The following is a 57671-nucleotide window of genomic DNA, read 5'->3' on the forward strand; positions in this document are numbered from 1 at the left end:
GTATCTTAGTGAACGGTAAACCAAAACGTGTGTACGTTTCAGCTAGAGCCCTTAAGTCTGGTAAAGTTCAACGCGTTTAATCTTTATAATGAAAAAGCACCATATTTTATGGTGCTTCTTTTATTATTCCGGCGTTGTTAATCTTTTTTAAACGAATTAAGCATGACCTTTACGATCCCACCTAAAAACTTTGGAAGTTTGATTGTATAGAATTTCATACTGTCCCTCCTAACCGTCTCCACACTTTATCTCCTTTTAAAGAAAGCCCTATGTCCTGCTCTCATTTTCCATACTTCATCACAAGCAACGTTTATCATTGCTTCTTACCATCATTAATATGCCTTTTGTAAATGAAAAAGTACCTCTTTGTTGAATAAGTTCATTGCTAATACATAAAGTTGAGCCGAGTTCTACTTCATGCTTATTGAGCGGATATTTGAAACCTTCTAGCGTAAGCTCTTTTACACCGCCTGCAAAAGGAACGAATGAAATATAGTGAAACTCCTTTAAACGATCAACATGATAAGTGCCTGGTTCAAACAATTGAATGATATTTTGATTGTCAATCATTTGTACATTCGCTTTCTTTTTTAAGCCTTTGTACAGGAGCTGAATGCTTCCAAACATGTGGTCAAGTCTTCCACCTGTTGCTCCAAAGATACAAATACTGTCCGGTTTTTGCTCTATTGCCCACTCAAAAGCAAGTTCCAAATCAGTTGCATCTTTTTCCGCAGGATACAATTCAACATCTTGTAATGCTTCTCTCACTCGCTTAAGCTGCGCATTTGTAATGGAATCAAAATCTCCGAATGCTTTCACGGGCAAAATGTCTTGTTGAAGAAGCAGGAATACGCCCCGGTCTACTCCTACCCACTTTACATCATTTGATTGGTGCAGGAGTGGCATATGTTCATCCGGTCCCCCTGCTAGAATATGAATTTTCATTATGTATATGCTCCTTTTCTATTAAAAAATGAACGAAATAAATATGTTTTCTTTATCCTAAAAGAAAAAGCTGCTGTGTACAAGTTCTACCCGTTGTACACAGCAGCTTTTATTACTTACGCTTGAACAGTTGTGCGAATTTGGCTGATTGCGCCAGCTCGATCTTCTTGATTATAAATAGCTGAGCCAGCCACTAAGACATTTGCTCCTGCTTCTACACATTTTCTTGCTGTTTCTTCATTAATTCCTCCATCAACCTCTACTTCAATAGAAAGGTGACGGATTTCAATAAGCTGAGAGATTTGCTCAATTTTCGGCAGTACACTTGGAATGAAGTTTTGTCCTCCAAAGCCTGGGTTCACCGTCATTAATAAAATAAGATCGATATCTTCTAAGATATGCTTTACCACGTCAATTGGCGTTGCAGGATTTAAAGCAACGCCTGCTTTCATGCCGTGCTCTTTGATTAATTGAATGGTGCGGTGCAAATGAGTACACGCTTCAGCATGTACCGTTAAAATATCAGCACCCGCCTTTGCAAACATTGGAACGTATTGATCTGGGTTTTCAATCATTAAATGCACATCTAATGGCAGTGTTGTGACAGGGCGTACAGCCTCAACGATAAGCGGTCCAATTGTAATATTAGGAACAAAATGGCCATCCATGACGTCTATATGGATGTAGTCTGCTCCACCTGCTTCAACTTCACGAATTTCTTCAGCAAGCTTTGAAAAATTGGCAGATAAAATGGAAGGTGCGATTTTTGTCATTTTTAATACCTCGGCTTTCTTTGCTTAATTTCCTCAATAAATTGCAAGTAATGTTCGTAGCGATAACTCGGAATTTCTTTTTGTTCGTATGCTTCTTTCACCGCACATTTTGGTTCTTTCACATGCAAACAACCTCGAAATTTACACTGTTCACTCAAACGCGACATTTCAGGAAAACAATCGGTCAACTCTTCTACTTCTAACGTTAAAAATTCCAGTGAGCTAAAGCCTGGCGTATCAGCTACTAAACCTTCACCAAACGAAATCAGTTCTACATGACGTGTTGTATGCTTTCCTCTTCCAAGTGACATTGAAATATCATTTGTCTTTAACTCAAGCTCTGGTTTAAGCGTATTTAGCAGTGAAGATTTACCTACACCTGACTGTCCAGCAATAACCGTTACGCGATCTTCAAATAACGGCTGAATTTGTTCCATGCCTTTTTCTGTGACTGTCGACGTTAAAATGACCTCATATCCTATTTTACGATATTCTTCGGCATATTGCTCGATTTCTTGCTTTTGCTGCTGTGATAAAAGATCTACTTTTGAAATACAAATAATAGGTTCAATATGATTAGACTCCACTAACACTAAAAATCGGTCAAGAAGCATTGTACTAAAATCAGGTTCAATCGCTGAAAAAACAAGCAGCGCCTGATCAACATTTGAAATTGGGGGACGAACTAATTCATTTTTACGTTCTTTAATTTCAAGTATATATCCTTCAAGCTTATTTTCCGCCTGAAATACTACATTGTCACCGACTAAAGGCGTTACCTTCTTTTTACGAAAAACACCTCGTCCTCGACATTGCGTTACTTGTCCGTCATGAAGAACATAATAAAATCCGCTAAGGGATTTAATAATTCTTCCTTCTGGCATAACCTCACTCCTATCACTCTGGATATTCAACGTCTTTTTCTTCAATAACTTCCCCGTCTCGGACAATTTTATAAGACGCTTTTTCATTTTCATCAACTAAAACATCGAATGATTCTTTTGTTGTTTCAGTAATCGTTAGTTCTTTAGCAGGAACCGACATATCGTTATCTGCATCTTCGATATAAATTTGTACTTTTTGCGGCTTTGGCTTTTCCTCTTCTGTTTCAGTGGCATCGCCTGTTTCCGTTGCGTCGCCTTGTTCCGTGCTTGCTTCGGTGTCAGCCTCTTCTTTATACGGAATGGTAACATCCACTGACACCGTTTGAGGAGCTTTTGGCTCTTTGCCCATTGAGACCGTAATGGTGAGCTTATCACCTTGCTCAATACTCTGCTCCGCTGCAGGCTTTTGAGACATCACAAGACCTTTTTCAACAGTGTCGGAATACGCTGTTTTTACGTCCACTTCAATATCTTCATCTGATGCATAATCTTTTACGCTTTTTTCCGTCCAGCCCGAGAAATCCTTTAATGCAATCTTCGGCGGACCTTTACTTACCCATAGCGTAACCGTTGTATCTTCCGGCACGACTTGTTCGGTTTCTTTAGGCGTCTGATCTGTAATATTGCCTTTTGGTTCTGTGCTTTCAACTTCGATGGATTGGATATCTTTATAATTCTGCTTTTCTAACAGACTTTTTACTTCCGTAAAGCTTCTTCCAATGTACCGGTTAAATGCTTCTTTTTTCTTTCCTGTACTTCGATAAATAATGACGTTAGAGCCTTCTTTGATCACGTCTCCCGCTTCTGGCATCGTTTTAACCACGTCGCCTTCTTCCACCTCATTATCAGATATATCTTTAGGATTCTTCACTTTAAAGCCTAAAGAAACTAAATCGGTTACAGCTGATTCATAATCTTGATTATGTAAATCAGGAACCTTTACGTCTTTTGGCAGTAATAAAGCCGGAATGAATGTAACGGCGGCTACGCTAGCAGCTGCCAGCAGCAAAAAAATTAAAACAAGCGTTACAATCAGCTTGCTTTTGCCTTTTTTCTTTTTCTTCTTTTTTTTCTTCGGCTTTACTTCTTCTTCTTCTTGTTCTTCGCGCTCTAAGTGAGGTGGTTTTCTCACAGGTACGTGCGTTTCTTCGGATTCAACAAAATCCTCCTTAATAACGGGAATGGCTTTTGTCACTTCTTCATCATCAGGCACCGTAAATCTTTGTTCATTATAACGATTTGGATGAACAGCAGACTGTAAATCCGCTTCGAGTTCTTCGACGGAACTGTATCGGTAAAATGGATCTTTAGTTGTTGCTTTTAATACAACATTCTCCACGCTTTGAGGGATAGATGGATTCCACCTTTTTGGAGAAGGTGTTTCTGTCTGTAAATGTTTTAATGCAATTGACACAGCCGATTCCCCAGAAAAAGGGACTCGACCCGTTAGCAATTCAAATAGGACGATGCCAAGCGAATAAATATCAGAACGCTTATTCGCAAGCCCTCCCCTTGCCTGTTCAGGAGATAAATAATGAACAGAGCCCAAAACAGAATTAGTATGCGTAATGGTTGTAGAACTTAGTGCTACGGCAATGCCGAAGTCAGTAACTTTAATGGTATCATCATGATCAATTAAAATATTTTGAGGCTTAATATCCCGGTGAATAATTCCGTACTGATGAGCATGGGCAATAGCTGATGTAATCTGCGTCATAATATGTATGGCTTTATCAAGAGATAATGGTGATTCTTGCAGAATGTATTGCTTTAATGTCATACCCGGTACATATTCCATGATGATATAGTAAATATCTTCTTCTTCTCCAACATCATAAATGCTGACAATATTAGGATGAGCAATACTCGTAGCAGATTGAGCTTCTCGATGGAAACGCTTTATAAACGCATCGTCACTTGCAAAGTCTAAACGAAGCACTTTAATTGCCACATCACGATCCAAAATCATGTCGCGACCTAAATAGACGTTTGCCATTCCGCCTCCACCAATTACTTGCAATACCTTATAACGGTCGTTTAGCCGTCTACCTATTAGCAACACTCTCACCCACTTTCAGATGTAAAGTCCACAATTGCAAGTGTAATATTGTCTTCTCCACCAAGCTCATTTGCTAATTGAATCAGGCTCGTACCCTTTTCGTGAAGTGATGAACTTGTTGATAACGTTTCGTTCAGCTTTTGTTCCGTTACCTTATTTGTCAGTCCATCTGAACATAATAATAATCGATCTTCTTTTTCCACTTCAATTGTTTTTACATCTAAACTAACATTTTCTTCGGTACCTAGTGCTCGCAATAAGATATTTTTTCGCGGATGATGTTCAGCATCTTCTTTTGTGATTTGACCATTTTTTACGAGTTCATTCACAAGAGAATGATCTTCTGTTACTTGTTGAAATCCATATTCATTGGAAATATAGCACCTGCTGTCTCCTATATTACCAATCGCACAAAACGTATCGGCGCATAAAGCAAGTACAACTGTCGTACCCATGCCTTTACACTCTTCATGCTCCTGAGCATACCGATAAATATCTTGATTAATTTGGGAAACATGCGTACGAATCCACTGCGTCGCCTCATCAGGAGACGTTACTTTGTTCGCTTCTTCCCACGCTATTTGCAATTTTTGAACCGCCATCTCACTGGCGATGTCGCCAGCTCGATGACCTCCCATACCATCAGCCACAATTGCAAGCAGCTGATTATGTTGGTTCAAAAATACCCCTCCGTTATCTTCATTGTGTTGTCTAACTCTCCCTCGGTCTGTCATGAAGACAGTTGCCATACAATCACCTCGTCTCTTCTTTACGCTCCTTCGCACGTAATTGGCCACAAGCTGCATCGATGTCATGACCTTGCTCACGTCGAATAGTCACGTTAACGCCACGCTTTTTAAGCGTACGTTCAAATGCAAAAATCTGTTCACGCGGTGTACGAACATAATCACGCTCAGGCACATAGTTTACCGGAATCAAGTTCACGTGACATTTAACGTCTTTAATCAAATCCGCTAATTCCTCCGCATGCTCTACTTGATCGTTTACTCCTCCGAATAGACCATACTCAAAGCTAATACGTCTTCCCGTTTTATCCGTATAATATTTAATGGCTTCCATCAAATCAGGAAGTTTATACGCGCGGTTAATCGGCATTAAGCGTGAGCGGATGTCATTGTTTGGAGCGTGAAGTGAAATCGCAAAATTGATTTGCATTTTTTCATCAGCAAACTTATAGATTTTTGGAATGATTCCACTTGTCGATACTGTGATATGACGTGCACCAATATTTAATCCATCATCACTGTTAATTGTTTTTAAGAAGCGCATCATTTCATCATAGTTATCAAATGGCTCCCCAATACCCATAATTACGACAGAGCTCACGCGTTCTCCTTGTTCATCTAGCGCTTTTTGTACTTTTACTACTTGCGCTACGATTTCTCCAGCTTCTAAGTTACGCTTTAAACCTCCAAGAGTAGACGCACAGAACGTACAGCCGATGCGACAGCCAACTTGAGTTGTTACGCAGACAGAATTTCCGTATTCATGACGCATAAGCACCGTTTCAATCGTATAACCGTCATGGAGTTCGAATAAAAACTTCATCGTGCCGTCTCCAGACGTTTGCTGAACAACTGTTTTTAATGTCGTTAATGCAAATTTGTCTTTTAATTGTTCACGTAATCCTTTAGATAAGTTTGACATATCGTCAAAGTCCGTTACGCGTTTAACATATAACCAGTCAAAAATTTGTTTAGCACGGAACTTCTTATCACCATGTTCCACTAACCAATTTTCTAGGTCGTGCATTTCTAATGAATAAATAGATGGTTTTTGCGTTTTTTCTTCTGCTTTTGCTTTTCTTTTAGCTACTTCTTCCATTTTTACACCTTCTTCTGTAAACATGCAATATAAAATCCATCGCTTTGTGCATCTGGCAGCAATTGAATTTCACCATGTTTTACGTTTTGTTTAAGTCTTTGCGGCATGCGTGCAGCAAGCGTTTCGTCTTTTTGAAAATCAGCATGATCTGCTAAAAATGCTGCTACAACATCCCCATTTTCATCCCGATCAATTGTACATGTACTATATACGAGGGTCCCACCTTTTTTTAATAAAGGCGCAACCGCATTTAAAATATCTTGTTGAATACGCGCCAGCTGCTTTACATCCTGCTCAGTTTTTGTATATTTCAAATCAGGTTTACGTCTCATCACACCAAAACCTGAGCACGGGGCATCTACTAAAATGCGGTCAAACATTTCTTTATCAAACTGTTCACCGGCTTTGCGGCTGTCTTGAACCGTTGGCTCAATATTGGTAAGATGCAGACGCTCTGCCTGCTGGGCAATCAGCTTTACTTTATGGTCATGAATGTCCAAGGAAATAACTCTACCACTGTTTTTAAGCTGCTCTGCAATATGAGTTGATTTTCCTCCCGGTGCAGCACAGCTATCTAAAATCAGCTCTTCTGCTTCTGCGCCTAGTGCATGAGCTACTAACATAGAGCTTTCATCTTGAACGGTAAACATTCCTTCACGAAATGCTTGTGTATGAGCTGCATTTCCTTTTTGAACTTCTAGCGCTTCTTCTACAAAATGGCCTGGTTCTACAACAATACCTTCTTTTTCTAGCGCTTCTTTTACTTCATTTTGCGTAAAGCGTGCACTGTTTACTCGGATTGTTTGTTTAGGGGCCATTAAATTAGCTAAACAGATTCCGCGTGTTTTGTCCAATCCATATTGTTCCACCCAGCGTTTTACAAGCCATACTGGATGACTCGTTTCAATTGCCAAGCGCTCCACAGGATTTTGTATTTCTTCTAAAGAAGGCGTGCCGCTGCGCTGAATATTTCGTAAAACGCCGTTTACCATTGAGGCAATTCCTTTGTGACCACGTTTTTTAGCAATTTCTACTGCTTCATGAAGGATTGCCCGGTCAGGTACTCGGTCTAAATACATCATCTGATAAAGAGATAAACGAAGCAGCACTCGCACCCAAGGCTGAAGTTTTTTGGGATTTTTCAAGAAAGGGGCTAACCCGTAATCTAACGTATCGCGTCTTTGAATCGTTCCATACACGATTTCCGTTAACAGCCCTGCATCTTTCCCTTGAATACCACGTTTTTGTATACTGTTATTTAACAATAGATTGCTGAATGCCTGATTTTTTTCAATAGCTAGTAAAATATCTAAAGCTATGTCTCGAACGTTGTACTTACTCATTGACATCCCCTAATACTGTTCCGACTTCAACAGATGTACCTCGTAAATACTGCGCTGCATCCATACGTTTTTTTCCAGCCGGCTGAAGTTCCGTCACTTTAATAGCTGTTTCATTTCCAGTTGCTACTACAAATCCGTCCTCTTCAAGTGATAAAACGGTACCCGGTTTGCCTGATGCGGATACTTTCTCTCCCCACCAAATTTTCATGACTTGACCGTCTGCTGTTGTATAAGCAACGGGCCAAGGATGAAGTCCGCGGATATGATTATAAATTTCTTCTCCTGTACGGGCCCAATCAATTTTCTCTTGTTCACGCTTAATATTAGAAGCAAATGTCGCTTCGCCATCGTTTTGTTTAACCGGCGTAATTTCACCTTTCACAAGAGAAGGAATGGTTTCTGAAAGCAATTTTGCACCAGCAGCGCTGAGTTTATCGTGAAGTGTGCCCACGTGATCACGTTCTTCAATCGGAACTTCTACCTGTGTTAAGATATCACCTGCATCTAATTTTTCTACCATATACATAATTGTAACACCAGTTTTCGGCTTACCTTGTAGAATTGAATAGTGAATCGGCGCGCCTCCGCGCAGTTCAGGTAACAGAGAAGCATGTACGTTAATACAGCCGTATTTAGGCGCTTCTAAAATAGGAGTTGGTAAAATTTGACCAAAAGCCGCTGTTACAATTAGGTCAGGCTCATACGCTAACACTTGCTGATATTCTTCTTCTAAACGAATCTTTTCTGGCTGCAGTACAGGTATTTCATGTTTTAACGCCTCAACTTTTACAGGAGGAGGTGTTAATACGCGCTTGCGTCCTTTTGGTCGGTCCGGCTGTGTAACCACTGCGACCACTTCATATCCATCTTTAAGTAATGTTTGTAAAACCGGCACTGAAAAATCCGGCGTTCCCATAAATACGACTTTCATCGTGTAAAACCTACCCTTCTAGTTCATCCTCTTCGTAATACTTTGTTACTTTTTCCGTGAACAATACACCGTGTAAGTGATCAATTTCATGTTGAATGGCTCGTGCTAAAAAACCTTTTGCTTCTATAAAATAAGGTTTTCCTTTACGATTTTGCGCACGTACTTTCACATAATCAGCTCGAGCCACGTCACCAAAAAGGCCCGGAAAACTTAGGCAGCCTTCTGGACCGATTTGTTCGCCTCGTTGCTCAATAATTACCGGATTAATTAACTCAATTTTACCGTGTCGATCGTCCACGTCTACCACTGCCACTTGCTGCAGAACTCCTACTTGAGGAGCAGCTAGACCCACACCGTCTGCTTCAAGCATTAAATCATACATGCCGTTTAGTAATTTCGCTAATTTATTATCAAAGTTTTTAACGACTTCACACTCTTGTTCAAGTACTTCATTAGGATGGTAAACAAGCTTAAGCTTAGCCAAATAGGCACCTCCTTTATTCTTTCTATTTATATCCAAAAAGCTTCTTCTTTAACGCCATCAAGACGACTAGTTACATCATCGAGTATGGATTCAAATCAATTGTAATCGTTAAATTTTCCTTCTGCATTTCCGCTTGATAACGTTCTAATATATATTTCAACAGCGGAATCAGGCTTGGTTCCAGCTTGTATTTTAACATGCATTGATAGCGATATCTATCTTTTATCTTAGCAATGGGAGATGCGACTGGCCCTAAGATCGTTGTTTGCGGCGAAAGTTTCTGACCCAGATACTGCGAAATTTTGTCTGTAACAGACACCACTTTTGCAATATTTTCATGAGATACGGTGACAAGCGCCAAGTAAAAGAAAGGCGGATATTTATGCATTTTACGAATTTCCATCTCCTGCTTATAAAACGCATCGTAATCATGCTGACTCGCAAGTTGAATGCTGTAGTGCTCAGGCGTGTACGTTTGAATCACTACTTCTCCTGGAAGCTTGTGGCGTCCTGCTCTTCCGCTTACTTGTGTTAAAAGCTGAAACGTTTTTTCAGATGCACGAAAGTCAGGTAAATTCAGCATCGTATCTGCTGTTAAAACGCCTACAAGCGTGACGTTTGGAAAGTCTAGCCCTTTGGCAATCATCTGCGTCCCTAGTAAAATTTGCGCTTCTCCACTTGCAAACTTGTTCAGGAGCTTTTCATGCGCGCCTTTTCGGCTTGTCGTATCAACATCCATTCGCACGACTCTAGCCTCAGGCAGCACTTTTGTTAATTCTTCTTCCACTTTTTGTGTACCAGATCCAAAAAAGCGGATATGTTCGCTGTGGCATTCCGGGCACTCAGTGTGCACATGTTCTTCGTGTCCGCAGTAATGGCATTTTAATTTATTTTGATAGCGGTGATACGTTAGTGAAATTTCACAGTGCTCACATGTCGGAACGTAACCGCAGTCCCTGCACATAACAAAAGAAGAATGGCCTCTTTTATTTAAAAATAAAACGATTTGCTCTCCTTTTTCCAAACGGTTTTTCATCTTTTCAAACAGCATAGTTGAAAACATAGAGCGATTGCCGCTGCGAAGTTCCTCTCTCATATCAACAATATCCACCGACGGCATCGATGACTTATTCATTCTTTGCTTTAACGTCAGTAGCTTATATACACCTTTTTGCGCTCTTGCAAAGGACTCAAGCGTTGGTGTTGCACTTCCTAAAATGACTGGACACTGATGATGCTGCCCTCGGTAAATGGCTACATCTTTTGCATGATAACGGGGGTTTTCTTCTTGTTTATAACTCGTCTCATGTTCTTCATCGATAATAAGAAGGCCTAAATTTTCAAATGGAGCAAATACAGCAGAGCGGGCCCCTACCACAACGGATACTTCTTTTCGCTGAATTTTTCGCCATTCATCGTATTTTTCTCCAGTAGACAAGCCGCTATGAAGCACAGCAACTTTTGAGCCGAACCGCTCTTTAAACCGCTTGACCATCTGAGGGGTAAGTGAAATCTCCGGAACAAGCATAATCGCTTCTTTTCCTTTTTTTAATACTTGATCAATCGATTGGAGATACACTTCTGTTTTTCCGCTTCCCGTTACTCCATACATTAAAAACACATCGTGAAGATTTTCTTCGATGTCCTGCAGAATCGGTGCGATTGCCTCAGCTTGTTCATCGGTCAATTGAAATGGCTTTGACGGTGTAAAGTATCGATCTTGATAAGGATCACGGTATATTTCAATTTCCGTTTCCTCTAAGAGTCCTTTGTTAATCAGCGCTTTTATAGGAGCGGAGGTAATCTGCAAATCTTCCGCTATTTCTTTTATGGCTACTTCTTCATTTCGCTCGAGCATAAAAGACAGCACTTGCTTTTGCTTTTCTGCCTGCTTATTTAACTCGTTCATAAACTGTTGAATGTCTTCAAGGCTTTGATTCAGTTTTACGCCTTTTGCCGTTTTTTTGTTTCCTTTGTTTTTCACCACGTAGACGACTTCAATTAGACCTTTTTGAATATCACGGTGAAAAGCAGGAGCAGCGGCTGTTTTTTCCACTTCACTCCACTTCAGCGAGGATCTTGACTGAAAAAACGGCTTGACTTGCTCATGAAGCTGTTCGTATGCCTCTTTTGAAAGGAGTGACAGTTCTTTATCATATTTTGCTTTCATCGCCGCAGGCAGCATGACTTGAAAAGCCGATATCATAAAACAAAGCGTTTTTTCTGTTAGCCAGTGCCCAATCTCTAACAGTTCAGGAGTCAGAACCGGCGTTAAATCAAGCAAGTCAGCGATTGGTTTAACACGCTTAACTTCAGCCTCTTCTTTAAGAGCCACCACAAACCCTTGAACTTTTCTTGGACCAAACGGAACGACAACTCGCATACCCGGAACAATAATTCCTTTCCATTTGTCAGGAATGGCGTAGTCAAAAGCTCGATCTGTTTGTTTAGCAGCCACGTCCACAATTACACTAGCTACACTCATTTTCTCCGCCCTTCTAACATTTCCTTCACTTCTTTTAACACCTCGGTAGCTACATCGTGTTTTGAAAGAATGGGAAGTTCTTTAGACTCTCCGCTTCGCTTATAGAGCGTCACAATATTTGTGTCCGTCCCAAAACCTGCTCCTTCTGTCGTCACGTTATTGGCTACAATCATATCCAAGTTTTTAGATGCAAGTTTCTTTTGTGCATATTCATCCACTTGTTCTGTTTCTGCTGCAAAGCCGACTAAAAGCTGGTGTTCTTTTCGCTCTCCAAGCGTGCGTAAAATATCTGGTGTTCTCTCTAGCTCTAATACTGCTTCACCAGGCTGCTTTTTCATCTTTTGATCAAACACATACTTTGGTCGGTAATCTGCCACTGCGGCTGATTTAATGACAACATCTGCTTCATGATAGCGCTGCATAACAGCTTCAAGCATCTGCTGCGCGCTTTCAATTTGAACAACCTGCACCCCTTTTGGATACTCTAAATTCGTCGGTCCCGTTACAAGTGTTACCGATGCACCTAACTTAGCAGCTTGTTCTGCAAGAGCATAACCCATTTTCCCAGTAGAGCGATTGGTGAAAAATCGGACGGGATCAACGCGTTCTACCGTAGGTCCTGCTGTAACCAATACATTGATACCGTCAAAGATTTTTTGTGTATCTGATACTTTGGAAAAATAAGAGCCGATTAGTGAAACAATTGTTTCTGGCTCTTCAAGACGACCTTTTCCTACATAACCACATGCCAAATACCCTTCTCCTGGTTCTACAAAAGAGTAACCAAATGATGAAAGAGTGCTCATATTTTTTTTAACAGCGGGATGATCGTACATATGAACATTCATTGCAGGCGCAATCCACACAGGTGCAGTAGCAGCAAGCAGCGTTGTGGAAATCATATCATCTGCAAGACCATTTGCTATTTTCCCTATCATATTAGCCGTAGCAGGAGCCACTAAAATTAAATCGGGCCAATCGGCTAAATCAATATGTGCAATCACAGATGGATCTTTTTCATCAAACGTATCTGTATAAACTGGGTTTCGAGACAGAGCTTGAAACGTAAGCGGCGTTACGAACTCGCGTGCTGAAGCAGTCATCATTACTTTAACTTCCGCTCCTGCTTGTACTAATTTACTTGTTAAAGCTACGGCTTTATATACGGCGATTCCGCCGCTAACACATAATAAAATTCGTTTTCCCTTCATCATTATGCCCCCATCTATTTATCCCGCTCAACCAGCATCCGCTTGTTTACTCGGGTAACTATCTAAAGCTTTTCAATTCAATTATTATACCATTTTTGTAGTGAGACATTCACTATCCTGCTTGAATACAAACAAAAGCATCAAAAAAATAACAACCTATAAAGTAGGTTGTTATTTTTTCACTTACTGATGTTTAGAATCTTCTTCTGCTACACCTTGCTTATAGCTTAATTGTTCAGCATTAATTTCTTCTAAAGCACAGCCTACAAACTTATAAGAAACCGGCTTTTCAATCGGCGTATCATTGTGAAGCTGTAATTGACGAGCGCGTTTTGCAGCTACTGTCACAAGCGTGTACTTAGAATCTAATTTTTCCATTAGGGAATCAATTGATGGATAAAGCATGTTTATTCTACCTCCAGCATTCTTTTATAGCGCGCAGAAATACGATCACGACGGCAGTGTTCAGCCGTTACGATAGCACGGATGCGAGCACAAGCATTTTCTACTTTGTCATTTTCTACAACATAATCGTAGGCGTCCATAAGTTCAATTTCTTCTTTTGCCACGCGCATACGGTTATTGATTAAGTCTTCTGTTTCAGTACCGCGGTTTACGATACGACTTTTAAGCTCTGATAAACTCGGCGGTGCCAAGAAGATGAACAAACCTTCTGGAAATGCTTCTTTCACTTGAAGAGCACCTTGCACTTCAATTTCTAGAAATACGTCTTTTCCTTCAGATAACGTTTGTTCTACATAATCAACCGGGGTACCGTAGTAGTTGCCTACGTATTCAGCCCACTCTAATAATTTCTTGTTTTCAATCATGCGCTCAAACTCTTCGCGTGGTTTGAAGAAATAGTCAACGCCGTCTACTTCACCTTCGCGGGGCTTTCTTGTTGTTGCAGAGATAGAATACTGCAATTTAATGTCTTCTTGCTCAAACAATGCTTTTCGTACCGTTCCTTTTCCAACACCTGATGGTCCGGAAAGAACAATTAATAAACCTCTTTCAATCATCGGTTCAAGTGACCTACCCTTCTAATAATTCTTCTTTGTTTATAAGTCGCTGCGACACAGTTTCTGGCTGTACAGGAGCTAAAATAACATGATCGCTATCCATAACAATAACAGATCGTGTTTTACGTCCTTGCGTTGCATCTATTAAAGAGCCTCGATCTTTTGCATCTTGAATAATGCGTTTGATTGGAGCTGATTCAGGATGAACGACAGAGATTATACGATTAGAAGAAATAAAATTTCCAAATCCAACGTTCACTAATTTACCGCTCATAAGAAGCCTCCTGCTATACCAATATAATCTTTATCTTACACGAAGGCTATTCAATATTTTGAACCTGCTCTTTTATGCGTTCTAATTGTGCTTTCATACTAATAACATACTGAGCAATAGTACCATTATTTGCCTTCGCACCGATTGTATTCATTTCACGATTCAGCTCTTGAACAAGAAAATCCAGCTTGCGTCCCACTGAATCAGGTGTATTTAATGCTTGAATAAATTGTGAAACATGACTTTGAATTCGCGTAAGTTCTTCGCTAATATCTGCTTTTTCAGCAAAAATAGCTACTTCAGTCAGCACTCGCTGCTCATCGAAAGTACCTTCTAAATAGTCGCTCAGCTTTCTTTTAATACGCTCGCGATATTGTTCAGCAACTTCAGGAGCAAGCTGTGTAATTTTTTCGCGAATGTCTTGAATGTCCTGTAAGTATCCCATTAAATCGTGATACAGCTCTGATCCCTCTCGTTTCCGCATATCCACTAACTGATGAACAGCAGCTTCAACGGCTTCAAAGATTGCACCATGAATACTCGTCTGATCAGCTTCTTCTTCATAAGTTGTCATCACTTCAGGCATGTGTAAAATGTCTTGAATTTGAACAGATTGTGACAGCCCGTGCTTTTCTTTTACTTGCTGCAACGCATTCATGTATTCATCAAGCAGCTGCCAATCCGTCTGCAGTTTCTTTTTTGCCATTTCTTCACCTGAAATAGTAACAAATACTTCTACTCTACCACGTTTTATGTATGTTTGAACGATTTTTTTTATTTTATCTTCAATTTCAATTAATTGTCTTGGCATACGGATAACAATTTCACAAAAACGATGATTAACAGACTTCATTTCCACTGTTACTGATCGATTTTCCACTTCCGCTTTTCCGCGGCCAAAACCAGTCATACTTTTTATCATTATCATCACATCCACTATGTACATCTTACATAAAAAGTATCGTAAAAGAAAGTGTTAGCAAAAAAAAGAAATCTCTCTTCTTTATTCAACCTGTAAAGGCTGCCTTCATGAGTTTTCTCATTTGGGACAGCCTGTATTAAAGTATAGCACAATTTATGAAGGTTTTCTTGTTAAAAGTGAACCAGCAAGTAAAAAAGTTGGAAGGCTTGCAAGTCCTAAAATAACGAGCCATTCCCGCGGTGCAATGGCCATTGTATGGAAAATAGGCTGCAGCGGCGGATAGTAGATGGCCACCAGCATAAGGATAATAGATGAAATAACAGCCCCTACAAGATATAAGTTCTGAAATGGATTCCGATCAAAAATTGATTTTTCACTTCGGCAGTCAAATACGTGAATAAGCTGTGCCATGACAAGTGTGGCAAATGCAATCGTCTGAGCATACTGCAACCGATCTGGGTCATTGTCGTAAACAATCATAAACGCAGCAAGTGTAGCAGCTCCAATTAAAAATCCACGGCTGACTACTTTCCATCCTAATCCTCTTGCAAAAATACCTTCGCGCGGATGCCTTGGATGGCGCTTCATCACGTTGTCCTCTGGCTGGTCTAAGCCAAGAGCCATCGCAGGCAAACCGTCTGTTACTAAGTTTACCCATAGTATCTGAATGGGCACTAGCGGAAGCGGAAGTGCTAAAATCATCGCAAAGAGCATAACTAAAATTTCTCCTACATTTGATGCAAGCAAGTAACGGATAAACTTCCGAATATTTTCATAGATATTTCGCCCTTCTTTGATCGCTGATTTAATAGTGGCAAAATTATCATCAAGCAAAACGAGTGAAGACGCTTCTTTTGCTACGTCTGTCCCGGTGATGCCCATCGCAATTCCTATGTCTGCTGCTTTAATAGCCGGTGCGTCATTTACGCCGTCGCCCGTCATCGCTACAATGTGATCTTTTGCTTGAAGAGCTTTAACAATTTTAAGCTTATGCTCAGGTGATACCCTTGCATATACATAAACATCATCTACTACTTCTTCTAGCTCTTCCTGCGTCATTTTGGATAAATCCGTTCCTTCCAAGACTTGACCGTTTTTCGGTAAAATTCCGAGCTGTTTTGCAATCGCCTGTGCTGTAATAACGTGGTCACCTGTAATCATAACGGTTTTGATGCCTGCGTCTCGGCATTCTTTGACCGCTTGCTTGACCTCTGGTCTTGGCGGATCAATCATTCCTTGAAGCCCGAGGAAAGTCAGGTCTTTTTCTGCTTCCTTCTCTGTATGAACGCTCTCATGTTCTCCTAACGGTCGATATGCAATAGCAATGGTTCGAAGCGCTTGGCTAGCTAACTGATCAATCGCTCCTTTTACTTCATTATGAACCGTTACCGACAGCGTTTGTTGTCTGCTTTCCCACAAAATATTTTTGCTGTTTATAAGCAGCACATCCGGAGCACCTTTTGTTATCACATAGCGTTTATGAGATGCGTCTTCAATGACTACACTCATCATTTTACGCGTTGAATCAAATGGAAACTCTTCAATAATCGTAAACTGCTTTTGAATATTTTCTTTTGTCAGCCCCGCTTTCATCGCGGCAACAAGCAAAGCCGCTTCAGTAGGATCCCCGTCGATAACATATTCTTTATCTTTTCTCGAGATGGACGTTTGATTGCAAAGCAGACCAAACACCAAAAGCTGCTGAAGCGGTTTTTCACTCCGTGTATCAACTTCTCTTTCCTCTCGTGAAAATACGCCCGTAGGTTCATACCCTGTCCCTGATACTCTCCACGTCATTCCTCCCGACCAGAGGTGGGTAACCGTCATTTTATTTTGCGTCAATGTGCCCGTTTTGTCTGAGCAAATGACTGACGCGCATCCTAGTGTCTCAACAGCAGGAAGTTTGCGAACAATGGATCTTTGCTTAATCATGCGCTGTACACCAAGAGATAGCGCCACGGTTACGATGGCAGGAAGACCTTCGGGTATGGCAGCAACAGCTAAGGAAACTCCCGCTAAGAACATACTGTATAAATCATGCCCTTGCAGCACACCAATCCCAACAACTAATACAGTAAGTGCAAGAGCTACAACAATTAAAATTTTGCCCAATTGCTCTAACTTCCGTTGAAGAGGAGTAATCATGGCTTCAGCATTTTGAAGTAAATCAGCAATTTGCCCCATTGCTGTTTTCATTCCAATCCCTACAACGATACCTGTTCCGCTTCCTCTGGTTACAAGGGTACCCATAAACGCCATATTGTCCTGATCTCCAAGCGGCACTTCATCTCCTGACAATGCTTTTATTTGCTTACCAACAGGCAAAGACTCTCCCGTAAGCGCTGATTCTTCAATTTCTAGACTTTTGGCTTCCATAATCCGAAGGTCAGCTCCAATACGGTCTCCGCTCGAAAACTTTACAACGTCTCCTACCACCAGCTCTTTAGATGGTAACTTAACCCATTTCCCTTCACGAATGGCTGCTACTTGAGGAGCCGAAAGCTCTTTTAATGCATGAAGAGATTTCTCTGCTTTTCTTTCTTGGAAGAACCCGAGAAATCCATTAATTACCACAATAGCAATGATAGCAATTGCATCGATGTATTCTCCTAAAAGCCCTGAAATAAGCGTGGCAGCTAGTAAAACCAGTACCATAAAATCTTTAAATTGCTCTAGAAACACAAGAATGGCTGGTTTTTTCTCTCCTTCAGTCAATTCATTAAACCCTTGTTGCTGCTGACGTGCTTTTACTTCTTTGTGTGTAAGACCATGCTGCCTGTCTGTTTTTGTTACTTCTACTATTGCTTTTTCACCTAATTCATACCATTTCATTGCATCTTTTCACACCCTTTTATTTGTAAATGCACCTATTAGATTGTTACAATCTTATATCGTATGCTTATTCAGACTCGTCCTAAAAAATGCTATACTTTTCTATAGGACAATTTTCAATTACTTAAGGATGTGAGCACTGTGTCATTTGATGGTATTTTTACATATGGCATTTTACAAGAATTATCTGAGACCTTGGTTTCAGGACGAATTTCAAAAATATATCAGCCGTTTCCAAACGAGTTGATTTTACAAGTACGCGCTAAAGGTGAAAACCGCAAACTTTTAATCTCAGCTCACCCTAACTATTCACGCGTTCATTTTACAAATGAGCCCTATGAAAATCCATCTGAGCCTCCTATGTTTTGTATGCTTCTTCGCAAGCATTTAGAAGGAAGCATTATTGAACAAGTGTATCAGCTTGGATTAGACCGCATTTTAGTCATTGAAACAAAAGGACGAAATGAAATTGGCGACGTGACGTACAAGCAGCTTATTATTGAAATCATGGGAAGACATAGTAATGTTGTACTTGTAGATAAAGAAAAACAAACGATTATCGACAGTATTAAGCATGTTCCAATGGCCTTGAACAGGCATCGTACGCTTCTACCCGGAGCTCCTTACGTACTGCCTCCTAGCCAAGATAAGCTTCATCCATTTGAAGCGGACGAGGAAACCGTGGTTAAAAAAATTGATTTTAATAGCGGAAAGCTAGCTAACCAGCTAGTGCAGACCTTCTCAGGGCTTTCTCCTTTAATTGCAAATGAAGTAGTGTTTCGCTCTGGCTTAGCGAATCGTTCTACCCTTCCAAAATCATTCGTCGAAACCATGACGCTGATCAAAGAAGGTCAGTTTACACCGACTCTGACAACCGTTAATCAAAAAGACTATTTTTATTTACTCGAATTAACGCATTTAGAGGGTACGAAAAAAACGTATGCAACTATCAGCGAGCTTCTTGACCGCTATTACTACGGGAAAGCAGAGCGAGATCGTGTAAAGCAGCAAGCGCATGATTTAGTACAGTTTATTTCCACCGAGAAAAAGAAAAATGAGAAAAAAATAAAAAAACTTGAGCAAACGCTGCAAAATGCAGAAAAAGCATCTGATTATCAGCTAGCCGGTGAACTCCTTACGGCAAATTTACACCTTGTCAAAAAAGGAGATGCGAAAGTGGATGTTATTAATTATTACGATGAAAATAGCGGTACACTTACGATTTCATTAGATCCGCAAAAATCACCGTCTCAAAATGCTCAAAGCTATTTTACAAAGTATCAAAAAGCGAAAAATTCCGTTTCGATTGTAATCGAACAGATTGAAAAAGCAAACGAAGAAGTACAGTATTTTGAATCACTTATTCAGCAAATGGATACTGCTACTCACAAAGACATTGCCGAGATTCGCGAAGAGCTTGTGGAAGAAGGATATTTGCGCAACCGTCAGCAAAAGCAAGCAAAAAAACAAAAAAACACCACGCCTACACTTGAACAATACGTTTCAAGCGACGGCACGACGATTTTAGTTGGAAAAAACAATAAGCAAAATGAGTATTTAACAAATCGCCTTGCTGCTCGTGATGACGTTTGGTTTCATACGAAAGATATACCGGGTTCTCACGTTGTTATCCGCAGCCAAGAGCCTTCAGAAGAAACAATTTTAGAAGCGGCTCACCTTGCTGCTTACTTTAGTAAAGCCAAGAATTCAAGTTCGGTACCAGTGGACTATACAAAAATTCGCCACGTAAAAAAACCAAGCGGTGCTAAACCTGGTTTTGTGACGTACGATAATCAGCAAACGGTGTACGTAACGCCTAGCGAAGAACTTGTACTGAAGCTGCGCCAGTCATAACAAAAACCCCCTTTCTATATAGGGGGTTTTTAGTTTAGTTCATCCATGAAGGATCTGAAGGATTTTCACGCCATTTAAATAGCTTTTCCATCGCTTCTTCTTCAATGTATCCCGCTTCGTTTGCCGCCTCTACTAGCGTAGAGTAGTCTGTTAAAGAATAAACTTGAAGTTCTTTTTCTTTAAACAGCTGACGCGCTTTTTCCAGCTCATATGTAAAGATAGAAACAACTCCCAGTACTTCACAACCCTGCGCTTTTAATGCATCGACTGCGGTAAATACACTTCCGCCAGTTGAAATCAAATCTTCAATCACAACTACTTTTTGACCTTTTGTTACTTTTCCTTCAATTTGATTTCCTTGTCCATGTTCTTTTGCTTTGCTTCGCACATAGCACATTGGAAGCTCTAGCGCTTCACTTACCCATGCTGCATGAGGAATACCAGCTGTAGCTGTACCAGCAATCACTTCTGCATTGGCAAAATACGTTTTAATTAAATGCTGCAGACCTTTTGCAATTTCTTTTCGCACTTTTGGGTAGCTAAGCGTTAGACGGTTGTCACAATAAATAGGCGACTTAATTCCAGAGGCCCACGTAAACGGATCGTTCGGTTGAAGGCTTACTGCCTCAATATCAATTAATTGTTTTGCAATTTCTTTTCGTAGTTTTGTCATCGCGTAATACGCTCCCCTTTCCACTGCTGTAACATCTCATAATATGCTTTAAGCGGGTCTTTTGCTTTAGTAATAGAACGTCCAACCACAATGGCACTTGAGCCATATTCTCTCGCTAGCTGAGGCGTTGCTACGCGGACTTGGTCATCTACTGAATCTGCCCCCATACGAATACCCGGCGTTACGGTCAAAAAGTCCTCTCCTGCTGCTTTTCGAATCGAAGGCACTTCATGAGTAGAACATACAACGCCGTCTAGTCCGCTTTTTTTAGCAAGCGCTGCATAATGCGTAACCACTTCTTGCATCGAGTGCGTAATCAGCTGCTGCTCTTTTAGCATTTCATCCGATGTACTTGTTAGCTGAGTAACCGCAATACAATCCGGACGTTTTTTGCCAGCAGCGGTTCCTAAGTCAAGTCCTTCAACGGCTGCTTGCATCATATTCGTTCCGCCGGCTGCGTGAACGTTAACCAAATCCACTTCAAGAGAAGCCAAAGACTTCATTCCTTGCTTTACCGTATTGGGAATATCATGAAGCTTTAAGTCTAAGAAAATCTGGTGGTTTTGCTCTTTTAATGCAGAAATAATGGATAGCCCTTCTTTATAAAACAGTTCCATGCCTACTTTCACAAATAATGATTCTTGTTGAAAAGGCATTAAAAACTGCTGTACATCGTTAATTGATGAAAAATCAAGAGCAATGATTAACGGTTGCTTCACGCTTTTTCCAGCTCCTTCCGATACATTCTGAAACATGCTCGTATCCTAATGATGTTAATAGCCTTGGCAGTTCGTCAATGATGGTTGGGCATACATACGGATCGACAAAGTTTGCTGTACCAACCGCTACGGCACTTGCACCTGCATATAAAAATTCAAGTGCATCTTCAGCAGTCGTCACTCCGCCCATACCGATAATTGGAATGTTTACTTTTTGGCTCACTTCATACACCATTCGAATCGCTACCGGTTTAATTGAAGGTCCTGACAGTCCGCCTGTGCCGTTCGCTAAAACCGGCTGAGCTGTTTTCAAATCCAGACGCATCCCAAGAAGCGTATTAATCATCGTTAAGCCATCCGCGCCAGCTTCTTCAACAGCCATTGCCATGTCTACAATATTGGATACGTTTGGTGATAGTTTAACATAAACTGGAACATTTGAAACATCTTTTACCGCTTTTGTTAAACGAGCAGCGATGACAGGATCTACGCCAAACGCAATTCCGCCTTCCTTTACGTTAGGACATGAAATATTCAATTCAAGTGCTTTCACATTTGATACGGTTGAAATTTCTTTTGCTACGTGCACATATTCTTCAATTGAAGCACCGGCTACGTTCGCGATAATCGGCACATCATATTGCTGAAGCCAAACGAGCTCTTCATTCATTACTTTTTCTAGCCCAGGATTTTGTAATCCAATCGCATTTAACATTCCTGCAGATGTCTCCGCTACGCGAGGAGTTGGATTGCCAAAACGAGTTTCAGCAGTAGTCGCTTTAATCATAATGGCTCCAAGTGCATCAAGTGAATAAAATTGAGCATACTCACGCCCAAATCCAAAGCAGCCGGATGCTGGCATAATTGGATTTTTCAAATCTAACCCTGGCAATGTCGTTTTTAGCATACTCATAGAAGCACCTCCCCTGCTTGAAAGACGGGACCGTCGCTGCAGATTTTTTTATACGCCGTAGAATCTTCACTTTCCCTGCATACACATGCAAAGCAAGCGCCGATTCCACAGCCCATTCTTTCTTCTAAAGAAATGTAAAGCGGCTTGTTTGTATAATTATTTTCTAGTGCTTTTAACATCGGAGTTGGACCGCATGAAAACATAACGTCATATGAAAACTGATGCTCGTCAATCACCGTTGTGACAAAACCTTTTGTTCCGTAAGAGCCGTCTACCGTTGCAATATATGTTTCTCCTAAAGCTAAAAACTCTCGTTCATAAAATACGTCTGCTTTTGATTGAAAACCTAGGACGTGGATAACCTGCACGCCTTTTTCACGAAGTCTTTTTGAAAGCTCATAGAGCGGAGGCACTCCAATGCCTCCCCCTACTAATAAAGCCGTTTGACCTGACTCTATCGCATCTAATGGAAAACCGTGGCCAAGGGGACCTAACACGTCAATCGACTGTCCGGCTTGTTTTTCAGCCAGCAGCGATGTTCCCGCCCCTTCTGCACGGTAAATCATCGTAAATTGTTCGTGCGTTTGATCAATTTCTGCAATACTGATTGGTCTGCGAAGCAGTGGCAAATAGTCGTTGTTAACGCGGATATGCACAAACTGCCCCGGCTCATTCATGAAACGAACAAGCTCGCCTTGAAGGGTTAATTCATATACATTGTGTGTTAACGGTCGCTGACTGACGACTTGCATCATTTCATGTTTGATCATACGGTTGTCACCTCTTTGGTTGGACGAACTTTTTTCATTGGCGTTGTATGGAAGCTGATCGTTTCAAGCACTCGTAAAATCGCTTCTGCTGTATCAAGTGATGTTAAGCAAGGTACGCCATTTTCAACTGCTTCACGGCGAATTTTAAATCCGTCACGCGCAGGCTGTTTTCCTTTTGTTAGCGTGTTGATGACCAGCTGCGCTTCACCTTTTCGTATCACATCTAAAAGATTGTGATCTTCATGATGAATTTTATTTACTATTTTTACGCGAATGTCTTCTTTTGTAAACGTTGAAGCTGTTCCTTCCGTTGCAATCACCTGGTAGCCAATATTAGCAAAGCGCTTTGCTAACGCTGTTGCCTCTTCCTTATCTTTATCCGCTACTGTCATAAGTACTGAACCGTACGGCTTAATGGACATACCTGACGCAATTAGTCCTTTATATAATGCTTTTTCGTACGTTGAATCTTGCCCCATTACTTCTCCAGTAGATTTCATTTCAGGTCCAAGCGTAATATCTACGCGGCGCAGCTTTGCAAATGAGAAGACCGGCACTTTTACGTAGACGCCTTCTTCTTCAGGGTGCATGCCTGATTCATAGCCAAGATCTTTTAAACTTGTTCCTAAAATTACTTTTGTTGCCACATTCGCCATCGGAATACGCGTGATTTTACTTAAGAACGGCACCGTACGGCTTGAACGAGGATTTACTTCAAGAACAAACACTTCTCCTTTTGATAAGACGAACTGAATGTTAAGCAGTCCAATAATGTTTAAGCCTTTTGCAATTCGTGTTGTGTAATCAATGATCGTATCTTTTACGTCCTGTGACAGAGTTTGCGGTGGGTATACAGCGATGGAGTCGCCTGAGTGGACACCCGCGCGCTCTACATGCTCCATGATTCCTGGAATAACCACTGTTTCACCGTCTGAAATGGCATCGACTTCAATTTCTTTTCCTGTTAAGTAGCGGTCGATTAATACAGGATGATCAGCGTGTACTTTTACCGCGTGTTTCATATAATGAAGCAGCTCTTCTTCTTTATACACAATTTCCATCGCGCGTCCGCCCAGTACGTATGAAGGACGTACAAGCACCGGATAACCAATTTCTTTTGCGACAACCACTGCTTCTTCAACTGAAGTAACCGTCTTTCCAAGCGGCTGAGGTACTTCTAAACGCGCTAGCGTCGCTTCGAATTTTTTACGGTCTTCCGCTGCATCTAAGCTTTCAAGCGACGTACCTAAGATCTTGACCCCTCTTGCTTCTAGCTCATCCGCTAAGTTGATTGCTGTTTGACCACCGAACTGTACAACCACACCTTCTGGTTTTTCTAAATCGATGATATGCATCACATCTTCAATCGTCAGCGGCTCGAAGTATAATTTATCTGAAATACTGAAGTCAGTTGACACTGTTTCTGGATTGTTATTGACAATAATCGCTTCGTATCCAGCTTCTTTAATCGCCCACACCGAGTGAACCGTTGCATAGTCAAACTCAATTCCTTGCCCGATGCGGATCGGACCTGATCCTAACACCACAACGCTTTTACGATCTGTAACAATCGATTCATTTTCATCTTCAAACGTGCCGTAGAAATATGGTGTTGTCGATTCAAATTCTGCTGCACATGTATCTACCGTTTTGTATACTGGCATCACGCCGTTTTGTTTGCGGAAGTCGTATACTTCACGCTCTGTTTGATTCCATAGCTTAGCAATCGTGCAGTCTGCAAATCCCATTTCTTTTGCTTCCTGTAAAACTTCTACATTATGAATCTCTTCTTTTAACACATTTTCAAAAGCAATCACTTTTTCAAGTTTTACTAAGAAGAAAAGATCGATTTTGCTCCACTCGTGAATTTGCTGAATTGTTACGCCGCGGCGAATGGCTTCTGCGACGTAGAATAATCGCTCATCGCCAGCTTTGCGAATACGTTTTTCAATAATGGCATCATCAAATTCATGCGCATCTTTTAGCTCTAAGTGATGAACGTTTGACTCAAGTGAGCGTACGGCTTTTAAAATTGACTCTTCGAACGTGCGGCCAATTGCCATTACTTCCCCTGTTGCCTTCATCTGTGTACCTAGTTTACGGTTAGCTGATTCAAATTTATCAAACGGCCAGCGTGGAATTTTAGATACGATGTAATCTAGTGCAGGTTCGAAACATGCGTATGTCTTCCCAGTTACCGGGTTCATCATTTCATCTAATGTTAACCCTACCGCAATTTTTGCAGCTAATTTTGCAATTGGATACCCTGTTGCTTTTGATGCTAAGGCCGACGAACGGCTTACACGAGGGTTTACTTCAATTACGTAATACTGGAAGCTTTCTGGGTCTAGTGCTAGCTGAACGTTACATCCGCCTTCGATTTTAAGCGCTCGGATAATTGTTAGTGACGCATTTCTAAGCAGCTGATACTCACGGTCGCTTAGCGTTTGGCTTGGTGCTACAACAATTGAATCTCCCGTATGAATACCGACCGGGTCAAAGTTTTCCATATTACATACTACAATCGCATTATCGTTTGCATCGCGCATTACTTCATATTCAATTTCTTTAAAGCCTGCAATGCTTTTCTCAAGTAAGCACTGTGTTACAGGACTGTGTTTTAACCCACTTGTTACAATTTCAATCAGCTCTTGCTCGTTGTTACAAATTCCGCCTCCCGTACCGCCAAGCGTATAAGCAGGACGCACGATTACCGGATAGTTTACTTGTTCAACAAACGCATACGCTTCGTCTAGTGAATGAATGATTTCACTTGCTGGGACAGGCTGATTTAGTTCATTCATTAATGAACGGAACTGCTCACGGTCTTCAGCTTGTTCAATCGCTGATAATTTTGTCCCGAGAATTTCTACGTTAAATTCTTCTAAAATGCCCGTTTCGTGTAATTCTACCGCTAAGTTCAGTCCCGTTTGACCGCCAAGCGTTGGAAGCAGTGCATCCGGGCGTTCTTTACGAATAATTGAGCTTACAAATTCAACCGTTAGAGGTTCAATATATACTTTGTCTGCCATTTCTGAATCTGTCATGATTGTTGCAGGATTGGAGTTCACAAGAATAACTTTGTATCCTTCTTCTTTTAACGCAATACATGCTTGCGCTCCTGCATAGTCAAACTCTGCCGCCTGTCCAATGACGATTGGTCCTGATCCGATTACGAGAATTGTGTTAATATCTTGACGTTTTGGCATTAGCAATTACCTACTTTCTGATTGTTTTTCATAAGATCCATAAATTCGTTGAACAATCCGTTTGCATCTTCAGGTCCCGGTGATGCTTCAGGGTGATACTGAACCGTAAATGCCGGATATTCTTTATGCTTTACTCCTTCAACTGTTCCATCGTTAAGCGCAACGTGCGTCACTTCTAATGGCGTGTTGACAAGAGATGGCTCACACACTGTATAGCCGTGGTTTTGAGATGTAAGAGCTACTTTATTGGTTTTTAGATCCTTTACAGGATGGTTGGATCCACGATGACCAAATTTCATTTTTTCTGTATCTGCTCCGCATGCTAGGGCAAACAGCTGATGTCCTAAACAAATTCCGAAAAGCGGAACCTTCCCTAAAACCCCTTGAATCATCTCGATTGCTTCCGGTACGTCTTTTGGGTCTCCAGGTCCGTTGCTTAACATGATGCCATCTGGATTTAATTGAAGAATTTCTTGCGCAGTTACGTTATAAGGAACCACAATCACGTCGCATTGACGAGCTGTTAATTCACGTAAAATTCCGTGTTTCATTCCAAAGTCAACGAGTACCACTTTTTTACCTCTGCCTGGGCTTGGGTAAGGCTTCACCGTTGATACTTTTTTAACTGAATCAGTCGGAAGTTCATGATTTTGAAGCTGTGCTACCACTTCTTCTACATTGACTTCCATGCTGCACACGCGTCCGCGAAGCGCACCGTGCTGACGAATTTTTCGCGTTAATTTTCGCGTGTCGATTCCAGCTAATCCTGGAATATCTTTTTGTTTTAAAAATTCATCTACTGATAGTTCGCTTCTGAAGTTTGAAGGAGCATCACAAATTTCTTTTACAATCAAACCGTGTACAGCTGGTTCAATCGACTCAAAGTCATCGCGGTTAATACCGTAGTTTCCGATTAAAGGATATGTTAATGTCACAATTTGTGCACAGTATGATGGATCAGATAGAATTTCTTGATATCCTGTCATTCCCGTGTTGAAAACAACTTCTCCTGTCATTTCTTTGTCGCTGCCGAATCCTTTTCCGATAAATACTGTTCCATCTTCTAAAATTAGTTGACGTTGCATGCTTTAACATCCTCCCATACTCGTTTACCTTCTACTAATGTCATTACCGGCCAACCTTTGCATACCCAGTTAGCAAACGGCGTGTTTTTACCTTTGGATACAAATTCTTCTGGATTAATTGCTTTTTCTGTTTCAAGATCAATGATGGTTAAATCCGCTGTTTTTCCCACTTCAATCGTGCCATAAGGAAGATTGAATGTTTCAGCCGGCTTGTTTGTTAAATACGATACTAGCTGCTCTAGCGTCATTACTTCTTTTAATACCAAGTTTGTATAAAGAAGCGGGAAAGCTGTTTCAAGTCCCACAATTCCAAACGGCGCAAGCTCCATGCCTTCTGCTTTTTCGTCCGCTGTGTGCGGTGCGTGATCAGTGGCGATAAAATCAAGCGTTCCGTCTAATAAAGCTTCAATTAATGCCTGTTGATCATCTTTTTCTCGAAGCGGCGGATTCATTTTGAAATTCGAATCAAGTCCCGGGATATCTTCTTCATTTAGTAACAGATGATGAGGCGTTACTTCTGCAGTTACGCGAATGCCTGCTTTTTTCGCATCACGAATGGCGCGAATGGATTCTTTTGTACTTACGTGACACACATGGTAGTGACAGTTTGCTGCTTCAGCAAGCAGGACATCTCGTGCAATTTGAACGGCTTCGCAGATAGATGGGATACCGTTTAGTCCATGTTCTTTTGCAAATTTCCCGTCGTGTACGCAGCCTTTGTTAATTAAATCATTATCTTCACAGTGTGCAACGATTGCTTTGTTTAATGAAGCGGCTTTTTTCATCGCTTCTAGCATCATTCCTGTTGACTGAACCCCTACTCCATCATCTGTAAAAGCAAATGCTCCCGCTTCTTTTAAGCCTTCAAAGTCCGTTAATTCTTTTCCCAATTGACGAGTAGTAATCGATGCGTACGGTAATACGCGCACATGTGCTGTTTGTTCAATGCGCTTGTTTACCCACTCCATTTGTTCAACAGTATCAGGCACTGGACGCGTGTTCGGCATTGCAGCAATTGCTGTAAAACCGCCCTTTGCAGCTGCTAGAGTACCTGTTTCAATTGTTTCTTTCTTTTCTCCCCCTGGCTCACGCAAGTGAACGTGGACATCGATTAAACCCGGTGATAAGAAGTTCCCGCCTGCATCAATGACTTCTTCATTCTGTACGTCAATGTGTGAAGCTATTTCAGCAATTACACCATTTTCAATTTTCAGTTCGACTTTTTCAATTTTTCCTTCATTTAACCATGTAGCATTTTTGATAATTGTTGTCATTATTAAGTCCCCTTTCAATTGGTTGTAGCGCTCTTGCTAATACTGCCATGCGAATGTATACGCCATTTTGCATTTGTTTAAAAATTCTTGAGCGTTCACATTCAACGAGCTCATCTGCAATTTCGACTCCTCTGTTCACCGGAGCTGGATGAAGAATAATGCTATGTGATTTCATTTTCCGCTCTCGTTCAACGGTTAATCCGAAGCGGCTATGGTAGTTCTTTGCAAGCTCTGAAGTGTTCTCTTCATGCCTTTCAAATTGAATACGCAGTAGCATCACAACATCGACCGTTTCGATTGCTTCATCGATATCAAGATATGTACCGTGTCTGTTCTCTTCATCTTTCCATTCTTCAGGTCCCGCAAAATATACGGTCGCCCCTAGTTTTGTCAGCATTTCTGCATTCGATCTCGCTACGCGGCTATGTCGCAAATCTCCGACTATTGCGACTTTTAATCCTTTAAACGAGCCGAACTCTTGGCGAATTGTCAGTAGATCAAGCAGACACTGAGTTGGATGCTGACCGCATCCGTCTCCTGCATTAATGATGGGAATCGATACTTTTTCCTGCAGTGCTTCATAATAACGATCTTGCGGGTGGCGAATAACAACTGACTGAACACCGATTGAAGCTAATGTTTCAATCGTGTCATAAAGCGTTTCTCCTTTTTGGACGCTTGAAGTTGTTACTTCAAACGGAATTGTTGTTAATCCTAGCTGCTGTTCTGCCATTTCAAAGCTGCATCGAGTACGCGTGCTCGCTTCAAAAAATAAGTTGGCAACAAACATTTTCTCTTCCGGTTTCCATCCTTGTTTATTCGTTCGATAGTTTTCAGCGCTGTCTAAAATCTCTAGAATTTCATTTGTTTCTAGTGTTGAGACTGTCACTAAATGTTTCATATCGATTCCCTCCATTTTTGCTTTCCTCGCATTTCTTTATAAAAAACACCCTTTCTAACTTAGAAAGGGTGTAAGAAAACAAGCTTCGTCTATAACGCGCTTTTCACACACCCTTAGAAACCTCTCTGGATTTCAATTAAAAGGCGTTCTATGAAATTTTTCGTGCTGACGTTTGTTGAACGTTTTCTGCTTCTTTTATCTTCTCTTTCGGCAGAACTAGATTCAGCAGAACTCCCATGATAGCAGACAGTGCCATGCTATCAATCTTTACATGTTCTGAGATATCTAAGTGTGCTCCTCCGATTCCTAACACTAAGATAATCGAAGCAATCATTAAGTTTCGTTTTGATCCAAGATCTACCTTTGCATCCACCATCATGCGCAAGCCTGATGAAGCAATGATTCCGAATAAGAGAATTGAAATCCCACCCATGACCGGCGTTGGTATACTTGAAATAAGAGCGTTGATTTTGCCGACAAACCCGAACAAAATCGCGAAAACTGCTGCTCCTGCTATTACAAATACGCTAAGCACCTTTGTGATGGCTAACACTCCGATGTTCTCACCATATGTTGTGTTTGGAGGTCCGCCGATCAGCGCAGCAAGCATAGTGGCTACTCCGTCTCCTAAAATCGATCTGTGCAGCCCTGGCTTTTCAATATAGTTTCGATCCACAATCTTATTTAAAACAAGAATGTGTCCAATATGTTCTGAAAGTGTTACGACTGCTACAGGTACCATGATAAGCACAATCCCTAATGAAATGGACGGCGTGTATGTGACGAACGGCACGTAGAAGTGAGGTATTTCAATCCACTCTGCTTTCATTACCTTTGAAAAGTCTACCAATCCTTGTGTATAAGCGAAGATGTATCCGCCGATAATTCCCATCAGTACCGGAATCAGGCTGATAATGTTTTTAAAGAAGATTGAGCAAGCAACTGTTATCGCTAGTGTCACAAGCGCAACCATCAGGTAAGTTAAGCTGTAATTTCCTTTTGCATCGTTCATCGCCATGCCTACTGCTGTATTAGCTAATCCTAAGCCTATAACCATAATAACTGGTCCTACTACAACCGGAGGAAGCAGCTTCATAATCCAATTAATTCCTGTTCCTTTTATAATCAAAGCAACGATTCCATACACAAGTCCGGCTAAGAAACAGCCAACCATCGTTTCTTCAGGTCCAAACGAAGCTTTTGCGAAAATGATTGGCGTGATGAACGCGAACGATGAACCAAGGTAAGAAGGAATTTGACCTCTTGTAATGAGCAGGAAAGCAAGCGTTCCTACCCCGCTTGAAATCAAAGCAATTGCCGGGCTGAATCCGACTAGGAACGGCACTAGCACCGTCGATCCAAACATTGCAAACAAATGCTGCAGACTCAATGTTAACCAATTTACTGCTTTTGGTTTATCATGTATATCAAGTACAAAATCTCGTTGTTGACTCATATGTTTTTCCTCCTATCACTATAAAAAAACCTCTTTACGCAGAGGCAAAGAGGTTTTCAGCATACAAGGAAGACGCTATACCGCAGTATAGTTTTCCTTGTATAGTGACCCCCCTTTTGCAGCCTCACGGGACTACTATTTAAAAGGGTATATAATTTATTTTTCGTAAATAGACACGTGGTCTTTTTCGTCTACTTCCATCAAATGCACCGCAATTTTTTCACTTTTAGCTGTCGGTACGTTTTTACCAACATAGTCTGCTCGAATCGGCAGCTCGCGGTGTCCTCTATCCACTAAAACAGCCAGCTGAATGAGTTCCGGTCGACCGATATCAATTAGTGCATCAAGTGCTGCACGAACCGTACGGCCCGTATATAACACATCGTCTACTAAGATGACGTTCTTATTTGCAATGTCTGTCGGAATATCTGATCCTTTTACGAGAGGTTCGTCATTGCTTGTCACTTTCGATAAATCATCTCGGTAAAGCGTGATGTCTAGTTCTCCGACTGGCAATGTGTTTCCTTCAATTTGTGCAATTCGTTCTGCTAAACGTTTTGCGATATAAATACCTCGCGTTTTAATCCCCACTAGCACACAATTTTCGATTCCTTTATTCTTTTCAATAATCTCATGTGCAATTCGAGTTAAAGCGCGGCGGATAGCCTGTTCGTCAAGGACGGTAGCTTTTACGTTCACTGTTTTTCACCTCAAGTTGTTGACATAAAAAAATCCTCTTGCCTTGAGGCAAGAGGATTTGGTTTTAGACATATTTCTTCAAAAAGGCTATAAGTATGCCTTTTCTGCACCGTTTCCTTCTCAGCCTCTCTGGACTGTTCTTAAAGGTTCTTATTAAGTTAATACAAGTATGCCATCACTTATGGCAGTTGTCAACTTCTTTTTTCAATAAGCTCTAGCATCTCATTAAACTCTTTTGGAGCCGGTGCTTCAAATTCCATATATTCATTTGTACGAGGGTGAATAAAGCCTAATACACCTGCATGAAGCGCTTGTCCGTCAATCGGAAGCGTTTTTTTCGGTCCGTACTTCGGATCCCCGACAAGCGGAAAGCCAATATACTTCATGTGAACGCGAATTTGGTGTGTTCGCCCCGTTTCTAGCTTACATTCGACAAGTGAAAAATCTTTAAAACGCTGCAATACAGTAAAGTGCGTCACTGCATCACGACTGTTTTCATCAGTGACCGTCATGCTTTGACGATCTTGCTTATCTCGGCCGATTGGCGCATCAATTGTACCGTGATCGTGCGCAATTACTCCGTGAACGATAGCTTTATAGCGACGCGTCACTGTTTTAGCTACAAGCTGACTAACTAGTGATTCATGAGCTAAATCATTTTTTGCAACCATAAGTAAACCTGACGTATCTTTATCAATTCGATGAACGATCCCAGGGCGCATAACGCCGTTAATACCGGATAAATCTTTACAGTGAGCCATTAAGCCGTTTACAAGCGTGCCGCTATGATGACCTGGAGCTGGATGTACAACCATGCCGCGAGGTTTATTTACAACAAGCACATCTTGATCTTCATAATAAATATCTAAATCCATTTCTTCCGCTACCACATCAAGCTCCTCTAGTTCCGGCACTTCAATAATAATAGCGTCTCCTGTTTTACATTTATAGTTTCCTTTAACGGTTTTATCATTCACTTTTGCATGACCTTCTTTGATCCACTGCTGCACTTGTGAACGTGACCATTCTGCATTTACAGTCGAAAGTACTTTATCAATACGTTCTCCCGCTTGTTCTTCATTTATAACTGTTTCAATTACATTCATTCTTTGTGCTCCTTCTTCATTTTCCCTTCAAACAGCGTCATAATAAACATGATGATTACTCCGACGACAAGTGCCGAATCAGCTACGTTAAAAATCGGAAAATCATACGTAAAGATGTATGTATTTACGAAATCAACTACTTCTTTACGGACCACTCGATCAATAAAGTTTCCAATGGCGCCGCCTAACATTAATGCTAGCGCAATACCGAACCATTTATCTTGTTTTTTGAGCTTTTGAATATAAATTATTAAACCGACTACCACAACCACCGTAATAAGATAAAAGAACCACATCTGTCCTTGTAGAATCCCCCACGCGGCTCCTCTGTTACGATGAGAGGTAATGTAAAGAAAGTTTTCAATTACGGTAATGCTTTGTCCATAATACATTTCTTTTACAATCATCCATTTTGTTACCTGATCAATAAGTATAACAGCTAAAGCGATAAGATAATAAAACACAAACGTTTTCCTCCCGCAATAAAATCAAACGAATCCATACTAAAGCATTTTAGCACATAATTCATTTTTTTTCTCGCTTCTCACCAGAAAACAAATAAATCTTCGTTTGTGCGGGCCGTCGGCATTACTTTTAATTTATGAATAGACATCACTTCGCCAGTTAGTTCATCAATTCCAAACGCACCAACGTCAAGCTTTGCTAGCGCGTGTTCTACATCTTTTAAATCGGCTTTAATCATTTCTATTACGTAACGTTCCTTTTCATCTATATAACCAGATTGTTCTGTAGCATATCTCAATAGGCGATCTTGTAATTCTTCTTTGATAAGAGCTAATTCCTGTCCAATGGAAAGATAATTTTCATACATGCAAACGCCTCCTGTGCTGATAAGATGAAGTATTAATGATGTTAGGTTTACCGAGTTTTCCATCGAATCTACAACACAAGTTTTTCCTAAGGCTTTGAATGCTTTATACCATTGTATTTGGGAATTTCGTACAGCAAAAAACACGCCCAAAAAGGACGTGCTTTTGTTCATTACTGCTGAACGTAGTGATTTTTCACAACATCCGCACAGCGTGTACATAAAGTTGGGTGATCTTGATCTTCGCCAACTGTTGGTGATACTACCCAGCAGCGCTCACACTTCTCACCTTCTGCTTTACTTACAACAATTGAAGCATAGCTGAATTTTTGTGCTTCAGCAGGCGCTTCACCTTCTGCTACCTCGAGATCTGAAACGATGAAGAGTTGACCTACATTTTCAGAAATAGAGGCTAACAGCTCTTTCGTATCTGCTGTTGGATACAGCGTTAATTTTGCTTCTAAAGACTTACCGATTACTTTTTCATTACGAGCTTGTTCTAGCGCTTTTAAGACTTCATCGCGAAGCTCCATGAACGCATCCCATTTCTCTACTAATTGATCTGCTCCTTCAATTTCTTGAACCTCTGGCATATCAACTAGCTGCGCGCTTTCTTCCGTTACGTTCGGAATGTGAACCCATACTTCGTCTGCTGTATGAGAAAGAATTGGAGACACTAATTTCGTTAACGATAATAACGTTTCATAAAGAACCGTTTGAATGCTGCGACGCTCTACATTATTTTCTGCTTCAATGTACAATACATCTTTTGCAAAGTCTAAGTAGAATGAACTCATATCAATTGTACAGAAATTATGCACTGCGTGATAAATGCTTGAGAATTCATATGAATCATAAGATTTTTTCACTTTATCAATTAATTTGTTCAGCTTCACAAGCATGTAGCGGTCTACTTCACGAAGGTCTTCAACGGCTACAGCGTCAGTTGTTGGATTAAAGTCCGCTAGGTTTCCTAGTAAGAAACGGAACGTGTTGCGGATTTTACGGTATACTTCTGCTACTTGTTTTAAAATGTTATCAGATACACGAACATCCGCTTGGTAATCTACAGAAGCTACCCATAGACGTAAAATATCCGCACCTAGTTGTTTCATTACTTTTTCTGGAATTACAACATTCCCTAATGACTTACTCATTTTGCGACCTTCACCGTCTAAAGCAAATCCGTGGCTAAGTACGCCTTTATAAGGTGCTTCACCTGTTACAGCTACACTTGTAGAAAGACTTGAATTAAACCAGCCGCGGTATTGGTCAGAACCTTCTAAATACAAATCAGCCGGACGCTGTAAGTCTTCACGCTCTTCAAGAACAGCTTGATGCGAAGAACCAGAGTCAAACCATACGTCCATGATGTCTGTTTCTTTTGTGAAACGGCCATTTGGGCTTCCTTCATGAGTAAAGCCTTCTGGAAGCAAGTCTTTTGCTTCACGCTCAAACCATACGTTTGATCCATGTTCTCTAAATAGATTTGATACGTGCTCAATTGTCTCGTCCGTAATGATTGGCTCATCATTTTCAGCATAAAATACTGGAATCGGAACGCCCCATGCACGTTGACGAGAAATACACCAGTCTCCGCGGTCACGCACCATGTTATAAAGTCGCGTTTCACCCCAAGTAGGCACCCATTCTGTTTTTTCTACTGCTTTTAATAAATCTTCACGGAAATCTTTAATAGACGCAAACCACTGTGCTGTTGCACGGAAAATTGTTGGTTTCTTCGTACGCCAGTCATGTGGATATGAGTGGGTAATGAAACTTAATTTTAACAGCGCGCCTTCTTCTTCTAGTTTGTCGGTAATCGGCTTATTCGCTTTATCATAGAATAATCCTTCAAATCCTGGTGCTTCATTCGTCATATGACCCTTACTATCAACTGGACAAAGAACTTCCAAACCGTATTTTTGACCAACGATAAAGTCGTCTTCCCCGTGTCCCGGTGCTGTATGAACACAGCCAGTACCAGCATCAGTCGTTACGTGATCGCCAAGAACAACTAAAGAATCACGCTTGTAGATTGGATGTTCAGCTACCACGCGTTCAAGTTCTGAACCTTTTACTGTACGAAGTGTCTTATAGTCAGCCCATTCAATTTCTTTAGCAACTGTTTCAATAAGTTCAGTTGCTATTACATATTTTGCTGCATCTGCTTCAACCACGCTGTACTGAAGCTCGGGATTGACAGCAATCCCTTGGTTAGCTGGCATTGTCCATGGTGTTGTCGTCCAAATGATGAATTTTTCATCTTGTTCAAGCACGCCTTTACCATCTTTCACATTAAACGCTACGTAAATAGAAGCTGAACGCTTGTCATAGTATTCAATTTCCGCTTCTGCTAAAGCAGATTCACTTGAAGGAGACCAGTATACAGGTTTTAATCCTTTGTAGATATAGCCTTTTTTCGCCATATCGCCAAATACTTTGATTTGCTGCGCTTCGTACTGTGGCTGAAGCGTTACATATGGATTATCCCAATCTCCGCGTACGCCTAAACGCTTGAACTGCTCACGCTGGCCGTTTACTTGTTCCCAAGCATACTGTTCGCAAAGCTTACGGAATTCAGCTACTGTCATTTCTTTGCGGTTTACTTTTTTATTTTTTGTTAAAGCCGTTTCAATTGGCAAGCCGTGTGTATCCCAGCCTGGCACATAAGGTGCGCAGAAGCCTGACATCGACTTATAGCGAACGATAAAATCTTTTAAAATTTTATTTAAGGCATGTCCCATGTGAATATCGCCATTGGCATATGGAGGTCCATCATGCAGGACGAATAGCGGGCGGCCTTCCGTACGTTTTTGTACTTTTTCATAAATATTCATTTCAGCCCACTGTTCTTGCATTTTAGGCTCGCGGTTCGGTAAATTTCCACGCATCGGAAATTCAGTTTTTGGCATCAATAATGTATCTTTATATTCCATGTTTTACCCTCCAAAAAAAAACGTAAATTTCATATCTTTTTGCACCATAACAAAAAGACCTCCTCATCCCAAAAAGGGACGAGAAGGCCTCCCGCGGTACCACCCTAGTAGATTTGCTGCACGCAAATCCTCTTTGCATTCGTAACGTGAATAAACCGCCACTGCTTACTATCATCATTTCAGCAATGGTACTCTAGGGTGATTTTCACTCTTTTGTTTGTTATCGAGCTCGCACCATCCTCGATTCGCTTTGACAAACTAAAAAAGCTACTGTCCCTGTCTCCGTACTGTTTGATATGAAATTTCATCTGTTACCAAATTATATGACAACAAAACGTGAGAAGTCAAGATGATGTCTTGACTAGTCAATTTTTTCTTCTAGCGCTGGCATCTCATAATCCATCAACTGATCCCAGTCATCGCTGTTTAACATTTCAAGCTGTGCTTCAATTAACATTTTGAAACGGGTTCTAAATACTTTAGACTGCTTTTTCGTCTCCTCAATGTCCATCGCAATTTTACGAGACTTAGACAGTGCTTCATTAATAATACGGTCCGCATTTTTTTCTGCTTCTTTTATAATGAGCTTCGCTTCTTTTTCAGCGTTTCGCTTTACATCTTCCGCTGCTTCTTGAGCAATTAAAATTGATTTATTTAACGTTTCTTCGATGTTAGTAAAATGTCCAAGACGATCTGTTAATTCAGATACTCTTCCTTCTAACTCCTTTTTATCACGCATTACCAGCTCATAGTCTTTAATTACTTGGTCAAGAAACTCATTTACTTCATCTTCATCATATCCGCGAAATCCGCGATTAAACTCTTTGTTATGAATATCCAAAGGGGTTAAAGGCATCTAGGCCACCTCCGTGTTGTCTCATTACATCATTAGTAATGGTTTATTCGACATATTTTTAAAATTTCCTGCTAGTAGATTTCTTTATTTCTGCTTTCCTACAACAATTCGCCATTTTTCTTTTTTGGTTTTGCCTTCAAGTGAAACGATACGACTTCTGCCGTGGCCACGAAGCGACAAAATATCACCTTCATGACATTCAAAAGAAGGCTGTTCAATGACTTTAAAATTTACTTTTACCGCTCCATTTGCAATAAACGGCTGGACTTTTTGTCTTGATAAATTGTGAATGGTCGACAGCAAAACATCAAGCCTCATTGAAGAAACTGTATAAACGTGTTCAATCAGCTCTTCTTTTACCACATGCAGCTGCTCTCTTTGAATAGAAGAAAGTGAAACTTTGGCTTTTCCAATTGATGTTAAATTCATCTCAATATAAGAAGAAATTTCCTCTGCGGCTACAAGCTGAATATCGTCTCCCGCAACCAAAATATCGCCAAATTTTGAACGGCGCAGTCCTAAGGACATCGCCGAACCAAGAACTTGAGGATGTTCAATCGTCACAAACTTTTTAGGATAATTCAATTCGTACATATGCAACTGAAAATCTTCGCTTTCAGGCACATAGTAATCCGGATATAGCAGCGCACGCTTGCGTTCAGCAAACGGTTGTCCACCATCAAATGAAACTTGAACCTCTCCTTCAGTCCCGACAATAGCCGTCACAATCTGCTGCTCTCTTGGATCTAAAAAATCCGTTAATTTTGGGCTGTATTGATGTAGGACATCTTCTTTCCACTGAAGAACTTGATCAATAAACCCATGTTCTTCTTGCCTAAAATGTTCATAAATAGACATATTATTACTCCTACTATTGGTATGTAAAAAAGGAATCCAGCGATTCCTTTTTTAAATAAACCCCATCACATTATTAAGTGAATACACGCCTCTTTCCGCAAATCGTAGTAAAAAGATTGCAACAAGAGGTGAAATATCAATCATGCCAATAGGCGGAATGATTTTACGAAAAGGCTCTAAGTAAGGCTCGCAAATACTGCCAAGCAGCTGACCAAACTTAGAGGCCCTTACATCGGGTACCCAAGACATCAAAATGTAAATAATCAGTGCCCATGAGTAAAGCCCAATCAATTTTGCGAGAATCCCAAAAACGATGTCCAAAAACTACCACCTCTTTACGTTTGTTGTATCGTGTTCTCCCATCATATCTGAAATGCTTCCGCTTACGTCTACATTATCAGGTGTACATAAAAAGATGTCGGTTCCAATTTTTTGAATGTCCCCGCCTAAAGCATAAACTGTACCACTTAAAAAGTCGACAATTCTCACTGCTTGATCTCGTTGAATGCGCTGTAAATTAACAACTACGACTTTACGATTTTTTAAATGATCCGTAATTTCTTGTGCTTCGGCATAGACGCGAGGTTCGCAAAGCATCATTTTTGATGATTTTTGAACGCTTTGTAAGCTAATCACGTTTTGCTGCTGATTCGGCTGCTGACTAGCTTTCACTGGTCTCGACTGCTGTACAGGCTCTTCTACCGACTCTTCTTGTTCGTAATGTTCTTCTACATATTCAGTATCGTCATCAAGAGCAAAAAAACTTCTAAAGCGATTTTTCATACTCATCTTGAATTACACCTCCTTAACGTTCATTCCCAACTAGCGTGGTTCCTAGTCGAATGAATGTTGCTCCTTCTTCAATTGCAATTGCATAATCGTTTGACATTCCCATTGATAGCTCCGTACAAGGTGCATACGGGAGGTTTAGTTCTTGTATACGATCCTGCAATTTCTTTAGACCTTGAAAACAGCTGCGAAGCAAGGACTCGTCATCTGTGTGAGGAGCCATGGTCATTAATCCAACTACTTGGATATTTGTAAATGTTTCAAGAGATTGAATAAATGGAATTACCTCTTCTACAGCAAGGCCATGCTTTGATTGTTCTTCGGCAACATTAACTTGTACAAAACATTTTATACGATGTCCTGCACGTTTATCAATTTCTTTTGCTAAAGATAATCGGTCTAGTGAATGAATATAGTCAACTTTATCAATCACATGTTTTACTTTTCTTGTTTGCAAGCTTCCGATAAAATGCCAGGTCGCTTTCTCACCGATTGATTCATACTTTTCTAGAAGACCTTCATCCCTGTTTTCTCCAAGATGTAAAATGCCTGCATCCACTGCTTCTGCTGCTCGTTTTGTGGAAACGTATTTTGTTACAGCAATCAGCTCTACATCTTCTCGATTTCGATTAACTTTTTTACATGCTTCAGCAATTGTTTGTTGAACTGCTTCTAGATTTTCACTTACGCTAGCTGTCACTATGTAATTACTCCTCCTTAAAGCCTATGAAGTTAAACATGCGTCCTGTTTTCCCTTGGTCGCGGCGATGTGAGAAGAACAGGTCATCTTCACAGCTTGTACAATACGACGATGTTAAAATTCGTTCCGGCAATACGCCTGCGTTTTGAATCAGCAGCTTATTGACTTTTTTTAAATTAAGCGCGTATTGTCCAGGGCTTACTTCTTGATATCCATTTTGGCCAACTACTTCGTTTACTTGTGTAATGACGCGGTTATCGACAACATAACAGCAATCTTCAATCGAAGGGCCAATCGCCACGTAAATATCTTCAACCGGAACATTTTCTTGCTCTACCCACAGCCGAATCATATTTCCTGCAATATCTTTTACTGTTCCCTTCCACCCAGCATGAGCAAGACCAACTAAATGGTGATCAGGCGCATAGAAGTACAGCGGAACACAATCTGCATAACATAAAGCTAACAAAATATCAGATTCATTTGTATAAATGCCATCCGCTGCTTTTATGCCCTCTTCATACTTGTAGAGTCCTTTTGCACAGTCGGCTTTTGTTACTTTTTGAACAGTTGCTTCATGTACTTGTTCAGCACATACAAAGCTTTCAAAAGACATGTCTAGTTCGGCTGCTAAAATTTTTCTATTTGTAATAACATCTTCTACGTTATCGTTTACGTGAAGCCCTAGGTTAAAAGAAGCAAATGGAGGTTTACTCACGCCACCATTTTTTGTGGTGAAACCAGCAACAAGCATATCATTCTTTTCTACCCAAGGGCTCAGCCACATAAACGACTCGTGATGGCTTTTTTTTAATGGCTCAGGATTCATGTATGTGACACATCCCTTGTTTCATTTGTTCTCACATATTGTACCACAGATTGCTAGGTGCTGTTGACAAAAAACTAATTCTCTTCAGGCTGAAATGCGTCTTTATAACGTACTAAAATGACATCGGAACCAATTTTCACAATATTTTTCCACGGAATCACAATTTCATCATCTTTTCCAAAGAAGCCCAATACACGAGAGCCTCCGATAATGACGGCCTGTATTTTTCCCGTTGTTAAGTCAATATCAATATCCCCTACATTTCCAAGTTTTTTGCCATCAGCTACATTCACTACATCTTTCAGCTGAAACTCTGAAATCTTTAACATGCTCTCTCCTCCTATAGCCAACTTTATTCCTTAGCCTATATATATTTTCAAATTTTCATTTCATGAAGGAAAAGCTTATTTTTTCTCTGCCATTCTCTTTCTATAAGCATTTTGTTCACTAATTACACAGTTTTTCATCAAGAGACATTCTCAACAAGCAGCGAGAAGTCCTCATAGCAATAGGAAATCTAACATGAATATCTTTTGGTTATGTATTCATTGATACATACAAAATAAGCATCGTGTCTGTTTTTATAGACACGATGCTTATTAAGTTGAACATCAAATAAAGTGAATGGTATTGATTGTATGAACAAGAGCAGCTGCCAGTTTAGAGAGCTTTTGTTAACTTTGAATATTTTTATTCATCTGTTTAATAGCAGCTTTTTCTAAACGAGAAACCTGCGCTTGAGAAATACCAATTTCTTCAGCAACTTCCATCTGTGTTTTACCTTGGAAGAAGCGCTTTCGTAAAATTAGTTTTTCTCGCTCGTTCAATCTTCTCATACCTTCTTGCAAAGCAATTTCTTCAATCCAAGTTGAATCACGGTTGCGTTCATCGCTTAGCTGATCCATCACATAGATTGGGTCTCCGCCATCATTGTAAATAGGTTCAAATAAAGAAACCGGATCTTGGATAGCATCTAAAGCAAACACAATTTCTTCATGCGGTACTTCTAGGACTTTTGAAATTTCCTCAGCTGTAGGTTCCTTGGATGTTTCACTCATAAGCCTTTCACGAACTTGAAGAGCTTTATAAGCAATATCACGAAGGGAACGAGAAACACGGATTGGATTATTGTCACGTAAATAGCGGCGAATTTCCCCTATAATCATTGGGACAGCATATGTAGAAAACTTCACGTTTTGACTTAAATCAAAATTGTCAATGGATTTCATTAATCCAATACACCCAACCTGAAATAAGTCATCAACAAATTCTCCACGATTGTTAAAACGTTGGATCACGCTGAGTACGAGACGTAAATTTCCGCTTACTAGCTTTTCTCTTGCTGTTCCATCTCCAGCCTGCATTTGTTTAAACAACTTTCGCATTTCTTCATTTTTTAATACGGGAAGTTTCGAAGTATCTACTCCACAAATTTCTACTTTATTTCTTGTCAACTCTTTCCCTCCTAACAGGAGATGATGTTCTGAATTCAGTATCTCCTCCGGAGGAAAAAATATGCACTTTTACAATTCTGACAATTCCACGCTAAAAAAGCTGATTGTATAAGATGCTTCTCAGCCCTTATACAATCAGCTTTTTTACTTAAACCATTTTATTAAATTCTTTTCGCAGCCGTTTAATAATTCGTTTTTCGAGCCTTGAAATATAAGACTGAGAAATGCCTAGCATATCGGCTACATCTTTTTGCGTTTTTTCTTCTCCGCCGGCTAGCCCAAAGCGCAGCTCCATAATTTGCTTTTCACGATCATTTAATTGGTGCAGTGCTTTCAGCAAAAGTTTTCGATCTACATTCGCTTCTAGGTCTTTTGTGATGATATCTTCTTCGGTTCCCATCACGTCAGACAATAACAGTTCGTTTCCATCCCAATCAATATTTAACGGCTCATCAAATGAAACTTCAGATCGAATTTTATTGTTGCGGCGCAAATACATTAAAATTTCATTTTCAATACAGCGAGAGGCGTACGTCGCTAGCTTAATTTTCTTTTCAGGATTAAACGTGTTTACTGCTTTAATTAAACCGATGGTGCCGATGCTAATTAAATCCTCAATATTGATTCCCGTATTTTCAAACTTGCGGGCAATATAAACAACAAGTCGCAAATTACGCTCAATCAACAGTGAACGTGCTGCTTCATCTCCTGATGGAAGTTTCTTCAAGAGCACTTCTTCTTCATCTTTTGTTAAAGGTGGTGGAAGAGCTTCACTTCCTCCTATATAGTACACTTCATCTGTTTTTAGCTTAAGTTTAATTAATAATTTGTACCACCATAATTGAAATCGAATTCGATATGTAGCCATTGTGTATCCTCCTTTATTTGTTCACACCTTTTACGATGCGGAACTTACTTCTCCAATAACGATAAGCTTCGGATGAACAATACATTCATATTGCTTCTCCACTGAAAGCGTTGTATGACTAATACCTACTAATACTTTAGTGACTTCAATCGTGTTGGACTGATGAACCAGCCTTACCATATCTGGCTTTAGAGCAAGCAGCAGCTGATTGGCTTGGCCTACGCTTCGATAAGGGACAAAGCGGACTTTTGAATACCACTCTTGATCAATATCTTCGCTGTGTGAAAAGGATTGAACATTTTTGCTTAATTCCATTAAGCCTTCAGGCAATATTTCTTTTAAAGAATCTGCTGTAACAATCATAACCGGGGTTTTCGTCAGCGGATCTACAAGCTGATTCCCACTATCAATAAGTCCTTTCATCGACAGCGTCTGTTCGTTTAAAATAACTTCTACATCTACCAGCTGATCAAATGTAATATTTTTCATTCGCAAATCATCAACTCGTGCTTTTGAAAAATAAGATAATAGCGGAAAACCAATAAGAACAAATATCCAGCTAATAGGATCACCAAACTGTGGAGATTTCGTATCAACCATTTGATTAAGAACAAGGAACTGATCTTGAAATAAAAAGTGAACGCCCATTAACCCTCCACCCACAACAAAGGTTGCAAAATAAAATGTTAATAAATTCTCAAAGAAAAAGCGCAGTCGTTTATAACCAAACGCCATCAATACCATAAAAAACGAGAATAAAATTTTAATAGCAGGGTGAACCATAAGATGAGAAAAAGGTGTAAACATAAGAAGGACAATCAATGAACCGATAAAGCCGCCAAGCAAAAGCCGCCACCACTTGTAATTCCGTTTAAGTACAACAGCACATAACATTAGTAAGATCGTATCTAACCCAAAATTCAGCATCCATATTAAATCTAAATAGATTGGCAATGTTTATAACCTCTCCATTCTTTCTGAATTTTTCTGTTAAAAATTAGTATATAGTACATCCTATTAGAAAGTCTGTCAGTTCATGCCGAGAAACAAGCAGTATTTTTGAGGAAATCATTCGATATTTGTCACACTACTTTTAGAAAGAAAACACAAACCCTTTGAAGGCGTCATATTGACCATGTCGAATGTTTTTTATACTCTTTTTGAGTTTTCTAGATTCATTGCATAAAAAAAGACCTCTGTATAAAACAGAGGTCTTGGCTTTTTATTTTCTTAGCGTCTACGATTACGGTTTCGTAAGAATGTTGGAATATCTAGCGCATCTTCAGACTGTGGCTGAGATGGACGCGTATATTCTTGCTGTACAGGTTCTTCACGCTTTACTTCACGCTTCGGCTGTGGAGCCGGTTGCTGTGTCGATTGCTGCATGCGATTCGCCGATAACGAAGGACGACCTGGTTTTGGCTGTGATAAATCTTGGTCACTAAAGCCAGTTGCAATAACTGTAACAACAATCTCATCTTTTAGGTTTTCGTTAATAACAGATCCAAAGATCATGTTCACTTCTTGGTCAGAAGCCGAAGCAACGATATCTGCAGCTTCTTGTACTTCGTAAAGACTTAGGTTTGTACCGCCTGTGATATTCATTAATACACCTTGAGCTCCATCGATAGATGTTTCAAGAAGTGGACTTGAAATAGCTTTTTTAGCTGCTTCAGCAGCGCGGTTTTCACCAGTCGCAATACCGATACCCATAAGTGCAGATCCTTTGTTAGACATAATTGTTTTCACGTCCGCGAAGTCTAAGTTAATTAATCCAGGAACTGCGATTAAATCTGAAATACCTTGCACACCTTGTCGTAATACGTTATCCGCTTCACGGAACGCTTCTAGCATTGGCGTGTTTTTATCAACGATTTCTAATAAGCGATCATTTGGAATAACAATCAGCGTATCCACTGCTTCTTTCATTGACGCAATGCCGCCTGCCGCTTGAGTAGAACGCTTACGGCCTTCAAACGTAAATGGACGAGTAACAACGCCTACCGTTAGTGCTCCTAGCTCACGAGCAATTTGGGCAATGACTGGAGCTGCACCAGTTCCAGTTCCTCCACCCATACCAGCTGTTACGAAAACCATGTCTGCACCTTTTAGTGCTTCTTGGATTTGTTCCTTACTTTCTTCAGCTGCTTTTTTACCAACTTCTGGATTAGCACCTGCACCTAATCCTCTTGTTAATTTAGCGCCGATTTGCATTTTTGTTTCAGCTTTTGATAAATTTAATGCCTGTGCATCTGTATTAACTGCAATAAATTCTACACCTTGGACGCCATGTTCAATCATTCGGTTAACCGCGTTGTTACCGCCGCCTCCGACACCGATTACTTTAATCGTCGCTAATTGGTCTACACTTGTATCAAACTCCAACATGATAGTTCCTCCTAATTCTTCGAAATTACCAATCCGTAACGTTAATCAAAGAAGTATCCAAAAAACTTCTTCATTAAATTTTGGTCATTTTTCTTTTTCGGCTGCTCAGCTGATTGTTGCGGCTGCTGTGGTTTCGGGCTAGGTTTAATCATTTCTTGCTCAATCGGCTCTTCTTCCACAACTGGCGCTCCAATTTCCCGGCCTTGTATTTTAGCATTTTTATATGCAAATTTTATTAATCCTACGCCTGTTGTATAATGCGGCTCACGTACTCCAATATAATCAGGCACTGCTATGCGCACGTTATTCTTTAAAATCACTTGAGCTAGCTCAAGAATACCAGGCATCGCTACTACTCCGCCTGTTAGAACAAATCCTCCTGGAATATCTTTGTATCCTAGGCGGTTTACCTCCTGCGTAATCATATCTAAAATCTCTTCTAATCTAGCTTCAATAATATCAGAGATTTCGAGCTGATTAAACTGCTGATGCTGATCGCTTCCAATGATCGGTACACTAAATACTTCTTCTTCAGAAGCATGATCGTAGAAAGCATGTCCATGCTTTATCTTAATATTTTCTGCGTCTTCAGTCGATGTGCGAAGGCCAATCGATAAATCTTTGGTAATGTGCTCTCCGCCAACAGCTAGTACATTTGTTACTTTCAAATGTCCTTGGTCAAAGATCGCAACCGTTGTTGAACCTCCACCGATATCTACCAGTGCGACACCTAAGTTTTTTTCATCACGAGATAATGCAATTGAACCAGCGGCTAGAGGCTGTAAACAAATATCACTGATTTCTAAACCAGCTCTTTCTACACAGCGTAATAAGTTATGTAAAACCGTTCTAGATCCTGTTATGATTGTGCCTTCCATTTCTAAACGTACCCCAATCATACCTCTAGGATCGTTAATACCTTCTAAGCCATCTACGATAAATTGCTTTGGAATAACATCAATGATTTCACGATCTGGCGGGATAGACATGACTTGAGCAGCATCAATTACTCGATGAATATCTTCGTTTGTAATTTCACGATTTTCGCTTGACACGGCTACTACTCCGTGACAATCCTGTAAAAATACATGATTTCCGCTTATGCCCACTACAACCTTTTTAATTGTAATGCCTACCATTCGTTCAGCTTGTTCTACTGCTTTTCTAATAGATTGAACTGTTGCATCTATATCAACGATAGAACCTTTTTTTAGTCCGTGTGATTTAACATTCCCTACACCAATGATATTCAATGAATCGTTACTCATCTCTCCGATGATTACTTTCACACTGGATGTACCGATGTCTAAACTAACGTATATTTCATTGCTGTTCATTCTTTGGCACCTCCTTTTTCTTTCTGCACATGTCATCTTAAATAAATTAAGAAGAACAACAATATTAATTTTTTATTATATGAAAATATTCAACAAATACATCTGTTTCCCTTTTGTAAAATCAATTTTTTTCAAGTTTTTCACAGACTTTATCTCTTTCAAAGAACAAAACGTTCTTGTTTTGACTTTTTTTTAGATTTAAGCCTCAAATTCACTGAAAAAAAGCTATTTAACTACAAGTCTACACTAAGATGTACACTGAGAAAAGCGAAACTTACCTAGAACAAATATTACATTTCCATTTCACAGCAGCGGAGAAGAAAATCATATGTATGCAGAATACTTGCATGTGATTATACAATGTACAAGGGCTAGTTTGCCAGTCTCAACTCATCTATTTCCTTTAATTAACACTTATAAAAAATAATTACTGCTTGCTCTTTTTATAAGGTTTAAATGCATATCCTTCTTCTAAATCAATAATGCCTTTTTGATCATCACTCAATTTACTTGCAATAGCTGGGTAATGAATAATTTTATCAGAGAAGTTGCTAATTTTCCCGCTTACTTCACGCGTATCATTCATAAACACCTCGATGTGAAGAGGTTCTGATTTTGTCGGCGCGTAGTAAATCTCAGAAATAGCCCCTTTTATACTCTTAGGCGTTTTAGCTAATTCTTGAACCATGCTTTGTATAGCGTCTCCGTCTTTCCAGTCAATTAGCAACGGAGCGTCGGATGACACTTTCTTAGCACTTACTTCTTTTAAAACTTTTCCATTTTCATTCACAGGGAAATATTTATTCCCCGAGGTTACATATGCAATTCTTGCGTACTCTTTTACGTCGATTACAACCTTATTAGGAAATGTTTTATGAATGACAGCTTCCTTTACCTCAGGGTTTTTTTCGACTTTTTCTTGAATTTGATCAGCGTCAGCTTTCCAGTAGCTGGTTTTTTTGGACAGACCACTCGCTTTGACAATATCCTTATCACTTACATGTTTATTCCCTTGTACTTCAATGTTAGAAACATTACTCAGAGAAGATTGAGAATATACAATAAATAAAATAAGGATGAAAAAGAGTGATAAATACAAAATAAGCCGTCTATTTGCTTTTTGCTTTCGCTGTTCTTGCAGCTTCGGTACACGATCTTCTAAAACAATTAACTTACCTTTTTCCATTTTTTTCACCCTTATCCATTTGAGAAAATAAACGAGGACTTACCATCTATTTATTTCCAATCTTTGCTTCATGAGAATATCCCCATTATAGCATAGAATAAACACATAAAAGCTACCTTTTCACGCATAACCATACAGCGAAGGGCTGAGTAATTAGCGACCGATAATCTCAACTTCTGTATGAATATCAATATCGAATTTCTCTTTAATTGTTTTCTTAACATGAGCAATTAAATTCAGCACGTCTGAAGCCGTTGCATCTCCTGTATTGACAATGAAGTTCGCATGCTGTTCACTAATTTGCGCACCGCCTACTGAAAAACCTTTTAAGTTGGACTTTTCAATTAAGTCTCCTGCATAATTTGGAAGCGGATTTCTAAAAATACTTCCTGCACAAGGGAAATTCCAAGGCTGTGTTTCGCGGCGATAGTCTTTATTTTTCTGCATGACCGCCACAATATCATCTTTCGTTCCCTTTTTCAAACGCAGCACAGCTTCTACACATACTCCAGGACGGTCTTTTTGTAGAATGGAATGACGATACGAAAATTGAAGCTCTTCATTTGTCAGCCACTCCAGAGTGCCATCTTCAAATAAAATCAGCGCTTTTTCGACTACATGAGACATATCAGAACCATGGGCACCTGCATTCATATAAACAGCGCCTCCCACAGATCCAGGAATTCCACTTGAAAACTCCAATCCAGACAGACCTTGTTTTGTAATAACTGTTGCAAGCTTGATGCTAGGGTATCCCCCACCTACAGTAACCGTCTCTCCATCTACTGTTAAATCATCTAATCCGGCTCCGAGCTTAATGACCACACCTTCAATTCCCTTATCAGAAACAAGAAGATTAGATCCTCGACCAATCGCTCTCCATTTCACGCCGTGTTTTTTAATCATATCCATTGTAACTTTTAAGTGATCAACAGAATCAGGTTCTACAAGCACATCTGCTGGACCACCAATTTTCATTGTTGTATGTTTTGCTAGCGGTTCATTTTCACGAACCTTTCCAATATTCGCTTCGACTAACTCTTTTACTAACGCTTCCATAAGAACCTCCTAAAACCCTCTTTGCTGTTATAAAACTTTCATGTCAATGCGCCCTTACTTCTAATGCATAAGAATAATAAGAACAGATTCATAACTAAGCAGCAGCACCTTGTAAGATACCTTTTTTCTACGAAGGCACTCTATTCTGTTGTCAATTTCATCATTTTTATTTATCGTATGACATTCACCCATAGAATGTACGTTCATCTGCTATATAAAGTAATTTTGATTGTTTTTTTATCGTTTTTCATTTAGAAGTTAAACACATGCTGACAGTCATAAAAAAACGCTACGCTCATAAGTGCACATACGTTCACCTACTCACTAAGATAAAACATTTAACCTTACACATCATACCATAGTTGGACTCAAAATTGGTTATCACAACATTACATTTTAAAAACATTTCATACAAAAATATCATCTATCTGTAAAAAATCGAAAATAAACCGCCAACAAAATCCGGCGTGCACTTGGATTTAAGATGACGGTTTACTTCAGTAGACCATTGCCTACTTGACATTATACAATTTTTTTCAATTAATAGCGAGAATATCTACTAACATTTAACAAAACTCCAACTGCTGCCAGCATGAGCGTCAGCGACGATCCGCCGTAACTTAAAAATGGAAGCGTAATTCCCGTAACAGGCATAAGACCTGTTACCACGCCTATATTGATCATGACTTGAATCGCAACCATTGAAATAATTCCTAAGGCTAAGAACGTTCCGTAAAGATCAGGTGCTCCCAGCGCTACTTTAATTCCTCTCCAAAGCAATAAGCTAAACAAAAGTAGCACAAGTGTTCCGCCGATAAAACCGAGCTCTTCTGCCAGAATAGCAAAAATAAAATCAGTTTGAGGCTCCGGCAGATAAAAGAACTTTTGTCTACTTTGCCCTAACCCTAATCCAAGCAATCCCCCCGGCCCAATTGCATAAAGAGATTGAATGATTTGAAACCCGCTTCCAAGCGGATCTTCCCAAGGATTTAAAAATGAGGTGATGCGTTTAATCCGATAAGGAGCTGATAAAACAAGCCCTACAAAACCGGCAACGCCAAGCAACCCAAGACCTGCAAAGTGACTTACCTTTGCTCCTGAAACAAAAATCATGACTAAACAAGTTCCAACAAGCACCGTTCCAGTTCCTAAATCCGGCTGCATCATAATAATGCCAAACGGTAAGAAAACCAGTAATAACGCCGGTAACATTCCTTTTCTAAAGGATGTAATTTTCTTCTGGTTTTCTGATAAATATTTCGCTAAAAATATAATCATAGCAAACTTCATAAATTCTGAAGGCTGAATCGAAAACGCTCCAACTCCTATCCAACTTTGCGACCCATTCCGTACTAGCCCTACTCCCGGAATCAATACAAGTACCAGCATAACAAAGCAAATGATTACAATTGGCTTTGCCCACGTACGCCACATCCAATAATCAATATTCATGATGACAAACATCGCGCATACTCCAAGCCCTGCAAATAAGAGCTGGCGTTTAGCAAAGAAAAAAGAATCATTAAACTTGTATGTAGCCCATACCGCACTTGCACTGTATACCATGATAAGGCCGATGGTTAGCAAGGAAAGCGTAACGATTATGAGAAAAAAATCTGGGGTAGACCTTTTTGTCGACACTGTCACACACCTCTAAAAATAGATTAGGGCTAGTGTATTTTCTAGGTGTTTAGACAAGCCCTTATTTCAGTTTATGCACAGATTCAATAAAGATGTCACCACGTTCTTCAAAAGTTTTAAATTGATCCCAGCTTGCACAAGCAGGAGATAATAAAATAACATCTTCTTCATCTGAACAAGCATATGCTTCTGAAACTGCTTGTTTAACATTATCGACACGTTTTACAATTTGTATTCCCTCTTCTTTGGCTACGCGTTCAATTTTAGGAGCCGTTTCACCAAACGTAATAACAGCTTTCACATTTTTAAACTCTTCTTTTAAATCATCAAACTCATTGCCGCGATCGAGTCCGCCTGCAAGTAGAATCGTCGGCTGTGAAAAAGCGGAAAGAGCTACTTTTGTAGCAAGCATATTTGTAGCTTTAGAGTCATTATAAAACTTACGTTTGTTGATTGTCGTGACATATTGAACGCGGTGTTTAACACCAGCAAACGTTGTGAGCACGGAGTAGATAGCTTCATTTGAACAGCCGTACAGCTTCACAACGGATACAGCTGCTAAAATATTTTCTTGATTATGTTTGCCTGGCAGCACCACATCTTTTAACGACATCACTTCTTCATCTTTAAAGAAAATCGTTTCGTTTTTAATATACGCTCCTTCTGTCGTTTGAGCTGTAACAGAAAAAGGTACTTTTGTCGCTTTAATATTTGCACTAGCTTTCATCACTAGCTCATCATCCGCATTAATAACGGCAAAGTCTTCACTTGTTTGATTGTTAAAGAGATTTGCTTTCGCTTTAATATATTCCTCTTTTGTACCATGATAGTCTAAGTGAGCATCAAACAAATTCAATAATAAAGAGATTTTCGGACGGAATTTTTCAATTCCCATCAGCTGAAAAGAAGAAAGCTCCGTTACAATTACATTGTCCTTTGTTGCTTTTTGCGCCACTTCACAAGCTACTGTTCCAATATTTCCAGCAATCAACGGCTGCTTTTGATCTTCTTCTAACATTTTATAAATGAGCGTTGTTGTTGTTGTCTTCCCATTGCTTCCCGTAATTCCGATAAAAGGAGCTTCGCTAATTTCATAAGCTAATTCTACCTCTGTTAAAATCGGAATATGTCGCTTTAATGCTTCTTGCAATAGAACATTTGAATACGGAATCCCAGGGTTTTTTACAATAACGTCCGCTTTGTCTAAAAGCTCAAGCGGATGATGTCCACAGACAACTTCAATGCCCGTTTTTTCTAATTCCTGTGCTGCTGCGTTCTCTTCGTACGGTTTTTGATCATTAACGACTACTTTAGCACCAAGCTGTTTAACTAACTGAGCGGCTGCTAAACCGCTCTTGGCTAATCCTAAAATAAGTACTTGTTTACCTTGATACGTATTGACTGATTTCATTTAAATCCACACCTCGATATAAATTCCAAGCATTGCAAATAATAGTCCTACAGCCCAAAAAGTCATAACTACGCGCCATTCCGACCAGCCGCTTAGCTCGTAATGGTGATGAAGCGGGCTCATTTTAAACACACGTTTTCCTGTTGTTTTGAAAGATGCGACTTGAATAATAACAGATAATGTTTCAATAACAAACACACCACCGATAATAACAAGCAAGAATTCCATTTTCATTAAGACAGCCACCGTAGCGATAGCTCCTCCTAGCGCTAAAGAACCCGTATCTCCCATAAATACTTTTGCAGGATGGGCATTAAAAACTAAAAATCCTAACACAGCTCCTACTACAGCAACTGAGAAAATAGATAGTTCAAACTGCTCTGCATTCCAGGCGAGAACTGCAAATGCACCAAAAGCAATCGCACTTGTACCAGATACAAGTCCGTCTAATCCATCCGTTAAGTTGACCGCGTTTGAAAAACCAACAAGCCAGATGATGAGGAAAACAACATAAAACCAACCTAAATCGATTGGGTCTTTAATTCCTGGAATCGTCACTTCAGTTGAAAACTCAAACTGTCTTGCAATAAAGTAAAAAATAATTGAAATGACAACCTGACCTAAAAACTTTTGTTTAGATGTTAATCCAAGGTTACGCTTTAACACTACTTTTATAAAATCATCTAAAAATCCTAATAAACCAAATCCGATTGTGACAAATAATAATAGAAACGTCTTATATGTAAGTTCTGCATATTGATTGACCATAATAAGAGTTGCCACAATAATAGATAATAAAATCATGATACCGCCCATTGTAGGTGTACCTGATTTTTTTTGGTGAGATTTCGGGCCTTCATCACGAATACTTTGACCAAACTTTAATCTTCTTAAGAAGGGAATAAAAATCGGCGACAATACAACCGTAATCAAAAAGGCTACGCCGATTGTCAATAAAATTGATTGTTCTAGCACGATGCCCCCTCCTTAACTTCTAACTCATTCCGACTCATTTTGTTCTCTACCCATTTCATTACTACTTTCGCTCCTCAATCATTTTGCGTGCTACTTCTCGATCGTCAAAATCGAATACTTTTTTACCAATAATTTGATAGGTCTCGTGCCCTTTTCCAGCAATGACAATAACATCATCTGCATGCGCTGTTTCCACTGCATAGCGAATAGCTTCTGCACGATCAGCAATCGTCACATAGTTATCTGTATCCAAACCTTCTTCCATATCTTTTAAAATAGCCAATGGATCTTCACTTCGTGGATTATCAGATGTCAAAATAGCTTGTGTACTGTATTCAGCTGCAATCCGAGCCATGATTGGTCGTTTTGTACGATCTCGATCTCCGCCACAACCAACAATAACATATATATTGCGTTTTGCGAATTCTTTTACAGTTTTTAACACGTTCTCTAAGCTGTCCGGCGTGTGGGCATAATCCACGATAACCGTAAAATCTTGCTGCGCATCAACCACTTCAAAACGCCCAGACACACCTTCTAACACTTTTATTTCCTCGACAATAACTGACAGAGGGAGACCAGATACTAAACATGCAGCCGTAGCCGCTAATACGTTGTAGACGCTAAATTTCCCAATAAGCTTCATTTCTACAGAAACCGTTTCTGTCGGTGTTGTCAAATCGAACGTTGTGCCGCTGTTTGTAATTTGAATATTCGTTGCACGAATATCACTTTCACGGTCAATACCATACGTAATCACTGTAGCAGCCGTGTTTTTAATATATTCCTCGGTTGCCGCATCATCGACATTAAGAACAGCAAATTTAGGACGAGTATGGTTATAAGCATTTCCTAACTGTGCAAATAGCAACCCTTTCGCACGACGATAATCTTCCATTGTATGATGATAGTCGAGGTGATCTTGCGTTAAGTTACTAAATACCGCCACGTCAAAGTCGCACCCGTGTACGCGTCCTAAGTCAAGCGCGTGAGATGATACTTCCATCATCGCTACTTCTACATTCTCTTCCACCATTTGATTAAATGTTTTTTGAAGAGTCAGCGATTCAGGCGTTGTGTTTTTCACATCATAAGACGTATCACCAATACGAATTTCAATCGTTCCAATTAGACCCGTCTTTTTATGCTGTGATTTAAAGATATGCTCAATTAAATGTGTAATCGTTGTTTTTCCATTTGTGCCTGTTACACCAATTAAATGCATTTTTTGTGTGGGCTGATTGTAGAAAGCATCCGCCAGCACTGCCATTGCTCGCTTTGTACTCTTCACGCGTACAACGGGCACTTCTACATCCACAGGCTTTTCTGCTAAGATTGCTACTGCCCCTTTTTCCACAGCCATCTGTGCAAAGCTATGACCATCAACCGTATAGCCGTCTATACAAATGAACAATGCTCCGGGCTTAACTTCTCTTGAATCCATTTCAATTGACGTAATATCAATATTCTGTTCAGGAAGCTGAACAAAATCATGTAAATGTGTTAGTAGTTCTCGTAAATCCATTCCTACCATGTCCTCTCTATTTGTAAAGTGAAACGTTTGTTATAAGACGCTATGGCAACTATTCTTCTTTTTCTAGCACCTAACCTATTACATTTTACAGAAAAAGAAGCCCGGAGGGAACACCCCCAAGGCTTATTTGTTGATTTCATGTTCACACGCAGCGTAACCTGCTGATTATCATGCAAGGAAGAATAATAGTTTATAGAGATTTTTATTTTCCCATATAAACTCTAACCGTTTCGCCTTCTTTAACTTTCGTTCCGGCTGCAGGAGACTGCTTGACCACTTTATCTCCTTCGCCACTCACATCTAATTTTAAATTAAGTAGCTGTTCTTGTAACTCTTTTTTTGACATTCCTACGACATTTGGTACTTTTATCATTGGTGTGTCCAGCCACGTTAACTCTTTTTCAATTTGTCCTTTACGCGGTTTAACGTCCATCACACGCAAACTGTCTTCAATCATTTTACCTACAATCGGAGCTGCTACCACTCCACCAAACTGAATGGTGCCCTTTGGATTATCAACCGCAACATACACGACAATTTCAGGGTTATCTGCTGGTGCAACACCGATAAAAGAAACGATGTGATTATTTTTTAAATACTTTCCATTTTGAGCTTTCTGCGCCGTACCCGTCTTTCCTCCAACGCGGTACCCTTCCACAAAAGCTCCTTTTCCGCTTCCTTGTGCGACTACACTTTCAAGAGCAAAACGCACTTGCTTAGACGTTTCCTCGGAAATAACTTTTCGCTTAGCAACCGGTTTATGACTGCTTACAACTTTTCCAGTAGTTGGATCCACCCACTCTTTTGCAATATAAGGTTCATAAAGCGTTCCACCGTTTACGGCTGCTGAAACAGCAGCTACTTGTTGAATAGGAGTAACAGCAACCCCTTGCCCAAAAGCTGTTGTAGCTTGTTCAACCGGACCCACGCGCTCAAGCGGGAACAAAATTCCTTTTGCTTCCCCTTGTAAATCAATACCTGTTTTTTGACCAAAGCCAAATTCTTTAATGTATTTGAACAATTTCTCTTTTCCTAAACGTTCCCCAAGCTCCACAAAACCAGGGTTACATGAGTTCTGTACAACTTCTAAAAAAGACTGCTGTCCGTGTCCGCCTTTTTTCCAGCAGCGAAGTCTCGCTCCTCCAACTTCCGCGGCTCCATCATCGTAGAATTGATCTTTTAGTAAATCCACTTTCTTTTCTTCAAGAGCAGCTGCCAGTGTAATAATCTTAAACGTTGATCCGGGCTCATATACGCTCCAGATTGGAAGATTGCGATTATACACCTCAGGCTTCACATTTTTAAAATCCGTTGGATCAAAGCCCGGACGACTTGACATACCTAAAATTTCACCGTTTTTAGGATTCATGGCAATGGCAATCATACCATCTGGATTATAAGCTGTCTGAGCATTATCCAACTCACGCTCCATGATTGTTTGCACACGTGAATCAATGGTCAATCTCAAATCGAGCCCGTCCACAGGCGCTGTGTAGTCATCGGCTATATTGGGCATCTTTTTACCTTTAGCATCAGAATACAATTTAACTGAACCTTTTTGTCCTTTTAGCTCTTTATCATAATATAATTCAAGGCCCGTTAACCCTTGATTATCTACTCCCGCAAAGCCTAATACATGCGACAAATAACTTCCAAACGGATAGTACCGCTTCGAATCCTCAGCTATATATACGCCTTTTAAATTTAAATTTCGCACTTCATTTGCTTTCGCATGTGAAATTTTTCTTCCTTCAGGACGCAAATATACGCTAGAAGAAGCTTTTGTTATTTGTTCATATACTTTTTCTTTTGATGCTCCCAGCACTTTTGCTAACTTTTCAGCCGTAACAGCTGGATTTTCAACTTGTCTTGGCATAACTAAAACGGTCGGTGCACTTTTATTTGTAGCAAGTGCCACATCATTGCGATCTAGTATCTTTCCTCTTTCAGGTTCAAAAGGAATATTCCGACTCCATAAGTCTTTGGCTTTTTCAGTTAGCGTATCCCCAGTCAGCAACTGTACATATCCAAGCCTTGTATCAATAATCAAAAACACAATAAAACCGACAAACAAAACAATGGCTAGCCTTTTACGAACTGTGACTCCTGATACCCGCATATATTAGAACCTCCTCTGAATCGGCTCGTTCCAATATATGCTTGTACAGGATTCACTAGAACTTATTTTCTAGTCAAGTTGCTTATCGTCTTTTTTACTGTCAGATTCACTTTTTTCCGTTTCTTTTAGCTTATTTAACGTGCTTGAAAATTCTTTAGGCGTTTCAAGTTCCACTTTCAGGTACGTTCCTGCTTTTAGCGGATCTCCTGCTTTAATACTTTGACTTACAACATAACCATTTTCAAGTGCGCTAGGTCGAACGTTGACAAATTCACTAAAGCGAATAACGTCACGATGTGAAAAACCTGTTAAATCAGGCATTGTGGCTTTTCCGTTTGTCTTAATGAACACGCGTTGACCAGTGACAATGGTATCAGAAGTCGGTGATTGGCTTTCTACCGTATCTCCTTTACCTATTACAACAGGAACAAGCCCTTTTTGTTTTAAGTCTTTCACGGTACTATCAACTGATTCATTAACGTAAGATTTAAGCTTGATTTCTGAATCCACTTTCTTTTCTTTCGTTTCTTTTCCGTCTTCATTCGTTTTTTGAGGCTCCACTCCTAAATACTGCAGACTATTTTTCATCACCGGATTAAATACAGCTGTAAGCGGCGCAGTACCCGTTTCTTGAGGCGTGAGAGTTGGATTTTTAACGGCTACATAGACAAGGAGCTTTGGATCCTTAGCAGGTGCAAAGCCCATAAAGGAAATGAAATTTTTCCCGTGTCCATGCAGGTAACCTCCGGTAGGCCCAGGAATTTGAGCTGTTCCCGTCTTTCCAGCGACATCGTATCCTTCAATCGCGTAAGGTTTGCCTGTTCCATCATCAGAAGAAACAACGGTTTCTAAAATACCTAGCGTTTCGTTCGCTGCTTTTTTAGAAATAGGCTGGCCTACTACGGTAGGTTTTGTTTTCTTAATTGTTTTCTTATTTGTTTCATCGACTACTTGTTTAATCACGTAAGGCTTCATCATTTTCCCGTCATTTGCAATCGCAGTAGCCGCTTGAATTTCTTGAATAGGCGTAAAAGCAGACGCCTGTCCAAACGCAGTGGTTACGCGGTCTCTCGGGTACTTCGTCACTAACTTGCTAGAAGCTTCATTTGGCAAGTCAATTCCCGTCTTATCCATAAAGCCAAACTTGTCCAAGTATTTATACAAACGGTCGGTACCTAATTTTTCGTTGGCTAAAATGGCAACCGCTACATTTGAAGACCTTTGAATTCC

53 protein-coding genes and 1 other annotated feature (2 of these 54 running past the window's edge) are annotated in these 57671 nt (G+C 40.1%); of the genes, 2 read left to right on the forward strand and 51 right to left on the reverse strand.

From position 1 onward, the window contains the following. Positions 1 to 80: the 3' end of a 50S ribosomal protein L28 gene (rpmB, locus tag NST66_RS20410; protein ID WP_013058914.1), read on the forward strand. Its footprint begins 109 nt before the window's first position; only the last 80 of its 189 coding nucleotides appear in the window; the start codon falls outside the window, past its left edge; the stop codon is at positions 78 to 80. Between the two features lie 57 nt (positions 81 to 137). Here rpmB and spoVM read toward each other — a convergent pair whose 3' ends face one another. From spoVM to NST66_RS20495, 17 genes are all read right to left on the reverse strand, one after another. After that, positions 138 to 218: a stage V sporulation protein SpoVM gene (gene spoVM / locus NST66_RS20415; RefSeq protein WP_016765421.1), complete on the reverse strand. Its 81-nt coding sequence runs from the start codon at positions 216 to 218 to the stop codon at positions 138 to 140. Between the two features lie 79 nt (positions 219 to 297). Beyond that, positions 298 to 945, reverse strand: a complete 648-nt coding sequence (locus NST66_RS20420) for a thiamine diphosphokinase (protein ID WP_028411450.1) — start codon at positions 943 to 945, stop codon at positions 298 to 300. Between the two features lie 116 nt (positions 946 to 1061). Next, complete coding sequence (rpe, locus tag NST66_RS20425; RefSeq protein WP_013058916.1) at positions 1062 to 1718, reverse strand: ribulose-phosphate 3-epimerase; 657 nt, start codon at positions 1716 to 1718, stop codon at positions 1062 to 1064. Positions 1719 to 1720: 2 nt separating this feature from the next. Then, the gene (rsgA, locus tag NST66_RS20430; protein ID WP_013058917.1) at positions 1721 to 2602 is read right to left on the reverse strand and encodes a ribosome small subunit-dependent GTPase A; all 882 of its coding nucleotides are present in this window, start codon (positions 2600 to 2602) and stop codon (positions 1721 to 1723) included. A gap of 13 nt (positions 2603 to 2615) precedes the next feature. Further along, on the reverse strand, positions 2616 to 4661 hold the full coding sequence (gene pknB, locus NST66_RS20435; protein WP_047751791.1) for a Stk1 family PASTA domain-containing Ser/Thr kinase: 2046 nt from the start codon (positions 4659 to 4661) through the stop codon (positions 2616 to 2618). 5 nt (positions 4662 to 4666) lie between these two features. Further along, positions 4667 to 5410 (reverse strand): Stp1/IreP family PP2C-type Ser/Thr phosphatase, encoded by a 744-nt coding sequence (locus NST66_RS20440; RefSeq protein ID WP_028411452.1) that lies wholly within the window; start codon positions 5408 to 5410, stop codon positions 4667 to 4669. 4 nt (positions 5411 to 5414) lie between these two features. Beyond that, complete coding sequence (gene rlmN, locus NST66_RS20445; RefSeq protein WP_028411453.1) at positions 5415 to 6506, reverse strand: 23S rRNA (adenine(2503)-C(2))-methyltransferase RlmN; 1092 nt, start codon at positions 6504 to 6506, stop codon at positions 5415 to 5417. A 2-nt stretch (positions 6507 to 6508) separates the two neighbouring features. After that, positions 6509 to 7849: a 16S rRNA (cytosine(967)-C(5))-methyltransferase RsmB gene (rsmB, locus tag NST66_RS20450; protein WP_028411454.1), complete on the reverse strand. Its 1341-nt coding sequence runs from the start codon at positions 7847 to 7849 to the stop codon at positions 6509 to 6511. Next, a complete protein-coding gene (gene fmt / locus NST66_RS20455; RefSeq protein ID WP_028411455.1) occupies positions 7842 to 8780 on the reverse strand; it encodes a methionyl-tRNA formyltransferase in 939 nt (312 codons plus the stop codon). Before fmt ends, rsmB begins: the two co-directional genes overlap by 8 nt. A gap of 10 nt (positions 8781 to 8790) precedes the next feature. Continuing rightward, on the reverse strand, positions 8791 to 9264 hold the full coding sequence (gene def, locus NST66_RS20460) for a peptide deformylase (RefSeq protein ID WP_013084828.1): 474 nt from the start codon (positions 9262 to 9264) through the stop codon (positions 8791 to 8793). A gap of 70 nt (positions 9265 to 9334) precedes the next feature. Continuing rightward, the gene (gene priA / locus NST66_RS20465; RefSeq protein ID WP_028411456.1) at positions 9335 to 11749 is read right to left on the reverse strand and encodes a primosomal protein N'; all 2415 of its coding nucleotides are present in this window, start codon (positions 11747 to 11749) and stop codon (positions 9335 to 9337) included. After that, complete coding sequence (gene coaBC / locus NST66_RS20470) at positions 11746 to 12963, reverse strand: bifunctional phosphopantothenoylcysteine decarboxylase/phosphopantothenate--cysteine ligase CoaBC (protein WP_221817790.1); 1218 nt, start codon at positions 12961 to 12963, stop codon at positions 11746 to 11748. The genes priA and coaBC overlap by 4 nt, the downstream gene beginning before the upstream one ends. A 180-nt stretch (positions 12964 to 13143) precedes the next feature. Next, positions 13144 to 13365, reverse strand: a complete 222-nt coding sequence (rpoZ, locus tag NST66_RS20475) for a DNA-directed RNA polymerase subunit omega (RefSeq protein WP_013058926.1) — start codon at positions 13363 to 13365, stop codon at positions 13144 to 13146. A gap of 2 nt (positions 13366 to 13367) precedes the next feature. Beyond that, the gene (gmk, locus tag NST66_RS20480; protein ID WP_013058927.1) at positions 13368 to 13982 is read right to left on the reverse strand and encodes a guanylate kinase; all 615 of its coding nucleotides are present in this window, start codon (positions 13980 to 13982) and stop codon (positions 13368 to 13370) included. Positions 13983 to 13995: 13 nt separating this feature from the next. Then, positions 13996 to 14256 carry a DUF370 domain-containing protein gene (locus NST66_RS20485; protein ID WP_013084831.1) on the reverse strand — a complete coding sequence of 87 codons (261 nt, stop codon included), beginning with the start codon at positions 14254 to 14256 and terminating at the stop codon, positions 13996 to 13998. A 46-nt stretch (positions 14257 to 14302) separates the two neighbouring features. Continuing rightward, complete coding sequence (locus NST66_RS20490; RefSeq protein WP_028411458.1) at positions 14303 to 15178, reverse strand: YicC/YloC family endoribonuclease; 876 nt, start codon at positions 15176 to 15178, stop codon at positions 14303 to 14305. A gap of 153 nt (positions 15179 to 15331) precedes the next feature. Beyond that, the gene (locus NST66_RS20495) at positions 15332 to 18010 is read right to left on the reverse strand and encodes a cation-translocating P-type ATPase (RefSeq protein ID WP_221817791.1); all 2679 of its coding nucleotides are present in this window, start codon (positions 18008 to 18010) and stop codon (positions 15332 to 15334) included. Positions 18011 to 18151: 141 nt separating this feature from the next. Between NST66_RS20495 and NST66_RS20500 the strand changes: the two genes are divergently transcribed. Then, positions 18152 to 19864 carry an Rqc2 family fibronectin-binding protein gene (locus NST66_RS20500; protein ID WP_028411460.1) on the forward strand — a complete coding sequence of 571 codons (1713 nt, stop codon included), beginning with the start codon at positions 18152 to 18154 and terminating at the stop codon, positions 19862 to 19864. 34 nt (positions 19865 to 19898) lie between these two features. Here NST66_RS20500 and pyrE read toward each other — a convergent pair whose 3' ends face one another. The 34 genes from pyrE to NST66_RS20670 form a co-directional block, all read right to left on the reverse strand. Continuing rightward, positions 19899 to 20537 carry an orotate phosphoribosyltransferase gene (gene pyrE / locus NST66_RS20505; protein ID WP_029715075.1) on the reverse strand — a complete coding sequence of 213 codons (639 nt, stop codon included), beginning with the start codon at positions 20535 to 20537 and terminating at the stop codon, positions 19899 to 19901. Beyond that, entirely contained in the window at positions 20534 to 21256 is a 723-nt protein-coding gene (pyrF, locus tag NST66_RS20510) for an orotidine-5'-phosphate decarboxylase (RefSeq protein ID WP_028411462.1), read from the reverse strand. The genes pyrE and pyrF overlap by 4 nt, the downstream gene beginning before the upstream one ends. Next, positions 21228 to 22169 carry a dihydroorotate dehydrogenase gene (locus NST66_RS20515; protein ID WP_013058933.1) on the reverse strand — a complete coding sequence of 314 codons (942 nt, stop codon included), beginning with the start codon at positions 22167 to 22169 and terminating at the stop codon, positions 21228 to 21230. The genes pyrF and NST66_RS20515 overlap by 29 nt, the downstream gene beginning before the upstream one ends. Beyond that, on the reverse strand, positions 22166 to 22939 hold the full coding sequence (locus tag NST66_RS20520) for a dihydroorotate dehydrogenase electron transfer subunit (RefSeq protein ID WP_034265289.1): 774 nt from the start codon (positions 22937 to 22939) through the stop codon (positions 22166 to 22168). Before NST66_RS20520 ends, NST66_RS20515 begins: the two co-directional genes overlap by 4 nt. Then, a complete protein-coding gene (gene carB / locus NST66_RS20525; RefSeq protein WP_014458390.1) occupies positions 22936 to 26148 on the reverse strand; it encodes a carbamoyl-phosphate synthase large subunit in 3213 nt (1070 codons plus the stop codon). Before carB ends, NST66_RS20520 begins: the two co-directional genes overlap by 4 nt. Next, entirely contained in the window at positions 26148 to 27233 is a 1086-nt protein-coding gene (locus NST66_RS20530; protein WP_028411464.1) for a carbamoyl phosphate synthase small subunit, read from the reverse strand. The genes carB and NST66_RS20530 overlap by 1 nt, the downstream gene beginning before the upstream one ends. Then, a complete protein-coding gene (locus NST66_RS20535; protein WP_340843678.1) occupies positions 27218 to 28507 on the reverse strand; it encodes a dihydroorotase in 1290 nt (429 codons plus the stop codon). Before NST66_RS20535 ends, NST66_RS20530 begins: the two co-directional genes overlap by 16 nt. Continuing rightward, entirely contained in the window at positions 28470 to 29408 is a 939-nt protein-coding gene (locus tag NST66_RS20540) for an aspartate carbamoyltransferase catalytic subunit (RefSeq protein WP_028411466.1), read from the reverse strand. The genes NST66_RS20535 and NST66_RS20540 overlap by 38 nt, the downstream gene beginning before the upstream one ends. 148 nt (positions 29409 to 29556) lie before the next feature. Beyond that, positions 29557 to 30864 carry a uracil-xanthine permease family protein gene (locus NST66_RS20545; protein ID WP_028411467.1) on the reverse strand — a complete coding sequence of 436 codons (1308 nt, stop codon included), beginning with the start codon at positions 30862 to 30864 and terminating at the stop codon, positions 29557 to 29559. A gap of 156 nt (positions 30865 to 31020) precedes the next feature. After that, on the reverse strand, positions 31021 to 31563 hold the full coding sequence (gene pyrR / locus NST66_RS20550) for a bifunctional pyr operon transcriptional regulator/uracil phosphoribosyltransferase PyrR (protein ID WP_013058940.1): 543 nt from the start codon (positions 31561 to 31563) through the stop codon (positions 31021 to 31023). A 191-nt stretch (positions 31564 to 31754) separates the two neighbouring features. After that, positions 31755 to 32669, reverse strand: a complete 915-nt coding sequence (locus NST66_RS20555) for an RluA family pseudouridine synthase (protein WP_340843679.1) — start codon at positions 32667 to 32669, stop codon at positions 31755 to 31757. After that, positions 32666 to 33133, reverse strand: coding sequence for a signal peptidase II (gene lspA / locus NST66_RS20560; protein WP_013084844.1), 468 nt, complete (start codon positions 33131 to 33133; stop codon positions 32666 to 32668). The genes NST66_RS20555 and lspA overlap by 4 nt, the downstream gene beginning before the upstream one ends. Positions 33134 to 33213: 80 nt before the next feature. Next, entirely contained in the window at positions 33214 to 33501 is a 288-nt protein-coding gene (locus tag NST66_RS20565) for a conjugal transfer protein TraR (RefSeq protein WP_028411468.1), read from the reverse strand. Positions 33502 to 33671: 170 nt separating this feature from the next. Continuing rightward, entirely contained in the window at positions 33672 to 36437 is a 2766-nt protein-coding gene (gene ileS / locus NST66_RS20570) for an isoleucine--tRNA ligase (RefSeq protein ID WP_340843680.1), read from the reverse strand. A 71-nt stretch (positions 36438 to 36508) separates the two neighbouring features. After that, positions 36509 to 36729, reverse strand: a binding site (T-box leader). Positions 36730 to 36798: 69 nt separating this feature from the next. After that, on the reverse strand, positions 36799 to 37293 hold the full coding sequence (locus tag NST66_RS20575) for a DivIVA domain-containing protein (protein WP_013058945.1): 495 nt from the start codon (positions 37291 to 37293) through the stop codon (positions 36799 to 36801). Positions 37294 to 37377: 84 nt separating this feature from the next. Continuing rightward, positions 37378 to 38151: a YlmH family RNA-binding protein gene (locus tag NST66_RS20580; protein ID WP_013058946.1), complete on the reverse strand. Its 774-nt coding sequence runs from the start codon at positions 38149 to 38151 to the stop codon at positions 37378 to 37380. 51 nt (positions 38152 to 38202) lie between these two features. Further along, on the reverse strand, positions 38203 to 38472 hold the full coding sequence (locus NST66_RS20585) for a YggT family protein (protein WP_028411469.1): 270 nt from the start codon (positions 38470 to 38472) through the stop codon (positions 38203 to 38205). A gap of 3 nt (positions 38473 to 38475) precedes the next feature. Beyond that, entirely contained in the window at positions 38476 to 38940 is a 465-nt protein-coding gene (locus tag NST66_RS20590) for a cell division protein SepF (RefSeq protein WP_028411470.1), read from the reverse strand. A 16-nt stretch (positions 38941 to 38956) separates the two neighbouring features. Next, the gene (locus NST66_RS20595) at positions 38957 to 39640 is read right to left on the reverse strand and encodes a YggS family pyridoxal phosphate-dependent enzyme (RefSeq protein WP_049166159.1); all 684 of its coding nucleotides are present in this window, start codon (positions 39638 to 39640) and stop codon (positions 38957 to 38959) included. A 7-nt stretch (positions 39641 to 39647) separates the two neighbouring features. Then, positions 39648 to 40469: a peptidoglycan editing factor PgeF gene (gene pgeF, locus NST66_RS20600; protein WP_154991816.1), complete on the reverse strand. Its 822-nt coding sequence runs from the start codon at positions 40467 to 40469 to the stop codon at positions 39648 to 39650. A 74-nt stretch (positions 40470 to 40543) separates the two neighbouring features. After that, positions 40544 to 40798 (reverse strand): YlmC/YmxH family sporulation protein, encoded by a 255-nt coding sequence (locus NST66_RS20605; protein ID WP_013058951.1) that lies wholly within the window; start codon positions 40796 to 40798, stop codon positions 40544 to 40546. A gap of 345 nt (positions 40799 to 41143) precedes the next feature. After that, positions 41144 to 41923 carry an RNA polymerase sporulation sigma factor SigG gene (gene sigG / locus NST66_RS20610; RefSeq protein ID WP_013058952.1) on the reverse strand — a complete coding sequence of 260 codons (780 nt, stop codon included), beginning with the start codon at positions 41921 to 41923 and terminating at the stop codon, positions 41144 to 41146. A 148-nt stretch (positions 41924 to 42071) separates the two neighbouring features. Beyond that, a complete protein-coding gene (gene sigE, locus NST66_RS20615) occupies positions 42072 to 42791 on the reverse strand; it encodes an RNA polymerase sporulation sigma factor SigE (protein WP_013058953.1) in 720 nt (239 codons plus the stop codon). 30 nt (positions 42792 to 42821) lie between these two features. After that, on the reverse strand, positions 42822 to 43745 hold the full coding sequence (spoIIGA, locus tag NST66_RS20620; RefSeq protein ID WP_014458377.1) for a sigma-E processing peptidase SpoIIGA: 924 nt from the start codon (positions 43743 to 43745) through the stop codon (positions 42822 to 42824). A gap of 276 nt (positions 43746 to 44021) precedes the next feature. Then, positions 44022 to 45179, reverse strand: a complete 1158-nt coding sequence (gene ftsZ, locus NST66_RS20625) for a cell division protein FtsZ (protein WP_013058955.1) — start codon at positions 45177 to 45179, stop codon at positions 44022 to 44024. A gap of 41 nt (positions 45180 to 45220) precedes the next feature. Continuing rightward, positions 45221 to 46516: a cell division protein FtsA gene (gene ftsA / locus NST66_RS20630; protein WP_013058956.1), complete on the reverse strand. Its 1296-nt coding sequence runs from the start codon at positions 46514 to 46516 to the stop codon at positions 45221 to 45223. Positions 46517 to 46943: 427 nt separating this feature from the next. Beyond that, the gene (locus tag NST66_RS20635) at positions 46944 to 47702 is read right to left on the reverse strand and encodes a cell division protein FtsQ/DivIB (protein WP_033579764.1); all 759 of its coding nucleotides are present in this window, start codon (positions 47700 to 47702) and stop codon (positions 46944 to 46946) included. A gap of 153 nt (positions 47703 to 47855) precedes the next feature. Continuing rightward, entirely contained in the window at positions 47856 to 48761 is a 906-nt protein-coding gene (murB, locus tag NST66_RS20640; RefSeq protein ID WP_028411473.1) for a UDP-N-acetylmuramate dehydrogenase, read from the reverse strand. A gap of 540 nt (positions 48762 to 49301) precedes the next feature. Next, entirely contained in the window at positions 49302 to 50402 is a 1101-nt protein-coding gene (gene spoVE / locus NST66_RS20645; RefSeq protein ID WP_013058959.1) for a stage V sporulation protein E, read from the reverse strand. A gap of 61 nt (positions 50403 to 50463) precedes the next feature. Then, complete coding sequence (gene murD / locus NST66_RS20650) at positions 50464 to 51813, reverse strand: UDP-N-acetylmuramoyl-L-alanine--D-glutamate ligase (protein ID WP_028411474.1); 1350 nt, start codon at positions 51811 to 51813, stop codon at positions 50464 to 50466. Beyond that, positions 51814 to 52788 (reverse strand): phospho-N-acetylmuramoyl-pentapeptide-transferase, encoded by a 975-nt coding sequence (mraY, locus tag NST66_RS20655; RefSeq protein ID WP_013058961.1) that lies wholly within the window; start codon positions 52786 to 52788, stop codon positions 51814 to 51816. It abuts the gene before it with no gap. Positions 52789 to 52849: 61 nt separating this feature from the next. Next, positions 52850 to 54313: a UDP-N-acetylmuramoyl-L-alanyl-D-glutamate--2,6-diaminopimelate ligase gene (locus NST66_RS20660; RefSeq protein ID WP_028411475.1), complete on the reverse strand. Its 1464-nt coding sequence runs from the start codon at positions 54311 to 54313 to the stop codon at positions 52850 to 52852. A gap of 211 nt (positions 54314 to 54524) precedes the next feature. Then, positions 54525 to 56441 carry a stage V sporulation protein D gene (locus NST66_RS20665; protein WP_340843681.1) on the reverse strand — a complete coding sequence of 639 codons (1917 nt, stop codon included), beginning with the start codon at positions 56439 to 56441 and terminating at the stop codon, positions 54525 to 54527. Between the two features lie 69 nt (positions 56442 to 56510). Then, positions 56511 to 57671: the 3' portion of a penicillin-binding protein gene (locus NST66_RS20670; RefSeq protein WP_154989730.1), read on the reverse strand. 1098 nt of this gene lie beyond the right edge of the window; 1161 of the gene's 2259 nt are visible here — the last part of the coding sequence; the start codon falls outside the window, past its right edge; the stop codon is at positions 56511 to 56513.

This window comes from Priestia sp. FSL W8-0524, from assembly GCF_038005965.1.
Taxonomy (GTDB): Bacteria; Bacillota; Bacilli; order Bacillales; family Bacillaceae_H; genus Priestia; species Priestia zanthoxyli.

Coding starts and splice junctions, on each gene's coding strand:
- NST66_RS20490 (WP_028411458.1), bottom strand. CDS start 15,178: ATGATAAAAAGTATGACTGGTTTTGGCCGCGGAAAAGCGGAAGTGGAA.
- NST66_RS20530 (WP_028411464.1), bottom strand. CDS start 27,233: ATGCAACGTCAACTAATTTTAGAAGATGGAACAGTATTTATCGGAAAA.
- ileS (WP_340843680.1), bottom strand. CDS start 36,437: ATGGAATATAAAGATACATTATTGATGCCAAAAACTGAATTTCCGATG.
- NST66_RS20535 (WP_340843678.1), bottom strand. CDS start 28,507: ATGACAACAATTATCAAAAATGCTACATGGTTAAATGAAGGAAAAATT.
- NST66_RS20605 (WP_013058951.1), bottom strand. CDS start 40,798: ATGTTAAAGATTTCAGAGTTTCAGCTGAAAGATGTAGTGAATGTAGCT.
- rpe (WP_013058916.1), bottom strand. CDS start 1,718: ATGACAAAAATCGCACCTTCCATTTTATCTGCCAATTTTTCAAAGCTT.
- priA (WP_028411456.1), bottom strand. CDS start 11,749: ATGAGTGTAGCTAGTGTAATTGTGGACGTGGCTGCTAAACAAACAGAT.
- NST66_RS20540 (WP_028411466.1), bottom strand. CDS start 29,408: ATGAAACATTTAGTGACAGTCTCAACACTAGAAACAAATGAAATTCTA.
- pgeF (WP_154991816.1), bottom strand. CDS start 40,469: ATGAATCCTGAGCCATTAAAAAAAAGCCATCACGAGTCGTTTATGTGG.
- murD (WP_028411474.1), bottom strand. CDS start 51,813: ATGAAATCAGTCAATACGTATCAAGGTAAACAAGTACTTATTTTAGGA.
- NST66_RS20555 (WP_340843679.1), bottom strand. CDS start 32,669: ATGAATGTAATTGAAACAGTTATAAATGAAGAACAAGCGGGAGAACGT.
- rpoZ (WP_013058926.1), bottom strand. CDS start 13,365: ATGCTTTATCCATCAATTGATTCCCTAATGGAAAAATTAGATTCTAAG.
- NST66_RS20660 (WP_028411475.1), bottom strand. CDS start 54,313: ATGGATTTACGAGAACTACTAACACATTTACATGATTTTGTTCAGCTT.
- NST66_RS20545 (WP_028411467.1), bottom strand. CDS start 30,864: ATGAGTCAACAACGAGATTTTGTACTTGATATACATGATAAACCAAAA.
- rlmN (WP_028411453.1), bottom strand. CDS start 6,506: ATGGAAGAAGTAGCTAAAAGAAAAGCAAAAGCAGAAGAAAAAACGCAA.
- NST66_RS20575 (WP_013058945.1), bottom strand. CDS start 37,293: ATGCCTTTAACCCCTTTGGATATTCATAACAAAGAGTTTAATCGCGGA.
- NST66_RS20420 (WP_028411450.1), bottom strand. CDS start 945: ATGAAAATTCATATTCTAGCAGGGGGACCGGATGAACATATGCCACTC.
- spoVM (WP_016765421.1), bottom strand. CDS start 218: ATGAAATTCTATACAATCAAACTTCCAAAGTTTTTAGGTGGGATCGTA.
- coaBC (WP_221817790.1), bottom strand. CDS start 12,963: ATGATGAAGGGAAAACGAATTTTATTATGTGTTAGCGGCGGAATCGCC.
- fmt (WP_028411455.1), bottom strand. CDS start 8,780: ATGAAAGTCGTATTTATGGGAACGCCGGATTTTTCAGTGCCGGTTTTA.
- NST66_RS20520 (WP_034265289.1), bottom strand. CDS start 22,939: ATGATCAAACATGAAATGATGCAAGTCGTCAGTCAGCGACCGTTAACA.
- NST66_RS20495 (WP_221817791.1), bottom strand. CDS start 18,010: ATGAAATGGTATGAATTAGGTGAAAAAGCAATAGTAGAAGTAACAAAA.
- NST66_RS20635 (WP_033579764.1), bottom strand. CDS start 47,702: ATGGAAAAAGGTAAGTTAATTGTTTTAGAAGATCGTGTACCGAAGCTG.
- carB (WP_014458390.1), bottom strand. CDS start 26,148: ATGCCAAAACGTCAAGATATTAACACAATTCTCGTAATCGGATCAGGA.
- NST66_RS20590 (WP_028411470.1), bottom strand. CDS start 38,940: ATGAGTATGAAAAATCGCTTTAGAAGTTTTTTTGCTCTTGATGACGAT.
- NST66_RS20665 (WP_340843681.1), bottom strand. CDS start 56,441: ATGCGGGTATCAGGAGTCACAGTTCGTAAAAGGCTAGCCATTGTTTTG.
- murB (WP_028411473.1), bottom strand. CDS start 48,761: ATGGAAGCGTTAGTAAAAGAGTTAGTCGAAGCGAATATTGGAAAGGTT.
- NST66_RS20515 (WP_013058933.1), bottom strand. CDS start 22,169: ATGAGTATGCTAAAAACGACATTGCCAGGGTTAGATTTGAAAAATCCA.
- NST66_RS20485 (WP_013084831.1), bottom strand. CDS start 14,256: ATGAGCGGTAAATTAGTGAACGTTGGATTTGGAAATTTTATTTCTTCT.
- sigE (WP_013058953.1), bottom strand. CDS start 42,791: ATGGCTACATATCGAATTCGATTTCAATTATGGTGGTACAAATTATTA.
- ftsZ (WP_013058955.1), bottom strand. CDS start 45,179: ATGTTGGAGTTTGATACAAGTGTAGACCAATTAGCGACGATTAAAGTA.
- NST66_RS20440 (WP_028411452.1), bottom strand. CDS start 5,410: ATGGCAACTGTCTTCATGACAGACCGAGGGAGAGTTAGACAACACAAT.
- pyrE (WP_029715075.1), bottom strand. CDS start 20,537: ATGACAAAACTACGAAAAGAAATTGCAAAACAATTAATTGATATTGAG.
- gmk (WP_013058927.1), bottom strand. CDS start 13,982: ATGATTGAAAGAGGTTTATTAATTGTTCTTTCCGGACCATCAGGTGTT.
- NST66_RS20565 (WP_028411468.1), bottom strand. CDS start 33,501: ATGTATGAAAATTATCTTTCCATTGGACAGGAATTAGCTCTTATCAAA.
- ftsA (WP_013058956.1), bottom strand. CDS start 46,516: ATGAACAGCAATGAAATATACGTTAGTTTAGACATCGGTACATCCAGT.
- rsmB (WP_028411454.1), bottom strand. CDS start 7,849: ATGAGTAAGTACAACGTTCGAGACATAGCTTTAGATATTTTACTAGCT.
- rsgA (WP_013058917.1), bottom strand. CDS start 2,602: ATGCCAGAAGGAAGAATTATTAAATCCCTTAGCGGATTTTATTATGTT.
- NST66_RS20580 (WP_013058946.1), bottom strand. CDS start 38,151: ATGTCTATTTATGAACATTTTAGGCAAGAAGAACATGGGTTTATTGAT.